This is a genomic window from Aeromicrobium sp. UC242_57 (assembly GCF_044452305.1).
In the GTDB taxonomy this organism is placed as follows: Bacteria; Actinomycetota; Actinomycetes; order Propionibacteriales; family Nocardioidaceae; genus Aeromicrobium.
In genome coordinates this window covers 1,394,374-1,447,351 of sequence record NZ_JBIOAM010000003.1, presented here as the reverse complement: position 1 = coordinate 1,447,351, position 52,978 = coordinate 1,394,374, and the positions used below count along the sequence as shown (strand labels likewise).

General features: G+C 67.3%; 66 protein-coding genes and 9 pseudogenes (2 of these 75 running past the window's edge). 42 read left to right on the top strand and 33 right to left on the bottom strand.

Features of this window, described 5'->3' with window-relative positions:
* On the top strand, positions 1-166 hold the 3' end of the coding sequence (locus ACHMWU_RS19595; protein ID WP_396046121.1) for a hypothetical protein. It extends 350 nt beyond the left edge of the window; the window shows 166 of its 516 coding nt (coding positions 351-516); the start codon falls outside the window, past its left edge; the stop codon is at positions 164-166.
* 433 nt (positions 167-599) lie between these two features.
* Here ACHMWU_RS19595 and ACHMWU_RS19590 read toward each other — a convergent pair whose 3' ends face one another.
* The 6 genes from ACHMWU_RS19590 to ACHMWU_RS19565 all read right to left on the bottom strand — a co-directional run bounded on the left by ACHMWU_RS19590 (position 600) and on the right by ACHMWU_RS19565 (position 3,880).
* Positions 600-1,355, bottom strand: a complete 756-nt coding sequence (locus ACHMWU_RS19590) for a LuxR C-terminal-related transcriptional regulator (RefSeq protein WP_396046119.1) — start codon at positions 1,353-1,355, stop codon at positions 600-602.
* A gap of 137 nt (positions 1,356-1,492) precedes the next feature.
* On the bottom strand, positions 1,493-1,945 hold the full coding sequence (locus ACHMWU_RS19585) for a hypothetical protein (protein ID WP_396046117.1): 453 nt from the start codon (positions 1,943-1,945) through the stop codon (positions 1,493-1,495).
* Positions 1,946-2,027: 82 nt separating this feature from the next.
* Complete coding sequence (locus ACHMWU_RS19580; protein ID WP_396046115.1) at positions 2,028-2,612, bottom strand: hypothetical protein; 585 nt, start codon at positions 2,610-2,612, stop codon at positions 2,028-2,030.
* A gap of 88 nt (positions 2,613-2,700) precedes the next feature.
* Positions 2,701-2,955: a hypothetical protein gene (locus ACHMWU_RS19575; protein ID WP_396046113.1), complete on the bottom strand. Its 255-nt coding sequence runs from the start codon at positions 2,953-2,955 to the stop codon at positions 2,701-2,703.
* Positions 2,952-3,539 carry a hypothetical protein gene (locus ACHMWU_RS19570; protein WP_396046111.1) on the bottom strand — a complete coding sequence of 196 codons (588 nt, stop codon included), beginning with the start codon at positions 3,537-3,539 and terminating at the stop codon, positions 2,952-2,954. Before ACHMWU_RS19570 ends, ACHMWU_RS19575 begins: the two co-directional genes overlap by 4 nt.
* Positions 3,536-3,880: a hypothetical protein gene (locus tag ACHMWU_RS19565; protein WP_396046109.1), complete on the bottom strand. Its 345-nt coding sequence runs from the start codon at positions 3,878-3,880 to the stop codon at positions 3,536-3,538. Before ACHMWU_RS19565 ends, ACHMWU_RS19570 begins: the two co-directional genes overlap by 4 nt.
* Positions 3,881-4,819: 939 nt before the next feature.
* On the opposite strand from ACHMWU_RS19565, the gene ACHMWU_RS19560 reads away from it, so the two are divergent.
* Positions 4,820-5,272: a hypothetical protein gene (locus tag ACHMWU_RS19560; RefSeq protein ID WP_396046107.1), complete on the top strand. Its 453-nt coding sequence runs from the start codon at positions 4,820-4,822 to the stop codon at positions 5,270-5,272.
* Positions 5,273-5,340: 68 nt separating this feature from the next.
* Complete coding sequence (locus tag ACHMWU_RS19555; RefSeq protein ID WP_396046105.1) at positions 5,341-6,132, top strand: hypothetical protein; 792 nt, start codon at positions 5,341-5,343, stop codon at positions 6,130-6,132.
* 19 nt (positions 6,133-6,151) lie between these two features.
* On the opposite strand, the gene ACHMWU_RS19550 is transcribed toward ACHMWU_RS19555, so the two are convergent.
* Both ACHMWU_RS19550 and ACHMWU_RS19545 read right to left on the bottom strand, forming a co-directional pair.
* Positions 6,152-6,889: a hypothetical protein gene (locus tag ACHMWU_RS19550; RefSeq protein WP_396046103.1), complete on the bottom strand. Its 738-nt coding sequence runs from the start codon at positions 6,887-6,889 to the stop codon at positions 6,152-6,154.
* 576 nt (positions 6,890-7,465) lie between these two features.
* Entirely contained in the window at positions 7,466-8,056 is a 591-nt protein-coding gene (locus ACHMWU_RS19545) for a hypothetical protein (RefSeq protein ID WP_396046101.1), read from the bottom strand.
* 246 nt (positions 8,057-8,302) lie between these two features.
* Here ACHMWU_RS19545 and ACHMWU_RS19540 point away from each other — a divergent pair, with 246 nt between their 5' ends.
* The 5 genes and pseudogenes from ACHMWU_RS19540 (at position 8,303) to ACHMWU_RS19520 (ending at position 13,991) form a co-directional block, all read left to right on the top strand.
* Positions 8,303-9,562, top strand: coding sequence for an extracellular solute-binding protein (locus ACHMWU_RS19540; protein ID WP_396046099.1), 1,260 nt, complete (start codon positions 8,303-8,305; stop codon positions 9,560-9,562).
* The gene (locus ACHMWU_RS19535; RefSeq protein WP_396046097.1) at positions 9,559-10,476 is read left to right on the top strand and encodes a carbohydrate ABC transporter permease; all 918 of its coding nucleotides are present in this window, start codon (positions 9,559-9,561) and stop codon (positions 10,474-10,476) included. Before ACHMWU_RS19540 ends, ACHMWU_RS19535 begins: the two co-directional genes overlap by 4 nt.
* A 1-nt stretch (position 10,477) precedes the next feature.
* Entirely contained in the window at positions 10,478-11,323 is an 846-nt protein-coding gene (locus ACHMWU_RS19530; protein WP_396046095.1) for a carbohydrate ABC transporter permease, read from the top strand.
* A gap of 4 nt (positions 11,324-11,327) precedes the next feature.
* Positions 11,328-12,492, top strand: a pseudogene (locus ACHMWU_RS19525) (ABC transporter ATP-binding protein).
* A gap of 131 nt (positions 12,493-12,623) precedes the next feature.
* Positions 12,624-13,991, top strand: a complete 1,368-nt coding sequence (locus ACHMWU_RS19520; protein WP_396046093.1) for a DUF222 domain-containing protein — start codon at positions 12,624-12,626, stop codon at positions 13,989-13,991.
* 16 nt (positions 13,992-14,007) lie between these two features.
* On the opposite strand, the gene ACHMWU_RS19515 is transcribed toward ACHMWU_RS19520, so the two are convergent.
* Positions 14,008-15,483, bottom strand: a complete 1,476-nt coding sequence (locus ACHMWU_RS19515; RefSeq protein ID WP_396046091.1) for a metallophosphoesterase — start codon at positions 15,481-15,483, stop codon at positions 14,008-14,010.
* A gap of 36 nt (positions 15,484-15,519) precedes the next feature.
* Between ACHMWU_RS19515 and ACHMWU_RS19510 the strand changes: the two genes are divergently transcribed.
* Positions 15,520-16,335: a DNA polymerase beta superfamily protein gene (locus ACHMWU_RS19510; protein ID WP_396046089.1), complete on the top strand. Its 816-nt coding sequence runs from the start codon at positions 15,520-15,522 to the stop codon at positions 16,333-16,335.
* A 171-nt stretch (positions 16,336-16,506) separates the two neighbouring features.
* On the opposite strand, the gene ACHMWU_RS19505 is transcribed toward ACHMWU_RS19510, so the two are convergent.
* Positions 16,507-17,991 (bottom strand): phospholipase D-like domain-containing protein, encoded by a 1,485-nt coding sequence (locus ACHMWU_RS19505; RefSeq protein WP_396046087.1) that lies wholly within the window; start codon positions 17,989-17,991, stop codon positions 16,507-16,509.
* Positions 17,992-18,087: 96 nt separating this feature from the next.
* Here ACHMWU_RS19505 and ACHMWU_RS19500 point away from each other — a divergent pair, with 96 nt between their 5' ends.
* A complete protein-coding gene (locus ACHMWU_RS19500; RefSeq protein WP_396046085.1) occupies positions 18,088-18,675 on the top strand; it encodes a TetR/AcrR family transcriptional regulator in 588 nt (195 codons plus the stop codon).
* Between the two features lie 4 nt (positions 18,676-18,679).
* Here ACHMWU_RS19500 and ACHMWU_RS19495 read toward each other — a convergent pair whose 3' ends face one another.
* Positions 18,680-18,931, bottom strand: coding sequence for a hypothetical protein (locus ACHMWU_RS19495; protein ID WP_396046083.1), 252 nt, complete (start codon positions 18,929-18,931; stop codon positions 18,680-18,682).
* Positions 18,928-19,158, bottom strand: a complete 231-nt coding sequence (locus tag ACHMWU_RS19490) for a hypothetical protein (RefSeq protein WP_396046081.1) — start codon at positions 19,156-19,158, stop codon at positions 18,928-18,930. The genes ACHMWU_RS19495 and ACHMWU_RS19490 overlap by 4 nt, the downstream gene beginning before the upstream one ends.
* Positions 19,159-19,270: 112 nt before the next feature.
* Between ACHMWU_RS19490 and ACHMWU_RS19485 the strand changes: the two genes are divergently transcribed.
* The 23 genes and pseudogenes from ACHMWU_RS19485 (at position 19,271) to ACHMWU_RS19375 (ending at position 33,364) form a co-directional block, all read left to right on the top strand.
* Entirely contained in the window at positions 19,271-19,501 is a 231-nt protein-coding gene (locus ACHMWU_RS19485; RefSeq protein WP_396046079.1) for a lipopolysaccharide assembly protein LapA domain-containing protein, read from the top strand.
* A gap of 7 nt (positions 19,502-19,508) precedes the next feature.
* Positions 19,509-20,576 carry a lysylphosphatidylglycerol synthase domain-containing protein gene (locus ACHMWU_RS19480; RefSeq protein ID WP_396046077.1) on the top strand — a complete coding sequence of 356 codons (1,068 nt, stop codon included), beginning with the start codon at positions 19,509-19,511 and terminating at the stop codon, positions 20,574-20,576.
* A gap of 60 nt (positions 20,577-20,636) precedes the next feature.
* On the top strand, positions 20,637-21,014 hold the full coding sequence (locus tag ACHMWU_RS19475; protein ID WP_396046075.1) for a PLDc N-terminal domain-containing protein: 378 nt from the start codon (positions 20,637-20,639) through the stop codon (positions 21,012-21,014).
* Complete coding sequence (locus tag ACHMWU_RS19470) at positions 21,011-21,424, top strand: hypothetical protein (RefSeq protein WP_396046073.1); 414 nt, start codon at positions 21,011-21,013, stop codon at positions 21,422-21,424. Before ACHMWU_RS19475 ends, ACHMWU_RS19470 begins: the two co-directional genes overlap by 4 nt.
* Complete coding sequence (locus tag ACHMWU_RS19465; protein WP_396046912.1) at positions 21,361-22,176, top strand: M20/M25/M40 family metallo-hydrolase; 816 nt, start codon at positions 21,361-21,363, stop codon at positions 22,174-22,176. Before ACHMWU_RS19470 ends, ACHMWU_RS19465 begins: the two co-directional genes overlap by 64 nt.
* Positions 22,134-23,213: a hypothetical protein gene (locus ACHMWU_RS19460; RefSeq protein WP_396046071.1), complete on the top strand. Its 1,080-nt coding sequence runs from the start codon at positions 22,134-22,136 to the stop codon at positions 23,211-23,213. Before ACHMWU_RS19465 ends, ACHMWU_RS19460 begins: the two co-directional genes overlap by 43 nt.
* 26 nt (positions 23,214-23,239) lie before the next feature.
* Positions 23,240-23,386, top strand: a complete 147-nt coding sequence (locus ACHMWU_RS19455; protein WP_396046069.1) for a hypothetical protein — start codon at positions 23,240-23,242, stop codon at positions 23,384-23,386.
* Positions 23,371-23,907 (top strand): hypothetical protein, encoded by a 537-nt coding sequence (locus tag ACHMWU_RS19450; protein WP_396046067.1) that lies wholly within the window; start codon positions 23,371-23,373, stop codon positions 23,905-23,907. Before ACHMWU_RS19455 ends, ACHMWU_RS19450 begins: the two co-directional genes overlap by 16 nt.
* 11 nt (positions 23,908-23,918) lie before the next feature.
* Positions 23,919-24,791 carry an SLC13 family permease gene (locus ACHMWU_RS19445; protein WP_396046065.1) on the top strand — a complete coding sequence of 291 codons (873 nt, stop codon included), beginning with the start codon at positions 23,919-23,921 and terminating at the stop codon, positions 24,789-24,791.
* On the top strand, positions 24,739-25,710 hold the full coding sequence (locus ACHMWU_RS19440; RefSeq protein ID WP_396046063.1) for an SLC13 family permease: 972 nt from the start codon (positions 24,739-24,741) through the stop codon (positions 25,708-25,710). Before ACHMWU_RS19445 ends, ACHMWU_RS19440 begins: the two co-directional genes overlap by 53 nt.
* A 33-nt stretch (positions 25,711-25,743) precedes the next feature.
* A complete protein-coding gene (locus ACHMWU_RS19435; RefSeq protein ID WP_396046061.1) occupies positions 25,744-26,394 on the top strand; it encodes a DUF4203 domain-containing protein in 651 nt (216 codons plus the stop codon).
* Positions 26,369-26,686, top strand: a complete 318-nt coding sequence (locus ACHMWU_RS19430; RefSeq protein WP_396046059.1) for a hypothetical protein — start codon at positions 26,369-26,371, stop codon at positions 26,684-26,686. The genes ACHMWU_RS19435 and ACHMWU_RS19430 overlap by 26 nt, the downstream gene beginning before the upstream one ends.
* Positions 26,687-26,785: 99 nt before the next feature.
* Entirely contained in the window at positions 26,786-27,085 is a 300-nt protein-coding gene (locus ACHMWU_RS19425) for a type II CAAX prenyl endopeptidase Rce1 family protein (RefSeq protein WP_396046910.1), read from the top strand.
* 8 nt (positions 27,086-27,093) lie between these two features.
* Positions 27,094-27,261, top strand: coding sequence for a hypothetical protein (locus tag ACHMWU_RS19420; RefSeq protein ID WP_396046057.1), 168 nt, complete (start codon positions 27,094-27,096; stop codon positions 27,259-27,261).
* Positions 27,210-27,689, top strand: a complete 480-nt coding sequence (locus ACHMWU_RS19415) for a hypothetical protein (protein ID WP_396046055.1) — start codon at positions 27,210-27,212, stop codon at positions 27,687-27,689. Before ACHMWU_RS19420 ends, ACHMWU_RS19415 begins: the two co-directional genes overlap by 52 nt.
* A gap of 236 nt (positions 27,690-27,925) precedes the next feature.
* Positions 27,926-28,222, top strand: coding sequence for an RDD family protein (locus tag ACHMWU_RS19410; RefSeq protein WP_396046053.1), 297 nt, complete (start codon positions 27,926-27,928; stop codon positions 28,220-28,222).
* A gap of 97 nt (positions 28,223-28,319) precedes the next feature.
* Complete coding sequence (locus tag ACHMWU_RS19405; protein ID WP_396046051.1) at positions 28,320-29,150, top strand: alpha/beta-hydrolase N-terminal domain-containing protein; 831 nt, start codon at positions 28,320-28,322, stop codon at positions 29,148-29,150.
* A gap of 39 nt (positions 29,151-29,189) precedes the next feature.
* On the top strand, positions 29,190-29,942 hold the full coding sequence (locus ACHMWU_RS19400) for an alpha/beta-hydrolase family protein (RefSeq protein WP_396046049.1): 753 nt from the start codon (positions 29,190-29,192) through the stop codon (positions 29,940-29,942).
* 64 nt (positions 29,943-30,006) lie between these two features.
* Positions 30,007-31,393: pseudogene (locus ACHMWU_RS19395) on the top strand (sigma 54-interacting transcriptional regulator).
* Entirely contained in the window at positions 31,386-31,928 is a 543-nt protein-coding gene (locus ACHMWU_RS19390; RefSeq protein ID WP_396046047.1) for a hypothetical protein, read from the top strand. The pseudogene ACHMWU_RS19395 and the gene ACHMWU_RS19390 overlap by 8 nt, the downstream one beginning before the upstream one ends.
* A complete protein-coding gene (locus ACHMWU_RS19385) occupies positions 31,873-32,607 on the top strand; it encodes a hypothetical protein (RefSeq protein WP_396046045.1) in 735 nt (244 codons plus the stop codon). Before ACHMWU_RS19390 ends, ACHMWU_RS19385 begins: the two co-directional genes overlap by 56 nt.
* Positions 32,582-32,773, top strand: a complete 192-nt coding sequence (locus ACHMWU_RS19380; RefSeq protein ID WP_396046043.1) for a hypothetical protein — start codon at positions 32,582-32,584, stop codon at positions 32,771-32,773. The genes ACHMWU_RS19385 and ACHMWU_RS19380 overlap by 26 nt, the downstream gene beginning before the upstream one ends.
* A 75-nt stretch (positions 32,774-32,848) precedes the next feature.
* Complete coding sequence (locus ACHMWU_RS19375; protein WP_396046041.1) at positions 32,849-33,364, top strand: hypothetical protein; 516 nt, start codon at positions 32,849-32,851, stop codon at positions 33,362-33,364.
* A 23-nt stretch (positions 33,365-33,387) separates the two neighbouring features.
* Here the strand turns inward: ACHMWU_RS19375 and ACHMWU_RS19370 are convergent, their stop codons facing one another.
* The gene (locus ACHMWU_RS19370; RefSeq protein WP_396046039.1) at positions 33,388-34,128 is read right to left on the bottom strand and encodes a hypothetical protein; all 741 of its coding nucleotides are present in this window, start codon (positions 34,126-34,128) and stop codon (positions 33,388-33,390) included.
* Positions 34,092-34,445, bottom strand: coding sequence for a hypothetical protein (locus tag ACHMWU_RS19365; protein ID WP_396046037.1), 354 nt, complete (start codon positions 34,443-34,445; stop codon positions 34,092-34,094). Before ACHMWU_RS19365 ends, ACHMWU_RS19370 begins: the two co-directional genes overlap by 37 nt.
* Positions 34,446-34,537: 92 nt before the next feature.
* On the opposite strand from ACHMWU_RS19365, the gene ACHMWU_RS19360 reads away from it, so the two are divergent.
* Positions 34,538-35,080, top strand: coding sequence for a phosphatase PAP2 family protein (locus ACHMWU_RS19360; protein ID WP_396046035.1), 543 nt, complete (start codon positions 34,538-34,540; stop codon positions 35,078-35,080).
* On the opposite strand, the gene ACHMWU_RS19355 is transcribed toward ACHMWU_RS19360, so the two are convergent.
* The 4 genes and pseudogenes from ACHMWU_RS19355 to ACHMWU_RS19340 form a co-directional block, all read right to left on the bottom strand.
* Positions 35,073-35,378 (bottom strand): hypothetical protein, encoded by a 306-nt coding sequence (locus ACHMWU_RS19355; protein WP_396046033.1) that lies wholly within the window; start codon positions 35,376-35,378, stop codon positions 35,073-35,075. The genes ACHMWU_RS19360 and ACHMWU_RS19355 overlap by 8 nt on opposite strands.
* A pseudogene (locus ACHMWU_RS19350) lies at positions 35,356-37,202 on the bottom strand (VWA domain-containing protein). The gene ACHMWU_RS19355 and the pseudogene ACHMWU_RS19350 overlap by 23 nt, the downstream one beginning before the upstream one ends.
* Positions 37,203-37,989: 787 nt before the next feature.
* Positions 37,990-38,358: an AAA family ATPase gene (locus tag ACHMWU_RS19345; protein ID WP_396046031.1), complete on the bottom strand. Its 369-nt coding sequence runs from the start codon at positions 38,356-38,358 to the stop codon at positions 37,990-37,992.
* Complete coding sequence (locus ACHMWU_RS19340; RefSeq protein ID WP_396046029.1) at positions 38,330-38,872, bottom strand: AAA family ATPase; 543 nt, start codon at positions 38,870-38,872, stop codon at positions 38,330-38,332. Before ACHMWU_RS19340 ends, ACHMWU_RS19345 begins: the two co-directional genes overlap by 29 nt.
* A 15-nt stretch (positions 38,873-38,887) precedes the next feature.
* Here ACHMWU_RS19340 and ACHMWU_RS19335 point away from each other — a divergent pair, with 15 nt between their 5' ends.
* From ACHMWU_RS19335 to ACHMWU_RS19320, 4 genes are read left to right on the top strand one after another with little or no spacing between them, the layout of a single operon-like run.
* The gene (locus ACHMWU_RS19335; protein ID WP_396046027.1) at positions 38,888-39,139 is read left to right on the top strand and encodes a hypothetical protein; all 252 of its coding nucleotides are present in this window, start codon (positions 38,888-38,890) and stop codon (positions 39,137-39,139) included.
* The gene (locus ACHMWU_RS19330) at positions 39,127-39,282 is read left to right on the top strand and encodes a hypothetical protein (protein ID WP_396046025.1); all 156 of its coding nucleotides are present in this window, start codon (positions 39,127-39,129) and stop codon (positions 39,280-39,282) included. The genes ACHMWU_RS19335 and ACHMWU_RS19330 overlap by 13 nt, the downstream gene beginning before the upstream one ends.
* Positions 39,283-39,308: 26 nt before the next feature.
* The gene (locus ACHMWU_RS19325; RefSeq protein WP_396046023.1) at positions 39,309-40,076 is read left to right on the top strand and encodes a M20/M25/M40 family metallo-hydrolase; all 768 of its coding nucleotides are present in this window, start codon (positions 39,309-39,311) and stop codon (positions 40,074-40,076) included.
* 52 nt (positions 40,077-40,128) lie between these two features.
* Positions 40,129-40,602, top strand: coding sequence for a peptidase dimerization domain-containing protein (locus tag ACHMWU_RS19320; RefSeq protein WP_396046021.1), 474 nt, complete (start codon positions 40,129-40,131; stop codon positions 40,600-40,602).
* 116 nt (positions 40,603-40,718) lie between these two features.
* On the opposite strand, the gene ACHMWU_RS19315 is transcribed toward ACHMWU_RS19320, so the two are convergent.
* Together ACHMWU_RS19315 and ACHMWU_RS19310 are read right to left on the bottom strand one after the other, a co-directional pair.
* Complete coding sequence (locus ACHMWU_RS19315; RefSeq protein WP_396046908.1) at positions 40,719-40,904, bottom strand: DUF5703 family protein; 186 nt, start codon at positions 40,902-40,904, stop codon at positions 40,719-40,721.
* 168 nt (positions 40,905-41,072) lie between these two features.
* Positions 41,073-41,824: pseudogene (locus ACHMWU_RS19310) on the bottom strand (aldo/keto reductase); the annotation flags it as partial.
* A 108-nt stretch (positions 41,825-41,932) separates the two neighbouring features.
* On the opposite strand from ACHMWU_RS19310, the gene ACHMWU_RS19305 reads away from it, so the two are divergent.
* Complete coding sequence (locus ACHMWU_RS19305) at positions 41,933-42,769, top strand: undecaprenyl-diphosphate phosphatase (RefSeq protein WP_396046019.1); 837 nt, start codon at positions 41,933-41,935, stop codon at positions 42,767-42,769.
* A 3-nt stretch (positions 42,770-42,772) separates the two neighbouring features.
* Here the strand turns inward: ACHMWU_RS19305 and ACHMWU_RS19300 are convergent, their stop codons facing one another.
* Both ACHMWU_RS19300 and ACHMWU_RS19295 read right to left on the bottom strand, forming a co-directional pair.
* The gene (locus ACHMWU_RS19300) at positions 42,773-43,225 is read right to left on the bottom strand and encodes a CorA family divalent cation transporter (protein ID WP_396046017.1); all 453 of its coding nucleotides are present in this window, start codon (positions 43,223-43,225) and stop codon (positions 42,773-42,775) included.
* Between the two features lie 88 nt (positions 43,226-43,313).
* A pseudogene (locus ACHMWU_RS19295) lies at positions 43,314-43,592 on the bottom strand (CorA family divalent cation transporter); the annotation flags it as partial.
* A 215-nt stretch (positions 43,593-43,807) separates the two neighbouring features.
* Here ACHMWU_RS19295 and mshC point away from each other — a divergent pair.
* Positions 43,808-45,037, top strand: a pseudogene (mshC, locus tag ACHMWU_RS19290) (cysteine--1-D-myo-inosityl 2-amino-2-deoxy-alpha-D-glucopyranoside ligase).
* 1 nt (position 45,038) lies between these two features.
* On the opposite strand, the gene ACHMWU_RS19285 reads toward mshC, so the two are convergent.
* The 9 genes and pseudogenes from ACHMWU_RS19285 to ACHMWU_RS19245 all read right to left on the bottom strand — a co-directional run bounded on the left by ACHMWU_RS19285 (position 45,039) and on the right by ACHMWU_RS19245 (position 50,193).
* Positions 45,039-45,419: a hypothetical protein gene (locus ACHMWU_RS19285; protein ID WP_396046015.1), complete on the bottom strand. Its 381-nt coding sequence runs from the start codon at positions 45,417-45,419 to the stop codon at positions 45,039-45,041.
* 179 nt (positions 45,420-45,598) lie between these two features.
* Positions 45,599-46,087: pseudogene (locus ACHMWU_RS19280) on the bottom strand (PAC2 family protein).
* Positions 46,065-46,244 (bottom strand): hypothetical protein, encoded by a 180-nt coding sequence (locus ACHMWU_RS19275; protein WP_396046013.1) that lies wholly within the window; start codon positions 46,242-46,244, stop codon positions 46,065-46,067. Before ACHMWU_RS19275 ends, ACHMWU_RS19280 begins: the two are co-directional and overlap by 23 nt.
* Before the next feature lie 151 nt (positions 46,245-46,395).
* Positions 46,396-46,575: a vitamin B12 dependent-methionine synthase activation domain-containing protein gene (locus ACHMWU_RS19270; protein ID WP_396046906.1), complete on the bottom strand. Its 180-nt coding sequence runs from the start codon at positions 46,573-46,575 to the stop codon at positions 46,396-46,398.
* Between the two features lie 118 nt (positions 46,576-46,693).
* A pseudogene (locus ACHMWU_RS19265) lies at positions 46,694-47,230 on the bottom strand (vitamin B12 dependent-methionine synthase activation domain-containing protein); the annotation flags it as partial.
* Positions 47,128-48,168, bottom strand: coding sequence for a cobalamin-dependent protein (locus tag ACHMWU_RS19260; RefSeq protein ID WP_396046904.1), 1,041 nt, complete (start codon positions 48,166-48,168; stop codon positions 47,128-47,130). The gene ACHMWU_RS19260 and the pseudogene ACHMWU_RS19265, both read right to left, overlap by 103 nt.
* On the bottom strand, positions 48,063-49,130 hold the full coding sequence (locus ACHMWU_RS19255) for a dihydropteroate synthase (RefSeq protein ID WP_396046011.1): 1,068 nt from the start codon (positions 49,128-49,130) through the stop codon (positions 48,063-48,065). The genes ACHMWU_RS19260 and ACHMWU_RS19255 overlap by 106 nt, the downstream gene beginning before the upstream one ends.
* A 129-nt stretch (positions 49,131-49,259) precedes the next feature.
* Positions 49,260-49,343 (bottom strand): annotated as a pseudogene (locus ACHMWU_RS19250) (hypothetical protein); the annotation flags it as partial.
* Complete coding sequence (locus ACHMWU_RS19245; RefSeq protein ID WP_396046009.1) at positions 49,336-50,193, bottom strand: homocysteine S-methyltransferase family protein; 858 nt, start codon at positions 50,191-50,193, stop codon at positions 49,336-49,338. The pseudogene ACHMWU_RS19250 and the gene ACHMWU_RS19245, both read right to left, overlap by 8 nt.
* A gap of 291 nt (positions 50,194-50,484) precedes the next feature.
* Here ACHMWU_RS19245 and ACHMWU_RS19240 point away from each other — a divergent pair, with 291 nt between their 5' ends.
* Entirely contained in the window at positions 50,485-51,000 is a 516-nt protein-coding gene (locus ACHMWU_RS19240) for an HAD family hydrolase (RefSeq protein ID WP_396046006.1), read from the top strand.
* 3 nt (positions 51,001-51,003) lie between these two features.
* Here the strand turns inward: ACHMWU_RS19240 and ACHMWU_RS19235 are convergent, their stop codons facing one another.
* Together ACHMWU_RS19235 and ACHMWU_RS19230 are read right to left on the bottom strand one after the other, a co-directional pair.
* Entirely contained in the window at positions 51,004-51,492 is a 489-nt protein-coding gene (locus tag ACHMWU_RS19235) for a hypothetical protein (protein ID WP_396046004.1), read from the bottom strand.
* Positions 51,477-52,337, bottom strand: a complete 861-nt coding sequence (locus ACHMWU_RS19230) for a RecB family exonuclease (RefSeq protein WP_396046002.1) — start codon at positions 52,335-52,337, stop codon at positions 51,477-51,479. The genes ACHMWU_RS19235 and ACHMWU_RS19230 overlap by 16 nt, the downstream gene beginning before the upstream one ends.
* A gap of 66 nt (positions 52,338-52,403) precedes the next feature.
* Between ACHMWU_RS19230 and ACHMWU_RS19225 the strand changes: the two genes are divergently transcribed.
* Positions 52,404-52,978 carry the 5' portion of a site-2 protease family protein gene (locus ACHMWU_RS19225; RefSeq protein ID WP_396046000.1) on the top strand. 253 nt of this gene lie beyond the right edge of the window, so only the first 575 of its 828 coding nucleotides appear in the window; the start codon lies at positions 52,404-52,406; the stop codon falls past the right edge of the window.

Sequence of the window (52,978 nt, the reverse complement as noted above, 5' to 3'; positions counted from 1 at the left end):
CGTGCCACTGTCTGCTGAGCTGCTGCGTCGCCATCTCGGGCTCCTCTGTTCGGGGATGTGCCCCCAGCATCGGGAGGTCGTGGCCAGCGGACCTCACCCGTCGGGGGTGACGTGTCGGCGGGGCGCCGCGGGCACCGTGGTCAGATGGAGCATCACGCCCAGCTGACGGCCCCGAATCGCTCTACGAGGTCGAGCTCGCAGCCAGTGCGTCCGACTCGTTCGCGCACACGATTTCCTCAGCTGCCGACGCAGATCACGGGCGGACAGACTGCGCTGCGCCAGCAGATCAGGAGCGCTGCACAGCTCGACGACTTCTTCGAACGCCTGCAGGCCCTCGGACTACGGATCGACGAGCTCCACCGGGTTGCCGGGGACGGTCGACGAGGTCGACGTGTACGAGGTCCCGGATCGCCGGGGAGGTCAGGCCGCACCTGGTGCAGCACCTCAGCGGATTGCACTGCTTCACACCCGGATCGACCGCACGTCAAGGTCGTGACGATGGCCGGCCAGCCTGCACCAGTTGCGCACCTGCACCGACTGCGGTGCCAGCATCCCACCGGGTCCGGCGGCTCGGTGCAGCGTCCTGGTGTTCGAGGCTGTCAGAGCAGTAGCTGCCGCCCTCGCCGTACTGCGTCGACACGGCGATTGACGCACAGCTTCGCGAAGATCCCCTTGACGTGCGTCTTGACGGTGTTGGCCGAGACGTAGAGCGCTCGTGCGATCTCGTCGGTGGAGCACATCTGGCGAGGCAGCTCGAGCACCTGCACCTCACGTTCGGTGAGCGCAACCGCCACGGCATCAGCAGGAGCGCCGGGCGGGGTGAGCGTCGGCTCAGACCGTGGAGGCCTGATCGCGGTCGCCTCGTGCAGCCCCGTCAGGACGCCGCGATACGTGTGCAGCAGGACCGGGTTGCTCGTTCGACGAAGGGTGCGCAGCCAGGACCAGTCCCACAGCAGCGGTGCGCGCAAGCCGTCAGGTGAGGCGGCCTGCAATGCCCGTTCGACGAGCGAGTGGCTCCGGGTCGGGTGCCCTTGCTGGTCGGCGATGCGGGCCTCGAGGATCCAGGAGCGTATCTGCAGGCCGAGCGGTGCCTGCTCGAGCCCGTCGACGACGCTGCTCAGCACCGCACCGGCGCCCTGACGTCGGCCGATCGCCTGGCGTCCTACCGCCATGGCCACCGTCGCCTCCACCTCGGCGCCGGGCGGCAGCGGGGTCAGGGCCGCCAGCGCCCTGCGTGACTCCCCAGCAGCGACGAGCGCCTTGGCATGGGCCGCTGTCAGCACGCCGTGGGCCGAGCCCGTGCGTGCTTCGTGCCGGTCGTGGGCAGGTGTGGGCGAGCAGGCGTGCAGCCGCATCGGGCCGTCTCGCTCACGATCATGAGGCGGGGGCCGCCAGCAGGTGCAGCGCGATACCGAACCACGAGGGTGGCGGCCTCCGGAGCGGCGCCGGGACGAGATCCAGGAGGCGGTGGCACTCGTCGTGCTCCGCCCGTTCAGAGGTGCACCCCGGCGCGGGCCCAGGCGGGCGTGCTGGACGCCCTGCGCGGAGCGGTGCTCACCACGATGCTCACGGTCAGCAGGGCGAGGTCGGCATGGGCCTGCGCCTGGCGGAGCTCGCCTTGGAAGGCCTCGACGAGCGCCAGCTGACCTGCACAACGGTCAGGGTCAGCTGCGGCACGCCCGCCACGCATCCCCTGGGTCAGGGTCTGCGCCGCCTCGTGCAGGTGACCGTGAGCGGCCTGCAGCTCGCCCAGGTTGGCGTCGAGGTCGGCTGGAATCGACGCGGGTCCCGAGCGTCGCAGCCGCCCAGCCGCCTCCACGGCGTCGGTCGCCGCGATCAGCGGTGCTGCCAGCGTGCCGTCCGGCAGGATCTCGACGACGGCCGAACGGCGAGCGGCCTCCGCTGGCGCAGCGTCAGCACTGATGGAGTCTGATGGTCGGCGCATGGCCCTCCCAGTGGGCGTGACGGGGTGTGACCTCCATTGACGTGCGCGTCATGGTGAGAGCGGCGTCACCCTTCGAGTCATCTCACCCGGGTGAGATGAGCGATCTGCTGCGACCAGGCCCTGCTCGCGGCCGACAGCAACTGCCTCGGCTCGGGTGTGCACGGCGAGACTGCGGTGAGCGCCCGCGCGAGAGTGTGTCTTGACGGTGTTGAAGGAGAGAAAAGCCGTTGGCGATCTCGTGCAGGCTCATGCTGCCTTGGAGGAGTCGCAGGATGTCGATCTCCGGCCCGTCAGCGGTTCGCCCTGAGCGGCCGGTTGCTGTGGGCGCCGAGGTGGCGGCGTGCCGCTCCAGGCGGGCTCGCATCGCTGTCATGCCGGTCAGCACCGCCGCAACCGTAAGTCGACGTCGTCGAGAGCTGCCTTCGCAAGCTGGGCGTCCGGCCTCGGCTGCAACCCGGGCGTGGATGAGCAGGTGGTGGTTCGTGGCCCACGGGCCGTGCGACGAGGTCGTGCGACGCAGGACGAGGCCGAGCTCCAGCGTGCCGAGCGCCTGGTGGAGCTGCCCGGCGGCGGCATGCGCCTGCCCGGGAGCTGTGTAGACCAGTGACGCCTGGCCGATCGTGCGCGAGACCGTGCCGGTCCAACAGCTCGACGGCCAGCTCGGCACACTCTCGGCTGCGGGCCGAGTTCCCGCGCTCGTTCTCCACGAGCGACTCGGTCGCGAGCCCCAGGCTCGGACGATGACCGGTGCGCGGTCACTGTGGAGACGTTCGACAGCGCCGGTAGCGAGCGATCGAGGTCGCCGACGACACGTCGGCGTGGCCCAACGTGACCTGGGCCAGGGCGTAGAAGGGCGAGCTGCGGTCAGTCTCCAGCGTCACGGCTCGCTCGGCGCCGTGCAGCATCTGCGACGGGCCGCCGTAGCCGAAGAGTCCGTTGATCATGGCGATCGCCGACTCGACTGACTGCGAGCCGTCTGGCAACGGGCCGTGCGCGTTGAAGGCCCTCAAGGCGGTGAGACGTTCGCCCAGCGTCGGCCTGCGTCGCCTGTCATCGCAGCCAACCAGGCGGCCGTCACGGTCGTCGCGGGATCTGGTGGGTCCTCAGGTGACCCGATGGCGTGCAACCAGTACTGGACTGTCGCGATCCGGCCGGCGTCGACGTACTGGAGCCAGTGCTGCTGCACCAGGCGGGCGGCTGCGGGCTGGTCACCCGCAGCGATCGAGTGCTTGATCGACTCGTCGATGTTCCCGTTCTGGCTGAACCATCGCGCCGCGCGGTGGTGCATGCGGCGGACGTCGTCGGGATGACTGACCTCGAGCTCGGCCCGGGCGACCGCGGCGAACAGGGGATGGAACCGGTACCAACGGCCCTCGTCGTCGAGTGGCACTAGGAACAGGTTGGCCCGTTCGAGGTCACGCAGGATGGTCGCCGACCTGCTGAGCTCGAGCACGTCGTCGCACAGTGCTGCCGAGAACCGGTCGAGGATCGACACACGGATGATGAAGTCGCGGACCTCCGCCGGGTGACGGCTCAGCACCTCTTCCGTCAGGTAGTCGCCGACATAACGGTTGTCGCCGCTGAACTCGCTCACGAAGGCATCCGGGTGCTGGTGTCCCGGCCAGCGACAGCGACGCCAGGTAGAGGCCTGCGGGCCACCCCTCGGTGCGGTCCATCAGCATCGAGACGGAGGTGGCGGTCGAGTCGCAGGTTCCCGGGTGAACAGCGCCTCTGCCTCGGCCGCCGTGAAGCTAGGTCCTCCGCGCGGATCTCCGCCAGCGCCCCTGAGGCCCGCAGCCGGCCGAGACGGAGACCTGGATCGGAACGCGTCAGGATCACCAGGTGGGCCCGGGGTGGGAGGTGCTCGATCAGGAACTCGACCTGCCGGTGGCACGCAGCGTCGCGGATGACGTGGAAGTCGTCGAGCACCAGCACGATGTCTCGGTGCTGGCACTGAAAGCGTCGACGATACGGGGCAGCACCGTGCCGGGCGCGGTGTTGTCATCGCGTTTTCGTCGGAAGGAGCGGCTCGTTCCCACCGGGAGCCCGGCGCGTTCGACTGCGGTCGTGACATGGGCCCACAGCCGTCCAGGGTGGTTGGCCAGGGTCGAGAGATATCCACGCCGTCTCGACCGACGCTTCGGCGAGCCACTCGGGTCAACAGGATCGTCTTGCCGTATCCCGCGGGCGCGGCGATCAGCGTGACGGAGTGGTCGAGAGTGGTCTCCACCTTCGCGAGGAGCCGGGGCCGGCGTAGACCGGTCTGCGGGCGGCTCGCGGGGCGATGCAGCTTGGCGTCGAGGAAGGCGTCGACCGACGGAACCGGCGCGATGGCGCTGTCAGGTCCGCTGTTGTCGCCGCGCGCCATGGGACTCCCTCCCTCACGCCGGGGAGAGCCTTGCGGGGCTACCGCCACCCCAGACCGGCCTAGCTTCCGCGGCGTGCTCGATGCGTTGACCCTCATGGTTTCTTACTCGAAAGCCAACGCAGAATCAGTGTCGACCGGTTCGGACTTGAGCGCAAGACGCGAGTTCGTATATCGGCATATCGATTGACAGGTCGTTACTCCTCCTCGTTCCGCAGACCTGCGTCGAGGTCGCTCTCACGACGCACGTCGATCAGCAGGAAGCCTTCTCGACGCAAGGCGTCCAGCACGCCGTGCAGCTGCGATTCGTCGGCCAGGTCCGCCCGAATCGTGCTGCCGGTGACGTCGATCGTGACGCTGACTCCCTCGAAGTCCTCGAGCAGCTGCTGCCGGGACCTCGCCCACTGCTCGGATCTCGTACGCAGCTTCTCGACATGAGTGGCTCGATTCGTTGACAGGTGCGGTCAGGGCACCACCATGCGCGCCTGGCCCGCCGCGCACGTCACCCCTTGCGGGTGACGTTGGGAGCCCCGCTGCTGGCTCATCGTGGACCATGCCCAGCTCCCCTGAGCACGACCCCACGAGACTCTCCTCGTGACGGCGAGGCACGTCGAGGTTCATGGCGCCCCGTCGTCTCCGGGCTGCTCATCACGGTGGCGGCATTGCTGGCTCCGCTGGCGGTGCTTGCCACCTGGGCCGACGGTCAGATCCAGGACACCGACCGATACCTCGAGACCGTCGCACCACTCGCGAACGATCCCGACGTGCAGGACGCGATCGCCGTGCGCATCGAACAGGTCATCTTCACCTATGTCGACCTCGATGCTGCCGCCGACGAGCTCGTCACAGCCTTGGATCGACCAGGTCTGCCGCCCGCTGCCGCGTCGACCTTGCGAGCGTTTGCGGGGCCGCTGGCTGACGGAGTCCGTAAGCTTCGTCAGCGACCGGGGTCGTCGAGCTGATCCGGTCCGACAGCTTTGCGGAGGCCTGGCGGGAGGCCAATCGCACTGCCCACAGCGAGCTCGTCGCCGTGCTGACGGGTGACACCGGTGACACGGTCGAGGTCGATCAGGGGACGGTGACCGTCAACCTCGCGACCCTGATCAACGCAGTGAAGGGACAGCTGGCCGAGGCCGGCTTCGGCCTGGCCGAACAGATCCCCGAGGTCGAAGCGTCCTTTCCACTGCTCCAGTCCGACGACCTGTCCACGATCCAACGCGTCGTCAACCTCATCGACGGTCTAGCGGTCGTTCTCGTCGTGGCAGTACTTGGCCTGATCGCGGCAGCCGTCCTCGTCGCGCGCGACCGTTCGCGCGCCCTTCTGGCTGCCGGACTCGCCGTGGCAGCATCGATGCTGCTGCTCGGGGCGGCGCTCAACCTCATCCGACCGATGTACCTCGATGCCTTGCCAGCCAGCAGCTCCCCCAGCGGCGGCCGGGGCGGTATACGACAGCTGGTCTCGTTCATCCGGTTCGCTCTGCGCGGTGTGCTGGTCATGGCGCTCGCCGTCGCGGTCGGTGCCTGGCTGAGCTCCGGCCACGGCTCGGGCGCTGCCGCCAGACGACACCTCGGCAGAGCGTTCGACGCGGCCCGACGTGGCAGGGAAGGCGTCGGACTCGGCACCGGGCATGCAGGTGTCGTCCTCGCGGAGTACCGCGGCCCGATCCGCGTCGGCCTGATCGGCGCAGCGGCGGTGCTCTACCTCGCGCAGGACCACCCGACCGGGACGACGGCGCTGCTGTTCGTAGCGGCGACGGGGGTGCTGCTCGTGGTGCTGGAGGTGCTCTCGTCGCCCGCCGGTGCGGACCGGGCCTCCGACTGAGGCATAGGTCGACGGGACGTCAGTGTGAGGGTTCGGATTCGGAGTCCGTCTCGCCGACGGCTTCGAGCGCCGAGCGGAGGAAGAACGGTCCGATCGCCTCGTTCAGGACGACGGTGCCAATCACGACCGTCGCCATCGTGGCGCCGAACTTGGGGTAGGTCTCGGCGACCGTCGCTGCCAGCGCCAGCGCGATCCCGGCCTGGGGCACGAAGGCCTTCCATGCCACCTTGCGCACCTGCTTGTCCTCACCGGCGATCGTCATGGCTGCTCGTGAGCCCGTCCACAGGCCGGCGCCACGCACGGCCCACAGCAGCGCGGCCGGCACTGCTGCTCCCAGGAGCGCATCGAGGTGCAGACCGAGCCCCGTGAGCGTGAAGAACACGACGTAGACCGGGGGACCGAGCCGTTCGAGGATCGCCGCGAAGCGATTCTCTGCGCTGGTGTTGCCCACGATGACTCCGGCGATCATGGCGACCAACAGCGACTCGACCTCGGCATGGACGTCGAGCTGCTCCTCGGCCCAGCGTGCTGACACGACGGCCAGCCAGACGCTGGTCACAGCGACCAGGACGATCAGCACCGCAGCGCCCGGGACACCGCCAGTGCGGCGCACGACCTGGATGAGAAGCCCGCCCACGACGGCGCCCGCGAGCAACGACAGCACCAGCCCGACGCTGACGCCCGCGAGCAGGCTGCCGAGAGACACACCCTCGCCGAGCAGGGCGTTGGCGACCGTGAGGGCGATCGAGAACGCCACGACCACGACGACGTCCATGACGACTGTTGCGCCCAGGACGAGCCGGGTGAACGGCCGGCGGCTCGCGACTCCGAGATGACGGCGATCGCCTCGGGCGGCGACAGGGCCAGCATGATGGTCCCGGTCAGCACCGCCGCAGCTGTGGTCACGGTGGCATCCTGCTCGCGCAGCACGAAGGCGACGATCCCGGCCGTGAACAGCGGCACGGTGATGCTCATCGCGACGACCTGCAGCCCGATCGTCCGCACCTGGGGACGGATCGCGGGCCACACGAGGTGGCTTCCTGCGACGAAGCCGATGACTCCGAGAGCCACCGACGACACATGTGGGAAGGCCACGTCCGCGGCATCGACGGCCGTGGTGATCGCCAGGCCGGCCAGCGCGCCGACGCCGAGATACACCGGAAGACGCGGCACGTGTCGCCGTGCCAACAGCTCGCCGCTGACGTAGGCGAGCACGCAGATTGCTGCCAGCAGGAGGATCCGGGCAGCATCCATCAGGGCCTCCTGAACAGGTGAGGCCTCATCATGCGCAGGATCGGACAGCGGCGGGATCACCCGCGGCGGGTGACCGTCCCTAATTGTCGCCGCCAGCCGGCGGTGCCGGGACGTGGGCCTTGGCCGCACCGGTCGTCACACTCGTGCCACCGGGTCCGACGGAGATCGAGAAGTCCTGCGTCTTCCGGCTGCCGAACTTGAGATTCGTGAAGGCCGACTCGACGTTCTCGCTCCACGACTTCAGGAACGACATCACGTCCGACAGCTGCATCTTCTCGTCGCGGATCTCCTGGCCGTACGTCGCGAGCGTGTAGTTCAAGAAGTGCGCCGCGATCAGCCGCTTCTCGTAGCGGGTCGCCTGGTCGAGCTGTGCCCGTCCGAGGTTGAACAGTCCCCACACGCCAGCGGTCACGACGCCCGCGAAGGCCGTGGTCCGCAACAGCTCGAACAAGAAGACTGTGATCGACTTGTCGTGCTCGATCACGATCTCGGTGGCATGCGATGACACCTGGTAGAGGGTCCACAGGCTGATCAGTAGAGCCAGTCCTGCTGCCAGGAACGTCAGCAACGCGTTGCGGTGAAGTCGATCCACTGCTGCGGTGAGCCGGTCCAGCACAGGATCGAAGGTGGTGATCTCGTCTGCTGGCAGGGAGGTCTCGGGATGAGTCACGCCGGGAACGTAGCAGTCCCCGAGTGCCGACGAAGGCGAAAGCAGGAACTGACTTTTTCCGCTGGGACAGGCAGGGCGTGACAGCCTGACCTCCAGCGGTTGCGGGAGCCCCGGGACAGGTCTACCTTCGAAATGATCCTGTGAGTGGTGTCACAGAGGTGCTGCCACAGGATTGATTCAGGGGGAGCAATGCCCGTACGACCGGTTCGCAGAGTGGCCGCTGGCACGATCGCCGCGGCACTTTCCATGAGCGTTCTGGCAGCCTGTGGATCGAGCGGCGGCAAGCCGACGTTGAACTGGTACATCAATCCTGATGCCCAGGAGACGGTCCAGCAGCTCGCCAAGGACTGCAGCACGGACGACTACGACATCTCGGTCCAGCTGCTACCGTCCAGCGCGACCGACCAGCGCACCCAGCTGGCACGCAGGCTCGCGGCCAAGGACAGCTCGACCGACCTGATGAGCCTCGATCCGGTGTTCGTGCCCGAGTTCGCCAGCGCCAAGTGGCTCGCCCCGTTCAAGGGCGAGCTCGCCGACAAGGTGCTCGACGACGACGTGCTGAAGGGAGCTGCTGCGTCGGCGACCTGGAAGGACGAAGTCGTGGTGGCGCCACAGTGGGCCAACACCCAGGTGCTGTGGTTCCGCAAGTCGCTGGCCGAGGCTGCGGGACTCGACATGACCCAGCCGGTGACCTGGGAGCAGGTCATCAAAGCGGCTTCGGACAACGACGGCACGGTCGGCGTCCAGGCCAGCAAGTACGAGGGCTACGTCGTGTGGATCAACTCGTTGATCCAAAGTGCCGGTGGCAACATCCTCGACCCCGCCACGGTCGAGGACGGCCGCGATGCCAAGGTCACGATCGACTCGGCTGCGGGCAAGGATGCCGCCACGGTCATCCAGCAGCTCGCCGACTCCTCGGCTGCGCAACCTGACCTCTCGACCTCCAACGAGGGCACGAGCCTGGGTGCCATGTTCCCCGCGAAGGGCGCTGGCGAGTTCATGGTCAACTGGACCTTCGCCTACAAGAACTACGAAGGCCTGGTCGGGAAGCCCGGCGGCCCGGCCGACAAGGCCGGACTCGACGACCTCGGGTGGGTGCGTTACCCCCGCACCGTCGCCGACGAGGAGTCCAAGCCGCCGATCGGCGGTATCGACATCGGCGTCGGCGCCTTCTCCGAGCACGTCGGTCTGGCCCAGGAGGCCGCCGTGTGCGTCACGAGCGCCAAGGCACAGACAGCGCTGGCGGTCAACAACGGACTCATGCCGTCGAGGCAGTCGGTGTACGACTCGGCAGAGCTGAAGGACGCCTATCCCGCCGATCTGCTTCAGCTGTTCAGCGAGAGCGTCGACACCGGGGGCCCGAGGCCACAGACCGCCTTCTACAGCCAGGTGTCCAGCGCAGTGCAGGCCAGATGGCATTCGCCGACCTCGGTCAACCCCGACTCGACGCCAGAACAATCGGCTGACTTCCTCAAGGCCGTCCTGAGCGGGAAGGCACTGTTGTGAGCACCAACTCGAACGTCAAGGGTGAGATGTCCGACCGCTCGCGGGCCGAGAACTCGCTGGGCCGCAAGCTCGTCGCACCCGCCATCATCCTGATGCTCGTCGTGACGGCGTTCCCGATGTTCCGGGCGCTGTACCTGTCGCTGTTCGACTACTCGCTGACGGCGCCCGACGACAAGAAGTTCATCGGCTTGTCCAACTACTGGACCGCGCTGAGCGATCAGCTCTTCTGGCGCACCACCGGCAACACCGTCATGATCATGATCGTCACGGTGCTGTTCGAGCTCGTGATCGGTTTCGCCTTCGCGATGGTGATGCACAAGATCATCTTCGCCCGGGGGCTCATCCGAACGTCGATCCTGATTCCCTACGGAGTCATCACCGTCGTCTCGGGCTTCGCGTGGCAGTTCGCTTTCTCCAACACCAACGGTTTCGTCAACAGCTGGTTGCCTTTCGTCGACAACGACTTCAACTGGTTCGGCCAGTACTGGTCTTCGATGGTCGCCATCATGGCCTCGGAGATCTGGAAGACGACGCCGTTCATGTCGCTGCTGTTGCTGGCCGGCCTGGCCCAGGTCTCAGAAGACATGCTGGAAGCCGCCAAGGTCGACGGCGCGACCTGGTGGCAGCGGCTGTTCCGGGTCATCCTGCCCAACATGCGAGCCGCCATCATGGTCGCGGTGCTGTTCCGCGCACTCGACGCCTACCGGATCTTCGACAACATCTTCGTGATGACGGCCGGCGCTTACAAGACCGAGTCGATCTCGTTCCTGACGTACCGCCAGGTCATCGAGCAGTTCCAGCTCGGTATCGGCTCGGCACTGTCGGTGCTGCTGTTCCTGTCGGTGCTGGTGGTGGCCTTTGTGATCGTCAAGCTGTTCCGAGTCAATCTCGCCGACGCACGGCAGGAGGGTTGAGATGAGCAAGGACCTTCGCAATCGCATCGGCATGGTGCTGGGATGCGCCATGATCCTGATCTGGTGCCTGCTGCCGGTCGTGTGGATCATCTCGCTGTCGTTCAAGTCGCAGGAGGCCGTCACCATCGGCAGCCCCGGCTTCTTCCCGTCCAGCGGCGGCGGCGCAGGCTGGCAGAACTATGTCGACGTCCTCAAGGACGACCAGTTCCGACGGGCGGTCTTCAACTCGATCGGCATCTCCTTGATCGCGACGCTGCTGTCGGTCATCTTCGCGACGCTCGCGGCCTATGCCATCGCGCGGCTGGAGTTCGTCGGCAAGCGCTTCGTCTTGACGACTGCCCTGGTGATCGCGATGTTCCCGGTGGTCTCGTTGGTCGGCCCGCTGTTCGACATGTGGCGGACGTTCGGCATCTACGACACGTGGCCCGGCCTGATCATCCCGTACATGTCGTTCACGCTCCCGCTGGCGATCTGGACGCTGTCGGCCTTCTTCCGCGAGATCCCGTGGGAGATGGAGCAGGCCGCGCAGGTCGACGGTGCCACGTCGTGGCAGGCCTTCCGCAAGGTCATCGTGCCGCTGGCGGCGCCGGGTGTCTTCACCGCGGCGATCCTGACCTTCTTCTTCGCCTGGAACGACTTCGTGTTCGGGATCTCGCTGACCTCGACCGAAGCGGCCCGCCCCATCCCCGCAGCACTCTCGTTCTTCGTCGGTCCTGATCCGTTCAACCGGCCGGCGTCATTGCTGGCCGCCGGTGCTGTGGTCGCCACGGTGCCGATCGTCGTCCTCGTCCTGTTTTTCCAGCGCAAGATCGTCGCCGGCCTCACCGCTGGCGCAGTGAAGGGTTGATCGCATGGCCGCCATCGAGATGAAGAACATCGTCAAGAAGTACGGCGACGGCTTTCCGGCCGTCAACGACGTGAGCATTGACGTCGCAGACGGCGAGTTCATGATCCTGGTCGGACCGTCGGGCTGCGGGAAGTCGACGCTGCTGCGCATGATCGTCGGGCTCGAGGACATCACGTCCGGTGACATGCTGATCGGTGGCGAGCGGGTCAACGACCTGGCGCCCCGCGACCGCAACCTGTCGATGGTCTTCCAGAACTACGCGCTGTACCCGCACCTGTCGGTGTACGAGAACATCGCCTTTCCGCTGCGTCTGGCCAAGATGAGCGACAAGGAGGTCGACGAGAAGGTGCGGGCGGCGAGCAAGACGCTCGATCTCGACGAGCACCTGCAGCGCAAGCCCGCCAACCTCTCCGGCGGTCAGCGCCAGCGTGTTGCGATGGGCCGCGCGATCGTCCGTGACGCCCAGGCGTTCTTGTTCGACGAGCCGTTGTCCAACCTCGACGCCAAGCTGCGCGGCCAGATGCGTACCGAGATCGCCCGGCTGCAGAAGCAAGCTCGGCATCACGACGGTCTATGTCACGCACGACCAGACCGAGGCGATGACGCTCGGCGACCGGGTCGCGGTGATGAAGCGGGGAGTGCTGCAACAGCTGGCGACTCCGCGCGAGCTGTACGAACAGCCCGTCAACCTGTTCGTGGCAGGCTTCATCGGCTCGCCGCCCATGAACTTCCTGCCCGCCACGGTGGAAGGAAACGAGGTCACGTTGCCGTTCGGTACGTTCCCGCTGAACTCCGAGAAGGCTCAACGCACCGCCGACAAGGGACTGCTCATGGCCGGCATTCGGCCGGAGCACTTCGAGGACGTGTCGGTGCTCGAAGAAGGGCACGTCGACACGTCGCGCACCTTCGAGGCGCACATCGACGTGCGTGAGTGGCTCGGTGACCAGCAGTATGCGTACGTCCCGTACGAGGCAGAAGCCAAGGTGCAGGACCAGCTGAAGGAGCTGGCACGCGAGTCCGACAGCGATTCGCTGCGCACCCAGCTCGTCGTCTCGCTCGATGCGGCCAGCACCGTGACCGAGGACGACAACGCGACGTTGTTCATCGACACCGACAAGATGCACCTGTTTGATCCGGCGACGGGGGAGAACCTCACCGTCGGTCTCTGAGCCGGGCTAGAGCTTGGCTGTGGACAACTTTGCTCACCGAAATCTGGGTGTCTGACCCTTCATGCAGAGTGGTTTGTGTGCCGGAATCGCAGTGATTCCGATACGCAAACTCACTCTGGAAGGCGTATCTCGTGTCGGCTGTTCTTGTGTCGTTTCGTGATCCGTTGTCGGGTGGGGTCACGGCGATCGAGAACGCCCTCGACACGATGCCGGTTGGTGGGTGGGCGGGTCTTGAGGCTGGTCTGGTGCGTCGGCTGGCAACCCGGATGATGCGGGCTGAGGCCCGGTTGAAGGCCCACCAGCTCGCTGCGGCCCGGGTGTTGGAGGCTTCTGGTCTGGCGAAGGAGGCTGGTGCGACGTCGACGGCTGCTCTGTTAGCGACGGCGTTTGGTGGTGACCGGCGTGAAGCCGAGTCGATGGTCCACCGCGGCAAAGCGTTAGAGACCACACCCACCACTGAGGAAGCTCTTGCTGATGGTCAGATTGGTGCCAAGCAGGCCGGGATCATCGCCGATGCCGTCAACGATCTTCCTGATGACGTGACACCAGCGCAGAAGCAGGCCTGCGAGAAAGCACTGCTCGACGACGCACCGAAGTTCAACCTGAAGGATCTGCGGTCACGGTCGCGTCGGATCACCGACCAGTTCAAACCCGCCCCCGAGGTCGACCAGGACGAAAACACGAACCTCGAAGATGAGGAGAAGGCCGCGTGGCGGCGGTCGGAGTTCTGGATGAACGCCAACGGCGACGGCACCACCTCGGGTGGGTTCAGGTTGCCTGATGCGCAAGCAGAGATGTTGGACGCGGCGATCAAGGCGATCTGCGCCCCCAAACGCGACCACCTCCGCGACCACCCCGGCGCCAAAACAGAACCTGCTGACGCGAAAGCCACTGACGGTGAGAAGACCAGCGACACGGCCGGGCATGCGTTCTATGACCGTGAGCTCGACTGGCGCACCCGGATGGGTGTCGGCTTCGCCGAGCTCTGCTCCAGGCTTCCTGGGCACCTGCTGCCAGGTCGCAGCGGACTCGGAGCCACCCTGATGGTCCGCCTCGACTACGACACCCTGCTACATGGGGTGAAGGCGGCGACCTTGTCGACCGGCACCCGCATCTCAGCCTCCCAAGCTCGACTGATGGCCTGCAACCTCGGGATCGTCCCGCAAGTCTTCGGCGGCAAGTCGTTGCCACTGGATCATGGGCATGAACAACGGTTGTTCACCAGAGCCCAAAAGCAGGCCCTCGCGGCCCGCGACCATGGCTGCACCTTCCCAGGTTGCGACCGGCCACCCGAGCAATCAGAAGCGCACCACTACCGAACCCCGTGGTCGAAGGGATCGACCACGAAGCTGGATGACGGGGTGCTGATCTGCCCCCACCACCACCGCCTCGTTCACACCGACGACTGGTCAATCAGGCTCAACGCGGCTACCGACCGCATCGAGTACCGCGCACCAGGCTCACTCATCTGGCAGACCAACCACCGCTGGCGACCCTGAACATGTTGAGGATGGTCTAGCGAGGCGGCTTCTTGCCCTTGCGCTTGACCGCTGCCATGACGTCTTCATTCCAGTCGTGCTCACGGATCAGCCGGAAACGCTCGCCTGCGACCCGGAGATAGGCCTCGGCAGGCCGCTCGTCGGGACCCCTGACGCCGGCCTCCTCGATCAGGTCGACGACCGGGCAGAACTCTTCTTCGTACCAGCGTCGTGCCATGGTCTCGGGATCCATGTAGGCGCCTTCGGCATGCATGGTCCTCGTCGCCCAGGCCTCGATGCTCTCGGCCAGGGCGCCGTAGTCATAGGGGTTGTCGACCGCCACCGCGGCACGGGCCTCACCGGTGAACGGTACCCGCTGCAGCAGCATGCGGCGCCAGTGCTTGAGCTCGAGGTTCGAACGAGCGGCGATGTCGACGGGTGCGAGGAATGTGTCGATCGCGGTGACCCGAGCCTCGATGACGTCGAGCCCCAGGCTGCGGGCGACCGAGACGCGATGGTGGCCGTCACGCACGAAGTAGTAGTCACCGACCTGGTAGACGTCGATCGGCGGGATCTCCTCGCCCGTGCGGCTCGCCCGCGACAACCGCTCCCACCGCTGTCGGCTGCGCGCCGAGGTCGGGCGGAACCGGCGGTCGAAGTCGCGCACCTTGTCGACCGATCCGACGATCGCGTCGAGGGGGATGAGCTTGGTGCCGAGGTAGTTCTCCGCGCGTCGTCCCAAGGCGTCGACGACCTCGTCGAACGACATGGCCTGCGCGTCGTCGCTGTCGTTGCGCAGCCTGGCCGCCAGGCTCGACAGGACCTGGTGGCGGCGGGCACGCATGAAGTCGCTCTCGGCGTCGACCCGCGGCGATCCAGAGCTGCCTGACCATGTCAGCTGCTCCCCCACACGGGCCAGGTCGACCTCGATGACCTGCCACGGGATGACATTGCGGATCGTTGTCGAGCCGAGGTGCCGGTCTGACTTGAGCATTCCGTACGGATGGATGTGACCGTGCAGGTGCCAGGTCGGCTGCAGTGTCTCGATGACGCTGTGCAGCGCCTCGATGCCGAGATGGGCGGGCTCGGGCTCGTCGCCGAGTCCCAGCGGGGGAGCGTGGGTCAGCAAGATGTCGACGCGGTCGAACCCGGCCGTGGTGGCTCGCGCGATGAGCTCAGCGGCTCTGTCGTCGTACTCGCGTTGGGTGTACTGGTGCGATCCGTCGTTGTAGCGGACGCAGCCGCCCAGACCGGCCACACGCAGACCGCCGATCTGCATGACCTGCCGGTCGAGGTTGACCACGCCCCGAGGTCCGGACGCCGTGCCCGGAGAGATCTGCGGATCGTGATTGCCCGGCACGAATGCGGCTGGCGCATCGACGATCGAGGCGAGCTCTTCGAGGTAGTCCCACGGCAGGTCGCCGGCGCCGAGGACAAGGTCGACGCGCACGTCACGGGCCCGCGACCGCATCGCGGGAACTTCTTCATCGGCCACCGCAAGGACGCGGATCATGAATCGAGCCTACCCCCGGACGGATACGGTGCATGGATGCGCGCGCTCCCTGCAGCCTTCGACGACCGAGTGGTCGAGCCGATCGATGCACGACTCGATGACGTGGCGGTATCTCATCGGGTCCAGATTCCTTGGGCCATCGAGAGCGGAAGCCGCGCGTGGGGCTTCCCGTCGCCGGACAGCGACTACGACTGCCGGTTCTTCTTCGTCCGTGACGCTGCAAGCTATCTCTCGCCCTGGCGGCCGCGCGACGTCATCGAGACTCCGCTCGACCCGGTGCTCGACGTCAACGGCTGGGACTTGATCAAGGCCGTGAAGCTGCTCGTCGCGGGCAATGCCGTCGCGCTCGAATGGCTCCGGTCTCCCTGCATCTACCACGGAGACGCAGAGTTCCGAGACGAGCTCGTGGAGCTCGGGGACCGGATCGTGGATCGCCAGGCGATCGGACGGCACTACGCTCATGTCGGATCTCACCAGGCAGCGCGGCACGGGTTGACCGGCGAGATCCCCCTGAAGACGTTGTTCTACGCCCTGCGACCAGCTGCGGCAGTTCGCTGGTTGGTCGAGCATCCCGAGCAGTCGGTTCCACCCATGGATCTGCCGACGCTGCTCCGCGAGACCTCAGTTCCGGCGGCTGTGCAGCGAGCCGTCGCCGACCTCGTGGCCCGCAAGGCAGAGACTCGCGAGCTGGGGGTCGGACAGGTCCCGGGCGAGCTTCGGACCTACATCGTCGAGGCGCTCGAGCACGGCGTCGAGCTGTTTGCCGAGCGGGCTGACCGCGATGAGTCAGCCGCGCGGCAGGAGGCTGCCGACTTCTTCGGTCACCTGGTGTCGCGGTACGGGCCCAGCTGACGATCAGCGGCGTCGTTCGCTCACGTACTGCGCAGCGAGCAGCGCGGCGACGACCGTGTTCATGAGGATGACGGCGACGAATCCGGTCAGAAGAATCTCTTGCACACCAGGTAAGACGTCGCAGGACGCGATGTATGACGCGCGATTCGCGATCTCATTGCAGCGCGGAGGTCAGCCGCATGACGTTGTCGACATATCGCAGGCGTTTGGGCCTGGTGGCCCAGTCCTCGGAGAGCAGCTTGGACGAGACAGCGCGGTAGTGATCCTCGACCGCGCGCGATCCGGGTGACCACCTGGGGACCCAGCATCATGAGCGAGATCTCGTAGTTGAGGCCCGAACGAGCGCATGTCCATGTTGCTCGAGCCGATGACGGCGACGGAGTCGTCGATCGTGAAGTGCTTGGAGTGCAGGATCAGTGGGGCCGGGTACTGGTAGATCCGCACCCCGGCGTCGAGGAGCGCCTGGTAGTACGAGGCCTGGGCGTGCCCGACCATGAACTGGTCTGACACCTCGCTGACGAACAGCTCGACGCGCACGCCCCGCATGGCAGCGGTCGTGACGGCGTAGAGCAGGGACTCGTCCGGCACGAAGTACGGGCTCGTCAGAGAGATCCGGTCGGTCGCCGAGTAGATCAGGCTCGTGAACATGCGCAGGTTGTTCTCGGCGACGAATCCGGGGCCGCTCGGCACCAGCTGGCAGGTGACGTCGCTGACGCACCCCGGACTGACCGCGACTGTCTGCTTGTCGGGCACTGAGACGTCGAGCATCTCATCGGTCTCGACGTACCAGTCGGAGGCGAACACTGCGTCGAGGGCGGCTACGACTGGCCCTTCGAGCCGCACCATCAGCTCGACCCACTTGCGTCCTCGCTTGTGGTTCTTGGGCTTGTTGTAGCCCGGTTCCGTCAGGTTCTGCGAGCCCGTGAACGCGACCTCGTCGTCGACGACGAGCAGCTTGCGATGGTTGCGCAGGTCAGGACGGCGGAAACGGCCCTTCAGCGGCTTGATCGGCAGCATGACCCGGTACTCGATCGGCCCGGCGTCGAGCCGTTCGATGAGACGGTCGTAGCCCGGAATTCCGCGCGATCCGAGGTGGTCGAACAGCATCCGCACGGCGACACCGCGCTGCGCTGCTGCTTCGAGAGCGTCGATCAACGGGCTGGTCATCTCGTCGAGCGCCGTGATGTAGAACTCGATGTGGACGAACTTGCGGGCCTGGCCGATGGTCTCGATCATCTTGGCGATCGACGTCTCGTAGTCCTCGATGAACTCCACGGTGCTGCCGCTGACGGCAGGCAAGGCGCTGAGCTCTCGGTTGAGGTGGACGACGGTGCGGACGGCCGGTGTCGTGTCGACCCCTTCCGGCTCGATCAGGCCCTCGGTGTGGGTTGCGACGTTCTTGAACGCTTCCTGCTGGCGTCGGTGACGGTTGCGGCCCAGGCGGGTGTTGCCGAAGAAGCCGAAGGCCACCAGACCCAGCAACGGGCTCAGCATGATCGCCATGAGCCAGGCCATGCCCGACGAAGGTCGCCGGTTGCCGGGGATGATGCCGAGGGCGGCGACCTTGAGCAGGATCGACGTGAGCGCGAGGGCGAATCCGACCAGCAAGGCGATCGTCGACAGGTCACTGTCGATGTCCGGAAGCACGGAAGTCATGCACGGAAGTCTGCACCCAATCGGCGCGCTCCGTGTCCTTTGGGCGTGTGTGACAGTTGACGGTACGAGGACACCTGCGGAAGCGAAGGGCAGAACGTGCCAAAAGTTGTCGACCATGACCAGCGGCGAGCCGAGATCGTGCAGAGCGCTCGACAGCTGATCGGGGCGCATGGCGGCGAGGCACTGACGCTGCGCCGGCTTGCCGATGAGTGTGGCCTGGCCAATGGTGCGTTACGGCGGTACTTCCGGTTCAAGGACGACGTGCTGCTGGCTCTCGACGCCGATATCGTGCAGCGTTTCGCCCAGCACGCAGAACGTGAGGACTACGACTCCCAGCGCGGCGTCGACGCGGTGCGCACGCTGATGAACGGCATGCTGCCGCTCGATCGCGAACGCAAGGTCACCGCCGAGGTGCTGGCGGCGCTGCGAGACCACGCGGCGGTCGACGAGTCCGTTGCCGAGGCGTTCAGCAACCGGATCCGTCGCCTGTTCGACCAGGTCGTGGCCCACTTGAAGGAGGCCCGGGACGATCGTCAGATCACGGGCGGGCGCGACATCGAGGTCACAGCCGCGATCCTGGTCAACACAGTTCTCGGCATCAACCTGACGGCGACGTACGGCGAGGAGCTCGACGTCTCCCGGTACGACGCGGCAGTCGTCGAAGCGATCCTCGCCTCGGCGTGAGGGGCTACTGAGCCGGCAGCCAGACGACCCCGGCCGGAGCGGTCTTGCCGCCGAGCTCGACCGAGCCGAGCTCACCGAGCACCACCGTCACGGTCTCCTCGACGTCGACGCCGGCAGGCAGCGCAACGGTCGACGTGGTCGGGACGAGGTCCATCGTGGCCGGTGCGTCACGCTGCGCGAGGGTCACGGTCACGGTCTGGCCATCGCCCGAGACGTCGGTGGCGACCAGCGGGTTGGTGCTGCTGCCATACGTCACGATCCACAGCTTGCCCGTCGGGGGACAGGCCCGCTCCGGCCGTCGCGGCGGTGTTGTCGTCGACGCCAGGCGGCAGCCCTCTCGTCGGTGCGTCCGCAGAGGGTGGGGCCGAGGTGGGTGGCGGCCGCCGAGGTGGCCGCGCTGGTCTCCGCGGAGTCGGAGCCTGACGAGCAGCCGACCAGCAGCACTGTGGCGGCGACGGCGGCACCCATGCGTAGGTACGTCATTCAGATCTCTCCTGAGTCGGCGATTTGATGATCACAGCGATCGACTCCGAGCGTAGACTCTCGGACGTCAGCCCATGCCGGGTTCGAGTCACCTTGCTTCGAGAGGCCTGTCATGTCGACACCTTCTTCCCACAAGACGCCACTGATCACCTTGATCCGGGAGCGTTGGATCGCCATCGTCCTGGTGGTCCTGACGGTGCTGTTCATCGTGCAGAACCGCAACCAGGTCGACATCAACCTGTTCTGGATCCACGTGCGCATGTCACTGTGGCTCGTGCTGTTCGTGATGGCGGCGATCGGAGCGGCGATCGGCTACCTCGCATCTCGGCGTCGTCATCGCTGATGAGGTGGTGAGCACCCCGACCTTCACCAGTCCGCGCCGCCGGACGGTCAAGGCGCTGCTCATCGTGGTGCTGTCGCTGCTGGTCGCCTGGGCGATCGTCCAGCTGGTCGGCCAGATCGACTGGGCGGCCGTCGTCGATGCCACCCGCAAGCTCCACTGGTGGCAGGTCCCGATCTTGCTGGTCGTGCTGTTCGTGCGGCAGGTGCTGAATGCCTCACCGCTCGCGATCTTCATCCGTGGGCTGGGAGTGTTCCGCGCCGTCATCAACGACCAGACCGCGATCCTGCTGTCGATGATCGCGCCGCCGCCGTCCGACCTCGTCATGCGGATCGCGATGTTCCGGTCGTGGGGGATCGAGTCCTCCCGAGGGCTGGCCGGCGCCGTCATGAACACCGTGGCGTTCTACGTGACCCGGTTCGCCGTGCCGATCCTCGGCTTCGTGCTGATCCTGCCCCACCGCTTCGACATCGCGTACGCGTGCGTCGCGCTGGTCAGCGGCCTGCTCGCGCTGCTGATCCTGGTGGGCCTGCTGGCCGTGATGGCCAGGGAGGAGCTCGCTGCTCGTGCCGGCGTCCTGGCTGGCCAGACCGTGCGCAGGGTCCGTGCGTCGGTCGATCCGGATGCCTGGGCTGCGTCGACGGTCCGCTTCCGGTGGCACGTGGTCGGCAAGATCCGTGCCGGGCTGCCGCGAGCCCTGCTGGTGCTGGTGCTGATGGTCCTGTGCGATGCCCTGCTGCTGACGTTGGCGCTGCGGTTCGTCGGCGTGAGCGCCTCGGCGGTCCCTGTCATCGAGATCTTCGCGATCTTCTTGGTGGCCTACCCGCTCACCCTGTTGCCGATCTCGGGCCTCGGTGTCCTCGATGCCGTGATCCTGGCCGCGTTGGTGGAGGTCGGGGGCCTGCAGGTCGAGCCGGCCGCCGTCGCCGGCCTGATCGTCTGGCGAGTCGTGACCGTGCTGACGCCACTGGCGATGGGAGTCGCCTCGATCGCCTTCTGGCGCAGCCGTCCGGGCCACCAGGAGCTCGCCGAATCTCACCCTTCTGACGTGGTGTCCGATGACCCGGCGAAGGACTAGGGTTTAGTCAACGTTCGGAGACCAACCGACGGTCTCTGAGCACGACGGCGTGAGGGCGACATGAACTTCTGGGAATCCCTGTCATTGATCTGGGCCGGCTTCGTGCTCGTGGCCTACCTCCTGCTGCTGTTCACGGTGCTGGGAGACCTGCTGCGCGACCACACCGTCAGCGGTGTCAAGAAGGCTGTCTGGGTCTTCTTCCTCATCATCGCGCCGATCATCACGGCGCTGGTCTACCTGATCGTGCGGGGGCGCGGCATCGCCGGGCGTCGTATCGAGGCCCAGGAAGCCGCCCGCGACGAGATCGATGCCTACATCCGACGCACGGCAGGCGCCAAGTCGCCGACCGAGCAGATCACCGACGCACAGGCGCTGCTCTCGGCGGGCTCGATCACCCAGGCCGAGTTCGAGACCTTGAAGGCCAAGGCACTCGCATGAGCACGGGGCGGCCAGGCCACGATCCAGAGCTCGTCGATCGGGTGGAAGCACTGCTGCCGACGTTGGTCGACGACCTCAAGCGCCTGGTCGCCATCCCGTCCGTCGCCACCGACGGCTTTCCTGCTGAACCGCTGTTCGAGGCGCACGACTTCGTCGTCGAGCTGCTGCGCGATGCCGGGGTCGAGTCGATCGAGCAGCTGCGCATCGAGGGCAAGACAGCGCCGGTCGTCATCGGGCGCATCCCGGCTCCCGACGGTGCGCCGACGGTGCTGCTCTACACGCACTACGACGTCGTCCCGGCCGGCGATCTCGAGCTTGGAACACCCCGCCGTTCGAGGCAACCGAGATCGACGGTGCGCTGTACGGTCGCGGCACAGCCGATTCCAAGGCCAACATCCTCAGCATCGTAGGCGCGCTCAAGGCCCACGGAGGCCGCCCACCGGTCGGCATCACCGTGGTGATCGAGGGTCAGGAAGAGTTCGGCAGCCCATTCGACAACTACCCGCCCGAAGCCTCCGAGATCTTCGCCGCCGACGCCATGATCATCGCCGACGTCGGCAGCGTGCGGCCTGGACATCCGACCTTGACCGTTGCGCTGCGCGGCTCGGCCCAGGTCGACCTCGAGATCCGCACCCTTGTCGCCGACAAGCACAGCGGCCAGTACGGTGGCGCAGCGCCCGACGCTCGGATCGCCCTGATCCACCTGTTGGCCTCGATCCACGACGAGAACGGTGACGTCAAGGTTCCTGGGCTGCGACGTGAGCCGTGGACTGGTGCGACCTACGAGGAGGCCGAGTTCCGCGAGCTCGGCGAGATCATCGACGGCACATCGCTGTTCGGCACCGGCACGCTGGGGGAGCGCATCTGGTCTGGTCCCGCCGTCACCGTGGTCGCCTTCGAGGCTCCGCCGGTCGACGGGCTGATCAATGCTGTCGCCGGCCACGCCCGTGCGGTGCTCAACCTGCGCGTGCACCCCGAGCAGCCGGCCGCAGAGGCGCAAGCCGCCCTGGTCGACTACCTCTCGGCACAGCGGCCCTTCGGCATCTCGGCCACGGTCACTGCCGGTGAGATCGGCAACGGATTCGCCGCCGACTCGACGGCCCCGGTTACGACGCCGCGATGGACGCCCTGGCAGCCGCCTGGGACGAGGACGCCGCGCTGATGGCCGGTGGCGGCTCGATCCCGCTCGTCATGGCCCTGCACGAGGCTGTCCCGGCAGCCGAGAAGCTCCTGCTCGGCGCGACCGACAGTGACGCCAACATTCACGCCCCCAATGAACGGGTGCTGATCGACGCCTGCGCAAGGCCACGATCGCCAAGGCCGTGTTCTTCACCGAGTACGCACGACGGATCAAGGACCAGTCATGACGACGACGGCCAGCAAGCCGAAGCGCACGTTCCAGTTCCCAGGTGCGGTCACGACCCTGGCGTTCGTCGCCATCGCCGTGTGGGTTGCCGCGCTGTTCATCCCGTCGGGCCAGTACGAGCGCGGACGCCGACGCGCCCCCGTCATCGATCCTTCCACCAGGTTCCCTCGCCGTTGTCGTTCTTCGACAGCGTCCGCGAGCTGATCCTGTCGCCGATCAACGGTGCCTACGGCCTGCAGGACTCGACGACCGGATTCGTCAACACCGAGGCCGCCGGGCACATGTTCGGCTCGATCGGCGTCATCATCTTCATCTTCGCGCTCGGTGGGTTCATCTCGGTGAGCTTCTCGACCCGCAGCCTCGAGGTCGCCGTCGGTCGCCTGGCAGTGGGAGTCGGCGAGCGCGGCTGGCTGCTGATCGTGGCCGTCATGCTGCTGTTCTCGCTGTTGGGCTCCACGATGGGCTTCTCGGTCGAGACCTTCGGCTTCTATGCGCTGCTCATCCCGATGTTCGCGGCACTCGGCTACGACCGGATGGTCACGGCGGCGGTCATCATCTTGGGTGCGTTGACCGGCTCGATGGCCTCGACGGTCAATCCGTTCTCGATCGGTGTCGCTTCTGGCGAGGCCGGTGTCTCGATCGGCGACGGCATCGTCCTGCGCTTGTTCCTGTGGGTCGTGCTGACGACGGTCTCGATCGTCTTCGTGCTGCGCTACGCCCGCTCGGTCCAGCGCGATCCGAGCCGGTCGGTCGTCGGGTTCGACGAAGATGCTGCCGAGCAGACGGACGAGCCGTTGTCGACCGAGCTGACCCGTACGCAGAAGCCGTCCTGACCATCACGGGGCTGACATTCGCTCTGATGATCTTCTCGGTCATCCCGTGGTCCAGCATCTTCGGCGGCGCGACGAGCGGGGCCGAGTACGACATCCTGCACGAGACCGCGACCGAGCCGTACTGGTTCGAGCCAACTGGTGGTTCCCGCAGCTCGCGATGCTGTTCTTCCTGAGCGCGATCCTGATCGGGCTCGTCGCCCGGATGGGTGAGAAGAAGATCGTCTCGCTCATCACGACCGGTATCGGCGACATGATCGGGCCCGCGATCGTGATCGCCCTGGCCCGCGGCGTCTCGGTCATCATGACCAACACGCAGACGCTCGACACGGTGCTGAACGCGATGGAGAACCTGGTCGAGGGCACGTCCGCAGGCGTCTTCGCCGTGCTGGTCGCGATCGTCAACATCCCGCTCGCGTTCTTGATCCCGTCCTCGTCAGGTCATGCGACGCTCGCGATGCCGCTGCTGGCTCCGTTGGGCGACTTCGCGGGCGTCTCGCGCTCACTCGTCATCACGGCGTTCCAGATGGGCCACGGCTTCATGCTGATGTTCGCCCCGACCAACGTCGTCGTGGTCGGCGGCCTGGCGATCGCGAAGGTCGGCTTCGACAAGTACCTACGCTTCATCGCGCCGCTGCTGGCGATCTACTTCGTCATCATCGTGGTCGTCCTGGGGATCGCCGCCGGAATCGGCTGAGCGGCCCCATCATGACCGACGCGACCATCAGCCTGCTGATCCTGGCGGGCACGATCGTGCTGTTCGTGACCAACCGGCTCCCGGTCGGGGTCGTCGCGATCGGCACGGCGATGGCGCTGTACTTCACCGGCGTCCTGACCGCGAACCAGGCGCTTGCCGGGTTCGGCGACCCGGTCGTCGTCTTTATCGCGGCGCTCTTCGTGGTCAGCGAGGGCATCGACTCGACCGGCGTCACGACCTGGGCCGGACAGAACCTGATCGACCGGGCCGGCGAGGACCGCAACCGGCTGCTGACCGCGGTCATGGTGCTGTGTGCCCTGCTGACTGCGCTGATCAGCCTCAACGGTTCGGTGGCCGCCCTGCTGCCGATGGTCGTGGTGCTGGCGACCCGCATCGGTGTCGCTCCCTCGCAGATGCTGATGCCATTGGCATTCGCTGGCAGCGCAGGCTCGCTGCTGATGCTGACCGGCAGCCCGGTCAACGTGCTCGTGTCCGATGCGTCCCGGGATGCTGGCGGTGGCGGCTTCGGATTCTTCGAGTACGCGGTCGTCGGCGTGCCGTTGCTGGTCGGCACCATGGCGATCGTGCTGCTCTTCGGCGCGCGGCTGCTGCCGTCGCGCCGCTCCAGCCAGCTAGGTCGTGACCTGAGCCGGCACCAGGAGACACTGACCCGCGACTACGCCCTCCACGAGGGCTTCTACCGGCTGCGGGTGCAGGCCGACTCACGACTGATCGGCACCCGCCTGGCCGAGGTCGCCTTCACCGACGACACCGACGTCACCTTGGTCGGCATCCAGGCCCGCTCAGAGCATCACGCTGGACGAGCGCGACGTGCTCGTCGTGGCTGGCCCGTCCGAACGGGTCGCGGCGCTCGTGCGCCGTGAGGCGCTGCTCGTGCTGGCCGAACCGATCGGCGCGAGCTCGTCCGAGGCGTTGTTCGGCCAGGAAGCCGGGGTCGTCGAAGTCGTCGTGCCACCACGTTCCCCCCTGATCGGTGACGTGGTCTTTCCGGGTCAGATGCGTCCCGGCGGCGTCACGATCCTGGCCGTGCAACGGCGGGGGGCCGACCGAGGGCTGGTCCAGACCCAGCTCGCTGCCGGAGACACGCTGCTGATCCGGGGAACCTGGTCGGACCTGGAGGCGCTCAGCGAGGATCGCGACGTCCTGGTCGTCGACGATGCCTCCCTCGTTCGTCGGCAGCTGGGTCCTCTGGGCGCTCCGGCGCGACGGGCTATCGCGATCCTGGTCGCCATGATCGTGCTGCTGTCGTTCGGGCTCGTGCCCCCTGCCATCGCCGGTCTGCTGGCCGCCGGAGCCATGGTGCTGTGCCGGGTCGTGTCGTCGGAGCAGGCGTACCGGTCGGTGTCGTGGAGCGCGATCGTGCTGATCGGCGGGCTGATCCCGCTGTCGACGGCGATCCAGACCAGCGGGGCCTCCGACAAGATCGCCGCCGTGCTGATCGACGTCGTCGGCGACGGCAGCCCCTACTTGCTGATGATCGCCCTGTTCGCGCTGATCGCGGTGCTCGGCCAGATCGTCAACAACACCGCGACGACGTTGATCGTGCTGCCGGTCGCGGTCTCGGCTGCACTCGACACCGGCATCTCCGTCCAGCCTGTCCTGATGCTCGTAGCCGTGGCTGGCGCAGCATCCTTGCTGACCCCCATCGCAACTCCGGCCAACATGATGGTCATGGGGCCCGGCGGCTACAGGTTCGGCGACTACTGGAAGCTCGGCCTGCCGATCATGCTGTGGTGGATGGTCATCGCCGTGGTGCTGATCCCGCTCGTGTGGAAGTTCTGAGACATTTGCGTACGACAACCGAAGGTGGAAACCATGTCTGACATTCTCGTAGGTGTGCTGGCGCTTCTTGCCGGCCTGATGCTGTGCTTCCGCGGCTACTGGACGCTTCGACTGGTCCTGAGCATCTGGGGCGCGCTGATCGGCTTCGGCCTGGGCTCGGGCCTGGCAACGTGGATCAACGACGACAGCTACCTGGCCTCGGCCCTGGGCTGGATCATCGGCATCGCGCTGGCACTGGTGTTCGCCCTGCTGGCCTACCTGTACTACGCGGTCGGGGTGATCCTCGCGATGGGATCGATGGGCTTCGCACTGGGCGCGACCGTCACGACGGCGCTCGGAGTCTCCTGGGACTGGGTCACGATCTCGGTGGGCGTCGTGGTCGGACTCGTGGTCGCGCTGCTGGCGATCGCGGCCGATGTGCCGATGATGCTGCTCGTGGTGCTGAGCTCGCTGGCCGGCGCCAGCGTCATCGTCGCCGGCATCATGCTGCTGACCGGCGTGCTCGAGACGGCTGACTTCGACACCGCCACCGTGACCGAGAACATCGACGGCCATTGGCTCTGGACGCTCGGATTCGTCCTCCTGGCGGTTGCCGGGATCGTCTCGCAGCTGAGCCACACCAGGGGAATCGCGAGTGCTCGTCAGGGTTGGGACGGACATGCAGCAGGACATCGCCGCGCCTGAGACCGTGAGCCGCGACGCTCGTTGCCTGGCGTATGTCTTGGTGGTGCTGGTCGTCACCGACGTGCTCCTGATCAACCAGGACATGTGGCTGACGGTGCCGGTCGCCTGCCTGGCCTGCGTCCTGCTCCTGGTGATCGGGTGTCGGGCGGGCCTGAGCCTTGCCGACGTCGGGCTGTCTCGAGCCGGTCTCGGGCGAGGTCTGCTGTGGGGCACTGTCGCAGCTCTCGCTCGTGGCCGTCGGATACCTGCTGGTCGCGGTGCTGCCGTTCACCGAGTCGGCCTTCGACGATGACTCGATGCCGGCGACGGCGGGCGCTGTCGCCGTCAAGGTGCTGGTCGTGATCCCGTTGCGGACCATCGTCCTGGAAGAGCTCGCGTTCCGGGGAGTGCTCTGGGGGTTGCTCGTCGCCGGTACGGCGCACGACAGGCCACGTGGTGGTCCGCAGCGGCCTTCGGGCTGTGGCACGTGCCGGCGGGGTTGCGGCTGCTCGACAGCAACGAGGCACTCGCGTCGGCGTCCGAGGGCTCGTGGCTGATCGGTGCTGCCGTCGTGATCGCGATCGTCGCCTTCACCGCAGCAGCCGGCATCGTGTTCGCCGAGATGCGACGCCGATCGGGCAGCCTGTTGGCCCCGGCGGGACTGCACTGGGCGACCAACAGCATCGGCACGGTCCTGAGTGCGGTGAAATAGGAGGCGTGATGGACGAGGCAGTGGTGGAGGAGGCAGCGGTGGACGAGGCTGCGGTGGACGAGGTGGTGGGCGTCGTCGGCCGTGGCCTCGATGCGGCGCTCGGCCTGGCACGCAGCTCAGTCTGGTGCCGGCGCAGGCACTGGCTGTGCGAGGTGCGCAGCCCCTACGTGCCCTGACGCAGCTCGCGCTGCGACCTCCGTTGGTGCCCGAGGCGTTGTCACCAGGCCGCGCTCTGCACGACGTGTCCGACGCGCCCCGTCACGGCGCAGAAACCACGTGGGTCGCCGCCCACGACCTGGTCGAGTCGGTGCTTGATGCGCAGCTGCCCCGCATCGTCGAGTCGGTGCTCGATCGGATCGACCTGAACGCTCTGATCGCAGAACGGGTCGACGTGGCACTGATCGTCGAGTCGGTGCTCGACCAGCTCGACCTGACCGAGCTGAGCCGCGCACGGATCGACCTGGCCCAGCTCGCCACCGAGGTCATCGACGAGATCGACCTGCCCGCCATCATCCGAGAATCGACATCAGGAGTCGCCTCCGATGTCGTGACCGGAGCGCGCGCGGTGCGGCCAGCGCCGACGAGGCCGTCGCACGATTCTTGAGCAGGCGCCGCAGGCGTCGCGTCGATGTGGGGGAGCAGCCATGAGCCCAGCGGCAGCGCGGACCGTATCGTCATTGCATGGTCGCCCGGCAGGCGTCGTGACGCGGGTCGTGGCCGGTGTCATCGACTACCTGCTCGCCGGAGTCGTGGTGCTCGTGGACACCTGTCGATCATCGCGCTGCGGTTCGTGACCAATCCGGTCGGGTTCAGCTGGCCGCGGACGGCTGGTTCCTGCTCATGGTGAGCGGCATGGCCTTCCTCGTGGTCTACCTGACGGCGTCCTGGGCGGTGACCGGAAAGCCGCTCGGCGGCAGCATCATGGGCACGCGTGTCGTCAACCGCCACGGTCGACGGCTGGGGTTCAGCCTGGCCCTGCTGCGAGCGCTGATCGTCGTGGTGTTCCCGATCGGTCTGCTGTGGTGCGCGGTCAACGCGGGTGGTCGCTCGATCCAGGACGTCGCACTGCGGACCCGGGTGCTGTACGACTACGACATCGCGACGTCGTACGTCGTTTCTGACACGGTGTCGGACTGACCTTCGGGCAACAGTAGGGTTTCGGGCGTGAGCTCAACCCCCGGCCCTGCCGAGCCCGAGACTCGGGCGTCTTCGTCGCATCGTCAGCGCCAGTCGAGTGGCTCGCTACACCCTGCCGGGAGCCTGGGTCGCGCTGCTGTTCGCCGTGCTGTCCTTCACCCCGTCGCTGCTGCCACGCAGCGGCGTCTTCCAAGGCGTCCTGGCGGGCATCAACGGCGCGATCGGCTACGGAGTCGGTGTCGCCCTGGCGTGGGTGTGGCGCGAGTACGCCGACCGAGATCACAAGCGCGCTTCACCCCGGTCGTGGCGCATCTTCTGGGGCGTCGCGGTCATCGTCGTCGCGGTGGCGATCGCTCTCGGAGAGCGGTGGCAGTGGCAGCTGCGCGAGCTGATGGGCGCCGACGACGTCGCGTTCTCGCGCTTCGTCCTGATGCCGCTGCTCGGCGTCCTCACCTTCGTCCTCCTGGTCGGCATCGGGCGGGCCCTGCGCAGCGCCTACCGGGGCCTCTCGTCGTTGCTCGCGCGCAAGATCGGACCGCGGGCCGCCCGGGCGACCGGATGGCTCACCGTCGCGGTCGCCACGTTCCTGGTGCTCAGCGGGCTCGTCTATGACAACGTCATCAAGGCCGTGGACGCGTCGTTCTCGCTCGGAGACCAGACGATCTCGTCACGTCTGACCCCGCCGGAGCAGTCGACCCGTTCGGGTAGCGAGGCCTCCCTCGTCAAGTGGGAGGACCTCGGCCGCCAAGGTCGCCGGTTCGTCGCCGGCGGGCCGTCGGCGCAACAGATCACGGCCGTCACAGGACGTCCGGCTCTCGAGCCCGTCCGCGCCTACGTCGGGACCGCGGCGGCCGAGGACGTGGACGAGCGCGCCCAGCCGCGGTCGACGAGCTCGAACGCGCGGGCGGCTTCGAGCGCGACTACCTGATGGTCGCCAACACGACAGGCAGCGGCTTCCTCGAGCCCGGTGCTGTCGACTGCCTTCGAGTACATCACGGGCCAGCCGGCGATCGTCTCGATGCAGTACTCGTACCTGCCGTCGTGGATCTCGTACCTCGTCGACCAGCAGAACGCCCGCAATGCGGGACGTGCGCTGTTCGATGCCGTGTACCAGCGGTGGAGCGCTCTGCCGCAGGACGCGCGGCCCAAGATCTACATCTTCGGAGAGAGCCTCGGCTCGTTCGGCGGAGAGACCGCGTTCAGCGGCGAGGCCGACCTGGCCAACCGCACCTCGGGCGCCCTGCTGGTCGGTCCGCCCAACTTCAACGCCCTGTACCGCGAGTTCACCGACCAGCGCGATCCGGACAGCCTCGAGGTCGAGCCGGTGTTCCGCAACGGGCGTATCGTGCGGTTCAGCAACGATGCGCGTCAACCCGCCGAACCCGTCGACCAGCCGTGGGACGGCCCGCACGTGCTGTACCTGGTGCACCCGTCCGATCCGATCACGTGGTGGACCCCCGACCTGATCTGGAGCAAGCCCGACTGGCTGTCGGAGGAACGCGGTCGCGACGTCCTGCCGTCGATGCGCTGGATCCCGTTGGTGACGTTCTGGCAGACCGCCGCCGACATGGCGGTGAGCCAGAGCGTTCCGCCGGGGCATGGACACACCTACGTCGGGGACCACGTGGACGGCTGGGCCCAGGTGCTGCAGCTCGACGGCTGGACATCGCAGCAGACGCAGAGCGTCCGTGACGTGATCCTGGCCGCCCGTCGATCCTGACGCGCCGCCGCCCTCACTCACAGAAGACTGAGCGTCGCTGGCACGACCGCAGTAGCGTTGGGGTGTGACCGCACCCACGATCAGTACCGTCGGCGAGCTGCGTGCAGCCGGCCATGTCCACACGACGCTGCGCACCGAGCTGCGCACCAACTTGCTGGCTGCCCTCCGGGAGGGCCGCGATCCCTGGCCGGGGCTGCACGGCTTCGAGAGCACAGTTGTCCCGCAGCTCGAACGGGCACTGATCGCCGGGCACGACATCGTGCTCCTTGGCGAGCGTGGCCAGGGCAAGACCAGACTGCTGCGCACGATGGTCGGGCTGCTCGACGAGTGGTCCCCGGTGATCGCCGGCTCAGAGCTCGGCGAGCATCCGTACGAACCCATCACGACTGCGAGCGTGCGCCGTGCTGCTGCAGCTCGGCGACGACCTGCCGATCGCCTGGCGGCACCGTGACGAGCGGTACGCCGAGAAGCTCGCGACCCCCGACACGAGCGTCGCCGACCTGATCGGCGACGTCGACCCGATGAAGGTCGCCGAGGGCCGCAGCCTCGGCGACCCCGAGACGATCCACTTCGGTCTGATCCCGCGCAGCCACCGCGGCATCGTCGCGATCGACGAGCTGCCGACCTCGCCGAGCGCATCCAGGTCGCGATGCTCAACGTCATGGAGGAGCGTGACATCCAGATCCGCGGCTACGTGCTGCGGCTGCCGCTCGACGTCCTGGTGGTGGCGAGCGCCAACCCCGAGGACTACACCAACCGCGGCCGGATCATCACTCCGTTGAAGGACCGGTTCGGTGCCGAGATCCGCACCCACTATCCGACCGAGCTGGTCGACGAGATCGCCGTGATCCGGCAGGAGGCCGACCTGGTCGCCGACGTCCCTGATCATCTGATCGAGATCCTGGCCCGCTTCACGCGAGCCCTGCGAGGTTCTTCGGCCGTCGACCAGCGCAGCGGCGTGAGCGCCCGGTTCGCGATCGCCGGAGCGGAGACGATCGCCGCGGCAGCCATCCACCGGGCGACCCGACGGGCGAGGAGCATGCGGTGGCCCGCCCGGTCGACCTGGAGACGGCTGTCGACGTGCTGGGCGGCAAGATCGAGTTCGAGTCGGGTGAGGAGGGCCGTGAGGACGAGATCCTCGATCATCTGCTGCGGGTCGCGACGGCCGAGACGGTTCGTCAGCACCTGCGAGGCATCGACTTCGACCTGCTCCTGGCTGCGCTCGAGCAGGGCGTCCTGGTCACGACCGGTGAGCAGGTGACGGCACCGACTTCTTGGCCGGGCTTCCGGTGCTGGGGGAGTCGGACGTGTACGACCAGGTGTGCGAGCGGCTGGGCGCGACCGATGAAGGGCAGCGGGCCGGCGCGATCCGGAGCTGGCGCTGGAGGGCTTGTACCTCGAACGCCGGATCGGCAAGGAGGCTCGGCCAGGGAGAGGCCATCTATGGCTAGAGCCAACCGCCGGCTGACCCGCGACGCTCGCTACGGCAAGTACGTCGACGGGCCAGATCCGTTGGCAGGCTCCCGGTCGACCTGTCCGAGGCGCTCGGAGAGATCGGCGAGAACGTCATGGCGGGCTACTCGCCGAGCACGCGTTACGGGAGTTCCTGCGCCGCGGCGGTCAGGACCAGGCTGGGCTCGACAACCTGGCCCGACGAGTCGCCGAACGGCGACGAGGCGGCGACGACACCATCTCGACGAGACCCTCCAGGAGATCCGCGAGCTGCTCGACCGGGCCGTGCTGGCCGAGCGCAAGCAGCTGGCCCGCGACGTCGACCTGGACGACAGCGACCGAGCACTGCGCGAAATCCAGCTGGGCAACCTGTCGCCATCGGCAGCGGCGGCCGTCAGCGAGACTGAGCGACTACGACTGGCAGAGCAGCGACGCGCGCGCCGACTTCGAGAAGATCAAGGATCTGCTGGGCCGCGAGATGCTCGACCAGCGGTTCGCCGGCATGAAGAGCGCCCTCGAGAACGCGACCGATGACGATCGTGCCGCCATCAACCAGATGCTCGACGATCTCAACCAGCTGCTCGAGGCGCACCGGCGCGGTGAGGCAGGCCAGGACGAGTTCGACGCGTTCATGGACCAGCACGGGGAGTTCTTTCCCGAGAAACCGCAGACGATGGAGCGAGTTGCTCGACACCCTGGCCCAGCGAGCCGCCGCAGCCCAGCGGATGCGCAACTCGATGACGCAGGAGCAGCGCGACGAGATCGACGCACTGGCCCAGCAAGCATTCGGATCGCCCGAGCCGTCAGCTGGTTGGCCAGCTCGACGGGAACCTGCGCTCCTTGCGTCCGGGCGAGGACTGGAGCGGTGCCGAACGCATGGATGGCGAGCAGGGGCTGGGCCTCGGTGACGGCACCGGTGTCTTCCAGGACATCGCCGATCTCGATCGGCTGTCCGGATCGCTGTGCGCAGTCGTACAGACGGCTCGCGCATGGACGACATCGACATCGACAAGCCGCGCACCAGCTCGGCGCCCAGGCGGGGGTCGATGCGCGCACGCTGCAGGCGTTGGAGAAGGCACTGCGCGACTCCGGCACGATGAAGCGGGGCGCCGACGGCCAGGCTCAAGCTGACCCCCAAGGCGATGCGGCTGCTCGGGCAAGGCGCTGCTCGCGACGTCGCCGAGAAGATGTCGGGACGTCAGGGCAGTCGTGATCTCCGCCAGGCCGGGGCAGCAGGCGAACGGTCGGGCGCGACCCGCGAGTGGGCCTTCGGCGACACAGAAGCCTGGGACGTCACCCGGACGATCACCAACGCGCTGACCCCGAGCATCCGGGGAGGGCACGCCGCTCGAAGGCGGGGTGCGCATCCAGATCGGTGACGTCGAGGTGCAGGAGACCGAGCTCGTACGCAGGCGTGTGTCGCGCTGCTGGTCGACACGTCGTTCTCGATGGCGATGGACGGCCGCTGGGTGCCGATGAAGCGCACCGGCACTGGCGTTGCACACGCTGATCTCGAGCCGTTTCCGAGGCGATGCCCTCCAGCTGGTCGCCTTCGGCAGGCATGCCGAGGTCATGGACATCGAGCAGCCGCGGGTCTGGACGCGATGTACGCCAAGGGCACCAACTTGCATCACGGGCTGCTCTTGGCCGATCGTCACTTCCGCAAGCGTCCCAACGCGCAGCCGGTGCTGCTGATCGTCACCGACGGCGAGCCGACGGCCCGCCTCGAGTCGAGCGGAGACGTCTTCTTCGGCTATCCGCCTCACCCTGTGACTGTGGCCCGTTCGGTGCAGGAGCTCGACAACGCGAAGCGCCTGGGGGGCGCACACGACATTCTTCCGACTGGGTCAAGATCCTGGCCTGGCGCGGTTCATCGACTCGATGGCCCGACGTGCCGACGGCTCGGTCGTGGCGCCTCAGCTCGACGATCTCGGTGCGGCGGTCGTCGGCTCCTATCTCGGGTCACGTGACGGACGCAGCAGCCGTTCGGTACCTACAGCGACCTGTTCGACGGCGGGCGGGGGTTCTGGGTCGGGTGACCTAACGGTTGCCGATCGAGACGGTGCACACGAGCCCGAGGTGATCTCAGCTGGCGGGCTGGTCGATCAGCACCCGGCCGTCGACGAGATCGACGCGGGGCGCCACGTAGATCGCGTCGAGATGACGCCCATCGCGGCTCCCCGGCCGGCCGATGCGGTGGTGCAGGTCGTGATCGACGTGCTCGACCGCGACGACGTCGCGCCAGTCGCGATAACCGGCGGCTTCGAGCGCAGCCCTCGGCGTACCAGGACGGGCCGGCCAGATTGTTCAGGTCGGCGGCGAGCACGTCGACGCGGTGCTCGTGGCACAGCTCGGCCAGTCGGCGGCCCTGGACCTCGCGGGACGCGGCGGCGCGCGCAGCCGCACGTCCCGGCCGACGAGGAAAGATGGGCCGTCGCTCCAGTCCATTCGGTCCCACTCTCGAGGTGCTCGTAGCGGGCGATCGTGACGTACCGCTGCTGCCTCGTCCGAGTGCCGAGCGGCAGGCCTGCACCCCGATCAGCCGGTGCTGCGCCGGATCGCTGTAGACGTCGTTGTGGCCTCGCTGCGATCGCGCGACCTGCCACGTGGGAAACATCCGTTGCAGGCTCCGTCGCTGGGTCGGCCGGTTGACCTCGACCAGGAAGTAGACGCTGGCTCGGGCTCCGTCGTCGCCGTTCAGCCGCGGTCCAGCAGCACCGCCCGGCCGGGCCACCGATGACGCACCGGCGTCCAGTTGGACCCCAGGATGTTCTTGTATCCGAGGCGGAACGTCGCCGTCATGGCGTGAGCGTAACCGAGAACCACGAGTGGCGCGGCGGGTCGGTCGGCGGGCGGTTGACGGCCGGGAGAGAGATTGGAGGTGCCGTGGCCGACCTGGGAGCAAGCAGCCATCGTCTGCGCGATCAGTGTCCTGGCCCTGCTCGTCGTCAGGCGACTGCCGCGCACCCGCGTGGGCGACGCGCTGCTGCCGGCGTTCCACGAGTTCGCCCTGATCTCCGGCCTGTACGGCATCTGGCGGCTGGCCCGCATGCTGCCGATCACCCACGAGGCGGGGGCAGTCGACCGGGCAAGGAAGATCGACTCCTTCCAGCAAGCCTGCGCACCTGCCCACCGAGATCTCGATGCAGCACTTCGTGATCCACCACGACACCTTGGCGAGGGCCATCAACGGCTACTACGCGATCGTGCACGTTCCGGCGCTGATCGCCTTCCTGATCTGGGCGTTCGTGCGCCACCGCGACCTGTACCCGCGGTGGCGCAACGGGCTCGTCGCCGTCACGGCCGGGTGCCTGCTGATCCGTTTCGTCCGGGTCGCACCACCGCGCTTCGTCGAAGAGCTGGGGTTCGTCGACCTCTCGGCGCGGTTCGGGCTCGGCGTCTACGGCGACGTCGGCACGGGGGTGTCCGACCAGTACGCGGCGATGCCGTCGATCCACGTCGGCTGGGCCGCCGTCGTCGCGCTCGGCGTGTTCGCGATGACGAGCCACCCCGTGCGCTGGATCGTGCTGATGCACCTGCCCGTCACGGTGTTCGTCGTCGCTGCGACCGGCCACCACTGGTGGATGGACGGAGTCGTGGCCGTCATGCTGCTGGCGGCAGGGCTGTGGCTCGACACGCGGGTGTCGAGGCGGCGCCGCGAGCGAGCCCTCGTGCCCGTCAGTTGAGCAGCTGCTTGGACTGGTGCACGCGCACCCAGTCGACCTTGTAGGTGAACTCGTCGCGGGTGTGCTCGGGGTCGGCCCATCCCCAGTACTTCGAGCCGACCTGCATGTTGATCCGCAGGTGGAATGTCGAGTCGAAGGTGTCGCCGCGGAAGTACGACTTGGTGCCGGGCGCGTCGAAGTCGACCAGACCCACCGTCTTGCCGTCGTAGAGGTAGCGCAGGCAGCCTGGCGACCAGTTGACGCCGTAGGTGTGCCAGCCCTCCCAGATCTTGTCGTCACCGACGTCGGCCCGGCCCAATGTGTGGTCCTTCGACCACTCCTGCAAGGTGTCGTGCCACGAGTTCCACTCGTACGACGCCGACGGGTCGAGCTGCGGGTCGTCGGAGCACCGTAGGACTCGATGACGTCGATCTCGCCGCGCTTGGTGTCGGCGCGCAGCCAGAACGCCGGCCAGATGCCGCGCGATGCGGTCGCCTCGCTGGGCACCCACGCCCGGATCTCGAAGTGCCGTATTTCTGGCCGAATCGGTTGGCGGCTGCATTGCCGTACCCGGCACTGTCGATCGTGTCGATATAGCCCGTGGAGTAGTCGCGGACCTGGTTGTCGGGGTAGATCGCATTGAGGTTGACCCGCCACTGGTCGGCCGGCAGCCGTCGTCCGGTGATGTTCAGCGCCCCGTCGGCCACCGTCACGGCATCCTTCGTGATCCACGCCCGGTCTTGGTTGAGGAAGGTGTTGTCGCGCACCCGCCACGTGCTGCGGTCGATCGAGGTGCCGTTGAACTCGTCGGAGAACGTCAGCTCGCCCTGCGCCGGGTCGGAGTAGTCGATGTCCTGGCAAGCGGTCGCCGGAGAGGCGGTGGGCGGGGACGACACGGCGAGCTTGATCGCCCTGATGCGGACGAAGCTCCTGCCGCGCATGCTGGCACCTTGCGCGTACAGCCGGATCCGGCTGCCGGGTCGAGTGGTGCGCAACGACACCGTGACCGTCCGCCAGCTGCGCGACTTCGGACGTACGGTCACCGAGCGGCTCGCGAGAACGCGGCCTGCGTCGACCTCCTGGATGCGCAGCCTCAGCTGTCGTCCGGGTTGCGACGTGCGGAGCTGCGCACGGGTTGTCACGGTCGAGCCGACCGTGCTGATGGCCGGAGCCGACAGCGGGGAACGCATCGAGATGTGCTTGCGTCCGGCCTGGCGTCGCGGCCGGACCTGGAGGGACGAGACCTTCCCGCCTGTCCGGATCGCGACGACCCGGGAGTTGCCCGATGACTTCCAGAGGTGTGGATCGGCCGAGATCGTGACCTGTGAGTCAGCGGCTTGCGCCTGGTCGTCGGTGCCCGGAGCGATCAGCAGCGCCGCGGTCGCCGCCACAGCGGCGGCACCGCCGACGACACGACGTCGACGGCCTGGTGCCGACACGATCCCCCGAGAGTGCATGACGTCACCGTAGGGGGATCCCCTGTCCCGTGGGAAGCCCCCGTCGGTCAGACCGGCAGCAGCCGCGTGATGAACTTCGCGAGCTGGTCGATGTTGCAGCACTCGTGCATCTCCACGACCTCGGCGTACTGCGGTGCCACCGAGTCGCCGAGCCCCCACCGCATCGAGGCTTCTGGGTTGAGCCAGAAGGTCCGCTTGGCCCGCTGGCTGATGGCATGCAGGGCTGGCAGGTTGGGGGACTGGTTGTCTGTTGCGGGCGTCTCCCAGGATCAGCACGGCCGTACGCGGCCCGATCGCGTTCATGTAGTCGGCGTGGAAGTCGCCGAACGCCTCACCGTAGTCGCTGCTGGTGTGCCACTTCGTGATGCGCGCTTCTTGAGCGATGCGGGCCGACAGGTCATCGCTGTCCTCGCGCACCAGGTCGGTGACCTCGTCCATCGCGTTGACGAACGCGAACACCCTGACCTTGCTGAACTGTCCGCTCAGCGCCTGCACGAGGTGCATCGTGAACCCCGAGAAGCCCGACACCGAGCCGGAGACGTCGCACAGCAGGACGAGTCGGGTCGCGAGGGATGCGGCTTGGCGAAGACCGGGTGCATCGGGACGCCGCCGGTCGACATCGAGCGGCGCAGGGTCCGGCGGATGTCGATCCGGCCACGGGTCGCTTTGCGGCGGCGGGCAGCCAACCGGGTGGCGAGCTTGCGGGACAACGGCGCGACGGTGCGCCGCAGCCCTCCAGCTGCTGCTTGCTGGCGCTGAGGAAGTCGATACGGTCGGTGCCGCTGCGGATCGCATGGCGGGTCACGGTGTCACGGCCCCGGACCTCGGCGGTGCGGCGGCGCGCTTCGGCCGCGACCATGAGCCGCAGCCGGTCGATGTTCTGCCGGACCTCGTCGCGCTCGATGCGCTGCAACAGCTCGCCGCTGCCCTGACCGCCTCCCTGGCCCTGACCGGCGCCCTGACCTTGTCCTGCGCCCTCGCCGCGCAGGCGCATCGCCTGAGCCAGCAGCGTCTGCGGCCGCAGGCGTTCCAAGGTCAGGTACGCCGACCATCCGGCATTCGACGCACCAGGTTGTCCTACCTGGCCGAGGAGGTCGACAGCGATCTCCGCGACGCGTTCGAGGCCGTGCTGGTCGTTCTCGGCGAGCGCGGCTGCCAGCAGCTCGCGCAGATCGTCCAGGTCGAAGTCTTCACTGGTCTCGAGCGCCGTCTGCGGCGCGCCGACACCCGCAGGGAAGTAGATGTCGAAGGTCATGTCGAAGACATCGCGCTGCCCGCCGCGCCGCACGAGGGCGGCGGCCAGGCCCTCTCTCAGCTGGTGCCGGTCGGCGAGGCCGAGAACCTCCACGACCGCCGCAGCGTCGACGGTCTCGCTCGTGCCGGCCGGGATGCCCTTGGAGCGCAGGGCACTGACGAACTCGACGAGTCGCCCCGCGAGCTCTTGCGGCGCCACCGCGCTGGAACCGGCGGGCGTCATGACGGGCTGAGCACCTGATCGAGGTCGAGACGTGTCGTGGCCTTCTCCAGGTCGTCCTGATGCTTCAGGATGACGCCCAGGCTGTCCTTGACGACGTCGTCGTCGAGGATGTCGGCGCCGAGCGCCACCAGCGTCCGGGCCCAGTCGATCGTCTCGGACACCGAGGGGGCCTTGCGCAGGGGCATCGCACGCAACGCGTTGATGACGCGCACCAGCGACTCGCCCAGCGTCTGGTCGAGATCGGGCACCTTCAGCGAGACGATCTCCTGCTCCAGCGTCGGATCAGGGAAGTCGACGTGCAGGAACAGGCAGCGTCGGCGCAGGGCCTCCGACAGCTCACGGGTCGCGTTCGAGGTGAGCACCACGAAGGGCCGATGCTTCGCGGTGATGGTGCCGAGCTCCGGGGATCGTGACCTGGAACTCGCCGAGCACCTCCAGCAGCAGACCCTCGATCTCCACATCGGCCTTGTCGGTCTCGTCGATCAGCAGCACGCTGGGGTTCTCGTTGCGGATCGCGGTCAGCAACGGGCGGGCCAGCAGGAAGTCGTCGGTGAAGATGTCGTCGCGCGCGTCGTCCCACGACTCGCCGCGCCCCGAGGTGATGCGCAGCAGCTGCTTGGCGTGATTCCACTCGTACAGGGCGCGTGCCTCGTCGACTCCCTCGTAGCACTGCAGGCGCACCAGGTCAGCACCGCACGACGTCGCCACGGCCGTGGCCAGGGCGGTCTTGCCGACTCCTGCGGGCCCTTCGACCAGGAGGGGCTTGCCAAGCTCGCTGGCGAGGTAGACCGTGGTCGCGATCGCGTCCGATGCGAGGTAGCCGGCCGAGGCCAGCTTGGACTTGACGTCGGAGATCGACTCGAAAGGCATGGTGCGCATGCCTACGATGATGCCGTGGCCCTGATCCAGATCGTGCGCGAGGTGCAGCTCTCACCCTCTGACGCGTGGTCGCGTCTGACCGCCTGGGAACGACACGGCGAGTTCGTGCCGCTGACCACGGTGGCCCTGACCGACCACGGTTTCGACGCCTTCACGGGCGTCGGCCCCGTGGGCTTCCACGACCCGATGGACGTCGTCGACTGGCGTGAGCCGTCCTTCTGCCGTCTGGAGAAGCGTGGACGGGTCGTGACCGGTTGGGCCGGCTGAGCGTCGAGCCAGCCGGCGCTGGCAGCCGGGTCACGTGGCGCGAGGACATCCGGGTCAGGGGAGTGCCGCGGTACTTCGACGGACTGACCCGGGCCTCGAGCCGTGCGCTGTTCTCTCGAGTGATCGACGGGCTCCTGGCCTGACGGCGTCAGCGACGTACCATCGCGGTATGGCCTACACCCCGGAGGGCGAGACCCTCGAGATCTGCCGTGACCTGATCCGGATCGACACCAGCAACTACGGCGACGACTCCGGACCCGGAGAGCGCAAGGCCGCCGAGCACGTCGCCGGGCTGCTGGCCGAGGTGGGTATCGAGTCGCAGATCTTCGAGTCGGAGCCGGGGCGCGCCAGCGTCATCGCTCAGTGGGGCAACCGGAGCCGTCTCGACCCCGGACTGCTGATCCACGGCCACCTCGACGTCGTGCCGGCCCAGGCGGCTGACTGGACGGTCGATCCGTTCGCTGCCGAGGTCGTCGACGGCTACCTGTTCGGCCGTGGCGCGGTCGACATGAAGGACTTCGACGGCATGCTGCTGTCGGTCGTCCGTGCCCGGCAGCGCGCCGGCGTCATTCCGAACCGGCCGATCACCTTGGTGTTCACCGCCGACGAGGAGGCCGGTGGCGTGCTGGGCGCGCACTGGCTCGTCGAGCACCATCCCGAGCTGTTCGAGGGATGCACCGAGGCGATCGGTGAGGTCGGTGGATTCTCCACTGAAGTCGGCGGTCAGCGGCTCTACCTGATCGAGACGGGCGAGAAGGGCATCGAATGGATGCGGCTCCGTGCGCGGGGGACCGCCGGCCACGGCTCCATGGGCAACCGTGACAACGCGATCACCCATCTCGCGAACGGTCTCATCGCCCTGGGACAGCACGAGTGGCCAGCCGAGCCCGGACCGTCGATGACGACGCTGCTCGCGAAGGTCCGCGAAGCTGACTGACAGCGACGGCACCCCCGACGAGCTGCTCGAGCACTTCGGCCCTGCGGTGCGGATGATCGGTGCGGGCATCCGCAACACCACCAACGCCACGATGCTGGAGGCCGGCTACAAGCACAACGTCATCCCCGGCGAGGCCGTTGCCTACGTTGACGGCCGGTTCCTGCCCGGGCACGGTGACACCTTCCTGCCGGCCGTCCAGGACATCGTGGGCGATCGGGTCGTCGTCGAACGTCATATCAGGGACAACGCCTTGGAGTACGCCTTCGAGGGTGATCTCGTCGACGCCATGACCGTCGCGCTGCACAGCCAGGATCCGGGCGCCCACATCGCGCCGTTCCTGATGTCGGGCGGCACCGATGCCAAGGCGTGGGAGAAGCTCGGCATCACGTCATTCGGCTTCGTCCCGCTGCGACTTCCCGCCGACCTCGACTTCACTGCGCTGTTCCACGGAGTCGACGAACGCGTCCCCGTCGAGTCCCTCGAGTTCGGCTCCAAGGTCTTCGACGAGTTCCTCAACCTCGCCTAACCCCACCCCCTGACGAGGTGGTTACCGCCCCCTGAGGAGGTGGTAACCGCCCTCCGGGAGGGCGACAACTACCTCGTTGAGGGGCGACAACCACCTCCTCAGCGGGGGGGGAGGGGTTAGAGGGTGCTGCGCATGCGGATGATCTTGCGGCGCAGGGTCACGGTGCGCTGACCTGTGCCGTCCTTGCGGAGCCGGTCGAGCTCCCACCCCTGGTACTCGGCGGCGTCGGTGAGCATGCGGCACACCGCCGACCTGGACTTGGTGCGATCGATCGTCAGGTTCCAGAACTCGTACTCGAACATCGCTGCACCTTTCAACGAGGGGTTCATCATCGGGCTGCCTCGGACACGTCGTCCAGCGCCTGGAGGATCTCGGCCGGCAGATCGAGCTCGTCGGCGGCGAGATTCTCCTTCAGCCTGCGCCGTGGTGCGGGCACCGACGATCGCGGCTGAGACCTGTGGGCGTTCGAGCAGCCAGGCGAGCGCGACATGGGTCATCGTGACCCCGAGCCCCTCGGCGGCACGCGCGAGCGCCTCGACGACACTGGCCTTGGCTGGCGTCAGGTGCTCGGCAACGAAGGCGTCCCACCCGGGTGTCGCCGCACGCGAGTCGGTCGGGACGCCGGCCCGGTACTTGCCGGACAGCACGCCACGACCCAACGGCGACCAGGCCAGCAGTCCCATGCCCAGATGAGCCGTGGCCGCTGCGACCTCGTCCTCGGGATCGCGATTGATCAGCGAGTACTCGACCTGGTTGCCGACCAGCTGGACGCCCTCGGACCTCGCAGCCAGCCACGTGTGCGCGATGCCGGTCTGCCAGCCGGTGAAGTTGGAGACGCCGACGTAACGGGTGCGACCGGTGCGCAGGGCATGCTCCAAGGCGCCCAGCGTTTCCTCGAGCGGGACAGACAGGTCGGGGGTGTGGATCTGCCACAGATCGAGGTGATCGGTGCCGAGGTGGCGCAACGAGGTGTCGAGCTGGTCGAGCAGCGTGCGCCGCGATCCGTCCTTGACGACCTGACCGTTCCGGCGCGCGAAGCCTGCCTTGCCGGCCAGCACGACATGGTCGCGAGCACCGGACGAGGCGAGCAGCGTGCCGAGCAGCCTTCGCACGCGCCGTCGCCGTAGATGGGCGCCGTGTCGACCAGGGTGCCGCCAGCGTCGAGGAAGACCCTCAGCTGGTCTTCGGCCTCGAAGGCGTCGACCGTGCTGCCCCACGTCATGGTGCCCAGCGCGAGCCTGGACACCTCCAGCCCTGAGCGACCGACCCGGCGATACCGCATGGCAGAAGGCTAGACCGAGACGTGGGTCAACCCGTGTAGGCTCGCGCGGTGGACTTCCTCCAAGCGGTCGTGCTCGGCGTCATCCAGGGTCTGACCGAGTTCCTTCCGATCTCCAGCAGCGCCCATCTCGCGATCTTCCCGAAGTTCTTCGGCTGGGACGATCCGGGCGCCGCATACACCGCCGTCGTCCAGATCGGCACCGAGATCGCGGTGGTCCTGTACTTCTGGCGTGACATCTGGACGATCGGGTCCGGCTGGGTGCGCGGGGTGTTCTCGGCGCAGGCACGGCAGCTGCCGGAGTGGCGGATGGGCTGGTTCGTCATCATCGGCTCGATGCCGATCGTCCTGCTGGGGCTCGCCCTGCAAGACCTGATCGACCGTGAGTTCCGCAACCTGTGGGTCATCGGCACGACGTTGATCGTGCTGGGCATCGTGCTGGGCATCGCCGAGCGGGTGGGCCGCAAGACCAGCAAGATCGAGTCGCTGACGATGCGACACGCGATCCTGCTGGGTCTGGCCCAGGCGGGAGCACTCGTACCGGGCGTCTCTCGCTCAGGAGCCACGATCAGCATGGGACTGTTCCTCGGCTACGAGCGCGCCGCCGCGACACGCTACGCGTTCCTGCTGGCCATTCCCGCCGTCCTGGGGGCGGGCATCTACAAGCTCAAGGACATCCCCGGCGGCGAGAACGCGTACGGCGTCGGCCCGACGATCGTCGGCACCATCGTCTCGTTCGTGGTCGGCATTGCTGTGATCCACTGGCTGCTCAAGTACGTCAGCACCCGGTCGTTCGCACCGTTCGTGATCTACCGGATTGGTTTGGGCGCACTGGTGCTGATCCTCGTGGGCTCTGGCGTCATTGCCGCCAGCACGACGGTCGGCTGAGTCTCACAGCCAGCCAGAACGCTTGAAGCGCCAGTAGATGTAGCCGCACAAGGCTCCGATGACACCGACGCAGATCGGGTAGCCGTACGTCCAGCTGAGCTCAGGCATGTGCTCAAAGTTCATGCCGTAGATCCCGGCGATCGCGGTCGGGACGGCGAAGATCGTGGCGCCGGCGGTGAGCTTGCGCATGTCCTCGTTCTGCTGGACGCTCAGCTGCGCCAGGTGCGCCTGCAGGGCGTTGTCGAGCAGGTGGTCGATCGAGTCGATGGCCTCGGCCGCTCGCGCGAGATGATCAGCGATGTCGCGAAAGTAGGGCCGTGCCTGCTCGGAGGCGGTGCTCAGCGCCAGCCGGTTCAGTGGTTCGCGCAGCGGCAGCACAGCTCGCCGGAACTCGAGCGTCTCGCGCTTGAGCCGGTAGATCCGACTGGAGTCGTTGGAGCGTTGCGCCGAGAACACCGACGTCTCGACCTCTTGGACGTCGATCTCCAGCCTCGGTGGCGACGTCCTCGTAGTGGTCGACGATCGTGTCGACGACGGTGTACAACGCCGCCGTGGGGCCGTGAGACAACGCCTCGATCATCTTCTCGGCGTGCTTGCGTGCCTCGCGCAACGGACGTCCACCGTGCCGGACGGTCAGCAGGTAGTTGTCGCCGAGGAAGACGTTGACCTCGTGCGTCGTGATGTCGTCATCGCTGTACGAGACCGTGCGAAGCGAGATGAACGTGTGATCGGAGTAGCGCTCGACCTTGGGTCGCTGATGCGCTTCGAGCGCGTCCTCGACCGCAAGCGGATGCAGACCCAGCGACGAACCGACGCGATGCATCTCGTCCTCGGTGGGATTGCCGATGCCGATCCACAAGAAGTCGTCCTGGCCGAGCGTGGCGAGCGCCGCGTCGATGGACGACGTGTCGTGCGGCGTCGTCTCGCGCACTCCGTCACGGTAGACAGCGCAGTCGATGATCACCTCGACATTGTGCCTCGGTGCATAACCGAGCGGCCGTCGACAGGCCGCAACCGCCCAACAGATACGCTCGGCCCATGCGTAGTTGGTCGAGTCCTGAGGTCCCGGTTCTTGGCGATCTCGGGTTGGGTACGGGTCCGACGGTCCAGGTGCACGACACATCGGCCGGCCAGGTGCGCCCTGTCGATCCGCAGGATCGCGCCCGGTTGTACGTCTGCGGCATCACGCCGTACGACGCGACCCACATGGGTCACGCTGCGACCTACCTGACGTTCGACCTGCTCCAACGCGCCTGGCGCGACCGTGGCCTCGACGTGACCTACACCCAGAACGTCACCGACGTCGACGATCCATTGCTCGAGCGTGCTCTGGCGACCGGCGTCGACTGGGTCGAGCTGGCCGAACGCGAGACGGAGCTGTTCCGCGACGACATGACGGCGCTGCGGATCATCCCGCCGGCGCACTACATCGGTGCGGTGGAGTCGATCGAGCTGGTCGTCGACCTGGTGGAGCGTCTCCAGCAGGCTGGCGCGGTGTACGCAGTCGACGACGACCTCTACTTCGACGTGCACGCCGATCCCGGCTTCGGCCTGGTGTCTGGCTTCGACGAGGCCGAGATGCTGCGCATCTTCCCGCAACGCGGGGGAGACCCCGACCGGGCCGGCAAGAAGCACCCCCTCGACTGTCTCCTCTGGCAGGCCGAACGACCGAACGACCCGGCGTGGGAGACCCGTCTGGGGCAAGGGCCGCCCCGGGTTGGCACATCGAGTGCACGGCGATCGCGCTGGAGCACCTGGGCGAGGCCTTCGACGTCCAGGGTGGCGGATCCGACCTGGTCTTCCCGCATCACGAGATGTCAGCGTCTGAAGCGACCGTCGCCACGGGTCAGCCGTTCGCGCAGGCGTACGTGCACGCGGGCATGGTCGGGTACGAGGGCGAGAAGATGTCCAAGTCCAAGGGCAATCTCGTGCTGGTGTCCAAGCTGCGCGCAGACGGTCATGACCCGATGGCGATCCGGTTGGCGTTGCTGGCTCACCACTACCGCGCCGACTGGGAGTGGTTCGGCGACGAGATCACGACCGCTGAGGCGCGGCTGGCTCGCTGGCGTGCTGCCGTGACCCGGAACCGTTGCACCGTCCGGTACCGCCGTGCTGGAGCAGATCCGGGCAGCGTTGACCAACGATCTCGATGCCCCGGCAGCCCTCGCGGCCGTCGATGCCTGGGCGTCCGACGACACAGCAGAGGATCCTCAGGCAGGGCGTACGGTCCGAGCAGCAGTCGACGCCTTGCTCGGCGTCGAGCTTTGACTCACCCGCCTGGACCGCAGTCGTTGCTGCCGCTGAAGCACGGCTCGTAGTTCGACGGCAGCTCGTTCGGCGCTGGGTCGGGCACCCAACGGTCGGTCGGGACGGCGAGCACGATGGCTGCCACGACGGCGAGCACCACCCCGATGCCGCCGAGCGGCCCCCAGACCTTGCTGTTGGCCAGGGTGCCGCAGGCTGCCGCGCCGAACATCGCTGCGACACACGCTGACGCCGTCCACAGGTAGCGACTCTCCTGGCCGGCCGTCGGGTCGACTCCGTCTCCACCCAGCACGAAGTACACGTCGGTGAACTGCCAGAACAGCAGGAGCAGCAGAGCTGCGCCCAGGCACAGCAGGACGATTGCCAGGGCACGGAGGCGCTGCACGGTCTACTCCGGGTCGACGTTGCGGCGGCGCAGGTAGCGTTCGAACTCGCGGGCGATCGCGTCGCCTGAGGCTTCTGGGAGCTCGCTGGTGTCGCGTTCGCTCTCGAGCGCCTCGACGTACTCGGCAATCTCGTCGTCCTGAGAGGTCAGCTCGTCAGCGCCCCGTTGCCAGGCCTCGGTCAGCGAGACAGCACGCCTTGGGGCAGCGGGATTCCGACCGCGTCTTCGAGGGCGCCGAGCAGCGCCAGGGTGGCCTTGGGGCAGGGCGGTTCGGCGAGGTAGTGGGGGACTGCTGCCCACAGAGAGGCCGATGCGATCCCTTCGGCTGCGGCGACCTCGGCGAGCACCGACGTGATGCCGATGGGGCCGTTGTAGCGCGAGGGCATCAAACGACATCCGTTCCATCAGGACCGGGTCGGACGTCGAGCGGTGACGGGCACCGGCCGGGTGTGCGGCGAGTCGGCGAGCAACGCGCCCAGCGTCACGATCTCGGTCACGCCGGCCAGCTGGGCGATGCCGACGACGGTCGAGCAGAACGTCTTCCAGCGAAAGTGCGGCTCGGGTGCCCGCAGGATCAGCACGTCGCGCTCGCTGTGCTTGGGGCGCGCGTGATAGATCGCCGGCGTCGGCCACAGGATGACCCGCTCACCGACCTCGGTCGTGAGCACCTGCGGACGGTGTTCTTGGAAGTTGTAGAACTCTTCGGGGTCGAGCTCGATCAGCAGCGGCCTCCCACTCCTCGATCAGGTGATCGACGGTGCCGGAGGCCGCATCGGCGGCGTCGTTCCAGCCCTCGAACGCTGCCACCATCCAGGGATCACGCATCGGGGATATCAACGTTCGAGCTCACCCCTCCACACTATCCCCGACCAGCCCGATGCTGGCTCAACCATGGGCCGAGCGGAGCGAGGCAGCCGCGGCGCGGCGAGCCCTGGCGAGCTGCGCAGGGAGCGCGAGGAACGAGCGCGGCGCGGGTCTACTCGTTCTCGGTTCTGTACCCCAGGTTCGGCGACAACCACTTCTCCGCCTCGTCGAGCGTCCAGCCCTTGCGGGTCGCATAGTCCTCGACCTGGTCGCGACCGATGCGTCCCAGCACGAAGTACGACGACTCGGGGTGCGAGAAGTACAGCCCGCTGACGGATGCTCCGGGCCACATCGCCATGCTCTCGGTGAGCTCGATGCCGGTGTTGGCCTCGACGTCGAGCAAGCTCCCAGATGGTCTGCTTCTCGGTGTGCTCGGGGCAGGCAGGGTAGCCGGGGGCCGGACGGATGCCGGCGTACTTCTCCTTGATCAGCTCTTCGTTGCTGAGCGCCTCGTTGGGGACGTAGGCCCAGAACTCCTTGCGGACCCGTTCGTGCATGCGCTCGGCGAAGGCTTCGGCGAGTCGATCTGCCAGCGACTCCAGCAAGATCGCGCTGTAGTCGTCGAGCTCTTTCTTGAACGTCTGGATCCGGTCGGTGATGCCAACACCAGCCGTGACCGCGAACGCGCCGACGTAGTCGCGCAAGCCGGTCTCCTTCGGTGCCACGAAGTCGGCCAACGACTTGCGCGACGAGCCCGCCCGACCCTCGCCCTGCTGGCGCTGGCGTAATGTCGTCAGCACGGTCGATCGGGACTCGTCGGTGTAGACCTCGATGTCGTCACCGGCGACCTGGCTGGCCGGGAACAGGCCGAACACGCCATTGGCGTGGATCCACTTCTCGTCGATCAACCGGTCGAGCATCGCCTGCGCGTCGTCGTAGGCTCGCGGGCCGCTTCGCCCGACGTGGGGTTGTTCAGGATGTCGGGGAACTTGCCCTTCATCTCCCACGCGTTGAAGAACGGCTGCCAGTCGATGTAGGCACGCAGCTCGTCGAGCGGGTAGTCGGTGAAGGTCTTGACGAACTGAGTCGCCTCGCCGTGCCGGTGGTCGCAGCCGGGACCGGAGCACAGGTCACGGGCCTGCTGCGCGAGCAGGCGGGGACGCGGCGGGTGGTAGTCGGACCAGTCGATCGGCGTGGCCTGCGCGCGGGCAGCGGCGATCGTCAGCAGCGAGCGAGTGTCCTGCCGGGCCGCGTGACGTTCGCGCAGGGACTCGTAGTCGACGTCAGTCTCGGCGAGCAGCTTGGGACGCTGCTCGTCGGACAGCAGAGCTGCGACGACGGGCACCGAACGCGAGGCGTCCTTCACCCAGATGACGGGACCGTGGTACTTCTGGTCGACCTTGACCGCCGTGTGGGCACGCGACGTCGTCGCACCGCCGATCATCAGCGGGATGTCGAACCCTTGACGCTCCATCTCGGCGGCGAAGTTGACCATCTCGTCGAGCGACGGGGTGATCAGCCCGGACAGACCGATGACGTCGGCACCTTCAGCCTTGGCGGCGTCGAGGATCTTCTGCGCCGGCACCATGACCCCGAGGTCGACGACGTCGTAGTTGTTGCACTGCAGCACGACGCCGACGATGTTCTTGCCGATGTCGTGGACATCGCCCTTGACCGTGGCCATGACGACCTTGCCGTTGCTGCGCTCGGCGTCGCCGGGCTGCTTCTCGGCCTCGATGAACGGGATCAGGTAGGCGACGGCCTTCTTCATGACGCGCGCCGACTTCACGACCTGCGGCAAGAACATCTTGCCCTCGCCGAAGAGGTCGCCGACGACGTTCATGCCGTCCATGAGCGGCCCCTCGATGACCTCGATCGGGCGGCCGCCGCGGGCGCTGATCTCAGCACGGAGCTCTTCGGTGTCGGACTCGGCGAACTCGTCGATGCCCTTGACGAGCGCGTGGGTGATCCGTTCGCCGACTGGCAGCGAACGCCACTCCTCGGTGGCGATTCCTTGACGGAGCCGTCGCCGGCGAAGTCTCCGGCGATCTCGAGCAACCGCTCGGTGCTGTCGGCGCGCCGGTTGAGGATGACGTCCTCGATGCGCTCACGCAGCAGCTCGGGCACCTCGTCGTAGACCTCGAGCGCGCCGGCGTTGACGATTCCCATGTCCATGCCGGCGTTGATCGCGTGGTACAGGAACACGGCGTGGATGGCTTCGCGCACGGGATTGTTGCCGCGGAACGAGAACGAGACGTTGGAGACGCCACCGGAGATCAGCGCGCCGGGAAGGTTTTGCTTGATCCACCGGGTCGCCTCGATGAAGTCGAGACCGTAGTTGGCGTGCTCCTCGATACCGGTCGCCACCGCGAACACGTTGGGGTCGAAGATGATGTCTTCGGCCGGGAAGCCGACCTCGTCGACCAGGATCCGGTAGGCACGTTCGCAGATCTGCTTGCGTCGTTCGAGATTGTCGGCCTGCCCGTCCTCGTCGAAGGCCATGACGACGACCGCAGCGCCGTACTTGCGACACAGCTGGGCTTCGCGGACGAACTTGTCGACGCCTTCCTTCATCGAGATCGAGTTGACGATCGCCTTGCCCTGCACGCACTTGAGCCCCGCCTCGATGACCTCCCACTTGGAGGAGTCGACCATGGTCGGCACACGGCAGATGTCGGGCTCGGTCGCGATGAGCTTGGTGAAGCGCTCCATCGCATCGACGCCGTCGATCATGCCCTCGTCCATGTTGACGTCGATGACCTGCGCGCCGTTCTCGACCTGCTGACGCGCGACACTCAGCGCCGTGGGGTAGTCGCCGGCCTTGATCAGGTTGCGGAAGCGTGCCGAGCCGGTGATGTTCGTGCGCTCGCCGACATTGAGGAACAGAGAGTCCTCCGTGACGATCAATGGTTCGAGACCTGAGAGCCGCAGCGCCGGAGCGATCGTGGGTCGGATGCGCGGGCTCTTGCCGGCGACGTCACGGGCGATCGCGGCGATGTGGGCCGGCGTCGTGCCGCAGCAACCGCCGACGAGGTTGACGAATCCGGCGTCGGCGAACTCCGAGACGATGGCGGACGTCTCGTCAGGTGCCTCGTCGTACTCGCCGAACGCATTAGGCAGACCGGCGTTGGGGTAGCAAGCTCACGAAGGTGTCGGCGACCCGGGACATCTCGGCGATGTAGGGGCGCATCTCCTTGGCACCCAGCGCGCAGTTGAGTCCGACGAGCAACGGCTTGACGTGTCGCACCGAGTACCAGAACGCTTCGGTGACCTGGCCCGAGAGCGTTCGGCCCGAGGCGTCGGTGATCGTGCCGGAGATGATGACCGGCCAGCGGCGCCCGTGCTGCTCGAACAACGTCTCGAGCGCGAAGATCGCGGCCTTGGCGTTGAGGGTGTCGAAGATCGTCTCGATCATGAGGACGTCGGAGCCACCATCAATCAGACCGTTGGCCTGCTCGAGGTAGGCCTCGACCAGCTGGTCGTAGGTGATGTTGCGCGCGCCGGGGTCGTTGACGTCGGGCGAGATGGACGCCGTGCGACTGGTCGGGGCCGATGGCTCCGACGACGTAGCGGGGCTTGTCGGGGTTGAGCACCGTGACGGCGTCGCACTCGCGGCGGGCGAGGCGGGCCGACTCCAGGTTGAGCTGTAGGCGAGGTCTTCCATGCCGTAGTCGCTCAGCGAGATCGACGTCGCGTTGAACGTGTTGGTCTCGATCAGGTCGGCGCCGGCTTCGAGGTACTCGCGGTGGATGCCGGCGATGATCTGCGGCTGCGTGATCGACAACAGGTCGTTGTTGCCCTGCACGTCCGACGGCCAGTCCTTGAACCGATCGCCGCGGTAGCCAGCCTCGTCGGGCCGGTCACGCTGAATAGCCGTGCCCATCGCGCCGTCAAGCACCATGATGCGGCTGGTCAGCGCCTCGGTCAGCGCGTCGGTGGCGTCAGGGCGATGGTTCGAAGACTCAGTCACGAGCAATCCTCAGGTCCGGCTAGACAAATAAGGGAATGCTGGGGAACTCCAGCCGGCGGCGGGCTCGCCTGGGCCTCGGGAGTTCCCGAACTAGGTTCCTAGTCTCTCACGCATCCCAACCCTCCGGAGACGGTGACTCACCGGTGGACGGCTACCGTGTTCGGGTGACTTCCTATGCAGCAGTCCTGTGGGATCTCGACGGCACGATCGTCGACACCGAGCCGTTGTGGATGGCCGCAGAGCACGAGCTCGCCGAGGCGCACGGAAAGATCTGGACCGAAAGAGGATGCCTTGCAGCTCGTCGGCAACTCGCTGATCGCGTCGGGGGAGTACATCCGGGAGCGCCTCGAGCTCGACCTGTCGGCCGAGGAGATCGTCGACTACCTCGTCGAACGCTTGGCCGCGGCATTGCGCGCGGGCATCGAGTGGCGTCCCGGGGCGCGTGAGCTGATCGAGGCGCTGGACGCCGCCGGTGTTCCGCAGGCCCTGGTGACGATGTCGTACACCGCTATCGCCGAGCCGGTGGCATCAGCGCTTCCGTTCGCGGCTGTCGTCACCGGTGACACGGTCGAGCGGCCCAAGCCCTTTCCTGATCCGTACCTGCTGGCGGCCGAGAAGCTGGGCGTGGACGCCAGCAAGTGCCTGGCGATCGAGGACTCGGCGACTGGCGCAGCCTCTGCGACGGCTGCCGGCTGCGACGTGCTCGCGGTACCGCACTTCGTCAACGTCCCGGAAGCCGAACGGCGGGTGCAGATATCGACCTTGGCCGGTGTGACGCCGGACGATCTGGACAGCTTCTTCAGCTGAGCTTCAGCGGTTGAAGAGCTTGCCCAGCAAGCCCTTCTTGCGCGACCAGCCATGCTGCTGCAGGAAGTCGAACAGCGGCTCCTTGATGCGGCTCGTCTCGAACGAGTAGGTGAGAGGGGCGGCGGTGATCCCGTCGTCGGTCTTGCGGATGCCGCCGACCTGCCAGCTGAACGACTTGCTGGAGCTCTTGCCGGAGAACAGCTGCTTCTCGAGCTTTCCGCCGATCTTGCCGTCGTCGATGCCGACCGAGCCGGTGGTCGACGTGTGGCGTTCGGTGAAGTCGTAGGTGCCGTGGTCGGCGTCGAACGAGACCGTGATGCGGTAGTCCTTGTCGATCGTCTCGATCTCCTTGGCCAAGGGGTAGAGCGAGGTGGCTTTCACGATGTCCCAGCTTCCGACGATCGTGTCGCCTTCGACGGAGAAGACGAACGGCTCGGCGGGATCGTTCAACGCGGGCAGGAGGGCGATCAGCGCAGTCAAGGGAGTCGGCATGTCACCACCCTAGGCTCAGGTGGCGATCTGCAGCAGTGGAAGCTCAGGCGGGGTGCCGCCGAACTCGGGGCACAGTGACTGGTGCGCGCACCAGCCGCACAGCCCGCTCTTGCGGGGCGGGAAGTCACGCAGCTCGATGGCCCGCTCGATCGCGCTCCAGAGGGCCGCGAGTTCTTCTCGGTCGCCAGCAGATCGTCCTCGGTCGGCTCGTAGCGCAGGAACGCGCCGTCGCCGAGGTACATCAGCTGTAGAAGCGTCGGGATGACACCGCGCGTGCGCCAGATGACGAGCGCGTAGAACTTCATCTGGAACAGCGCCTTGTCCTCGTAGCGGGGGTTGGGCGCTCGCCCCGTCTTGTAGTCGACCACTCTGATGCGTCCGTCGGGCGCGATGTCGACGCGGTCGATGATGCCGCCGAAGGCCACGCCTGACTCGTCCTCGTAGGAGACCCGTTCTTCTCGCGCCGCGGGCTCGAGCCACCGGGGATCTTCCATGCCGAAGTAGGTCGTCAACAGGTCGACGCAGGACGCGAGCCACGCCGTCTCGTCGGCAGCCTGCTCGGCGGTGAACAGCTCGGCCAGCCGCGGCTCCGCCTCGCGCAGGGCAGCCCACTCACCGGGCAGCAGCTCGACCGCGCGCTGCAACGTGCGCTCTGGCGCTGCCTCGCCGAACAAGTCTTCGAGGACGGCGTGGACCAGCGTGCCGCGCACCATGACGGGGTCGGCCGGCTCGGGCAGCCGGTCGATGACCCGGAACCGGTAGAGCAGCGGACAGTTCTGGAAGTCGCCAGCACGGCTGGGCGACAGCGACCGGCGATAGGTCAGCGGTGCGGCATTCTCCGTCATGGCCATCACCCTAGTTCTCGGGGCCGACACACCACGTCGTCGCTGCACACCCGATAGGTTGGCCTGGTGAGCGACTCCCACCGACCCGGCGCGTGGCGGATCGGTCGGCTGTTCGGAGTCGATCTGCTGATCCGCCCGTCGTTGCTGATCCTGGGCGCGATCCTGGTGGTCGTGTTCGCGCCTCGGTACGAGAACTGGACCGACACCAATCCGTACGTCCTGTCGACGATCTTCGTCGTGTCGCTGTACGTGTCGATCCTGGTGCACGAGATCGCCCACCTCGTCATGGCACGGTCGTACGGGATGCGGGTCGACTCGGTCACCCTGCACTTGTTGGGCGGCGAGACCCTGATCGCGGGGCAGAGCCGCACGCCCAGCCAGGAGCTGTTGACCTCGATCGTCGGCCCGGCCGCGTCGCTCGCGATCGCGCTGGGAGCATTCGGCGTGTCGGATGCACTGGGCACGGGCACGGCGGCTGATGTCGTGTGGTCGATCGCCGTGGTCAACCTGATCGTCGCGATCTTCAACATGATCCCGGGGCTGCCGCTCGACGGCGGACGAGTCTTTCGCGCCGTCATCTGGATGGTCACCCGCGACGAGGAGGTCGGCATCCGGGCGGCCGGCTGGGTCGGTCGTCTCAC

Excerpts from the sequence above, each read along its gene's own strand:
- ACHMWU_RS19450 (WP_396046067.1), top strand. The coding sequence starts at position 23,371 with ATGCTGTTCTTCCTGAGCGCGATCCTGATCGGGCTCGTCGCCCGGATG.
- ACHMWU_RS19340 (WP_396046029.1), bottom strand. The coding sequence starts at position 38,872 with ATGCGCACCATGCCTTTCGAGTCGATCTCCGACGTCAAGTCCAAGCTG.
- ACHMWU_RS19275 (WP_396046013.1), bottom strand. The coding sequence starts at position 46,244 with ATGCGTGATCCCTGGATGGTGGCAGCGTTCGAGGGCTGGAACGACGCC.
- ACHMWU_RS19490 (WP_396046081.1), bottom strand. The coding sequence starts at position 19,158 with ATGACGTACCTACGCATGGGTGCCGCCGTCGCCGCCACAGTGCTGCTG.
- ACHMWU_RS19435 (WP_396046061.1), top strand. The coding sequence starts at position 25,744 with ATGTCTGACATTCTCGTAGGTGTGCTGGCGCTTCTTGCCGGCCTGATG.
- ACHMWU_RS19505 (WP_396046087.1), bottom strand. The coding sequence starts at position 17,991 with ATGACTTCCGTGCTTCCGGACATCGACAGTGACCTGTCGACGATCGCC.
- ACHMWU_RS19230 (WP_396046002.1), bottom strand. The coding sequence starts at position 52,337 with ATGACGGAGAATGCCGCACCGCTGACCTATCGCCGGTCGCTGTCGCCC.
- ACHMWU_RS19360 (WP_396046035.1), top strand. The coding sequence starts at position 34,538 with ATGCAGCACTTCGTGATCCACCACGACACCTTGGCGAGGGCCATCAAC.
- ACHMWU_RS19420 (WP_396046057.1), top strand. The coding sequence starts at position 27,094 with ATGGACGAGGCAGTGGTGGAGGAGGCAGCGGTGGACGAGGCTGCGGTG.
- ACHMWU_RS19540 (WP_396046099.1), top strand. The coding sequence starts at position 8,303 with ATGAGCGTTCTGGCAGCCTGTGGATCGAGCGGCGGCAAGCCGACGTTG.
- ACHMWU_RS19530 (WP_396046095.1), top strand. The coding sequence starts at position 10,478 with ATGAGCAAGGACCTTCGCAATCGCATCGGCATGGTGCTGGGATGCGCC.
- ACHMWU_RS19515 (WP_396046091.1), bottom strand. The coding sequence starts at position 15,483 with ATGATCCGCGTCCTTGCGGTGGCCGATGAAGAAGTTCCCGCGATGCGG.
- ACHMWU_RS19270 (WP_396046906.1), bottom strand. The coding sequence starts at position 46,575 with ATGTGGCCCGGAGCATCCGTCAGCGGGCTGTACTTCTCGCACCCCGAG.
- ACHMWU_RS19510 (WP_396046089.1), top strand. The coding sequence starts at position 15,520 with ATGCGCGCGCTCCCTGCAGCCTTCGACGACCGAGTGGTCGAGCCGATC.
- ACHMWU_RS19430 (WP_396046059.1), top strand. The coding sequence starts at position 26,369 with ATGCAGCAGGACATCGCCGCGCCTGAGACCGTGAGCCGCGACGCTCGT.
- ACHMWU_RS19235 (WP_396046004.1), bottom strand. The coding sequence starts at position 51,492 with ATGCCGACTCCCTTGACTGCGCTGATCGCCCTCCTGCCCGCGTTGAAC.
- ACHMWU_RS19385 (WP_396046045.1), top strand. The coding sequence starts at position 31,873 with ATGCTCGACCAGCGGTTCGCCGGCATGAAGAGCGCCCTCGAGAACGCG.
- ACHMWU_RS19590 (WP_396046119.1), bottom strand. The coding sequence starts at position 1,355 with ATGCGGCTGCACGCCTGCTCGCCCACACCTGCCCACGACCGGCACGAA.
- ACHMWU_RS19375 (WP_396046041.1), top strand. The coding sequence starts at position 32,849 with ATGGACGGCCGCTGGGTGCCGATGAAGCGCACCGGCACTGGCGTTGCA.
- ACHMWU_RS19455 (WP_396046069.1), top strand. The coding sequence starts at position 23,240 with ATGATCTTCTCGGTCATCCCGTGGTCCAGCATCTTCGGCGGCGCGACG.
- ACHMWU_RS19585 (WP_396046117.1), bottom strand. The coding sequence starts at position 1,945 with ATGCGCCGACCATCAGACTCCATCAGTGCTGACGCTGCGCCAGCGGAG.
- ACHMWU_RS19470 (WP_396046073.1), top strand. The coding sequence starts at position 21,011 with ATGAGCACGGGGCGGCCAGGCCACGATCCAGAGCTCGTCGATCGGGTG.
- ACHMWU_RS19475 (WP_396046075.1), top strand. The coding sequence starts at position 20,637 with ATGAACTTCTGGGAATCCCTGTCATTGATCTGGGCCGGCTTCGTGCTC.
- ACHMWU_RS19485 (WP_396046079.1), top strand. The coding sequence starts at position 19,271 with ATGTCGACACCTTCTTCCCACAAGACGCCACTGATCACCTTGATCCGG.
- ACHMWU_RS19315 (WP_396046908.1), bottom strand. The coding sequence starts at position 40,904 with ATGTTCGAGTACGAGTTCTGGAACCTGACGATCGATCGCACCAAGTCC.
- ACHMWU_RS19445 (WP_396046065.1), top strand. The coding sequence starts at position 23,919 with ATGACCGACGCGACCATCAGCCTGCTGATCCTGGCGGGCACGATCGTG.
- ACHMWU_RS19460 (WP_396046071.1), top strand. The coding sequence starts at position 22,134 with ATGGACGCCCTGGCAGCCGCCTGGGACGAGGACGCCGCGCTGATGGCC.
- ACHMWU_RS19325 (WP_396046023.1), top strand. The coding sequence starts at position 39,309 with ATGGCCTACACCCCGGAGGGCGAGACCCTCGAGATCTGCCGTGACCTG.
- ACHMWU_RS19320 (WP_396046021.1), top strand. The coding sequence starts at position 40,129 with ATGATCGGTGCGGGCATCCGCAACACCACCAACGCCACGATGCTGGAG.
- ACHMWU_RS19380 (WP_396046043.1), top strand. The coding sequence starts at position 32,582 with ATGTCGGGACGTCAGGGCAGTCGTGATCTCCGCCAGGCCGGGGCAGCA.
- ACHMWU_RS19365 (WP_396046037.1), bottom strand. The coding sequence starts at position 34,445 with ATGCGGGCCAGCCGCCAGATGCCGTACAGGCCGGAGATCAGGGCGAAC.
- ACHMWU_RS19390 (WP_396046047.1), top strand. The coding sequence starts at position 31,386 with ATGGCTAGAGCCAACCGCCGGCTGACCCGCGACGCTCGCTACGGCAAG.
- ACHMWU_RS19410 (WP_396046053.1), top strand. The coding sequence starts at position 27,926 with ATGGTGAGCGGCATGGCCTTCCTCGTGGTCTACCTGACGGCGTCCTGG.